Origin of the sequence: Escherichia sp. KTE96 (assembly GCF_000408525.1) — a bacterium.
Taxonomy (GTDB): Bacteria; Pseudomonadota; Gammaproteobacteria; order Enterobacterales; family Enterobacteriaceae; genus Escherichia; species Escherichia marmotae.
The window spans coordinates 1-53,764 of record NZ_KE137148.1; the positions used below are offsets into that span (position 1 = coordinate 1).

Below are 53,764 nucleotides of genomic sequence, written 5' to 3' on the forward strand. Positions count from 1 at the left end.
CATCATATGACCATGTATATTTCATAAATGACACAGATCGCCCAAGAGCACACCAGATAACAGGCGGTTAGAGTTGACTGAAACATCAAGCATCGTAGTTCTCCGTAGATCTAACGGTGTGATTTGCCCCATATATGCCCCACCACTCAGCATCGAAGAGCACAAAGCCTTGCAATCCAGTGCAAAGCTTTGTGTGTTATTTTTTATGGCTATATAAATTATATACTGCCAGTGCTATCTAACATTTAAATATTATGAACTATAATAAGTCCTAATCTTTACAGATGAAAGCATAATCTTCCAAGCTTGATCGCTACCCAACCACTCATCGTTGGTTGGTTCATTATCACCAGATACTACATAAGTATCTGGCATATCAAAGTCTATATTGCAAAGGTCTTCTCCTTTGCGCTCCTTAAAAATAAGAAGATCTATTTTTGTTGTTGGGAATTTTTTATCCAAAACACTTCTCAGTTTATACACAGCATCTCGTTCTGCATTCAATCTAACGAGTAAAACACGTTCCGACTCATTGATTTTCTCTATAAATCTTTTTCTTCTCGCCTTTATTTTTTTCATCATATTAAACAAGCAGACTTCAATACCTTGTTTTTCATAGTCATCAATAAGAATATCGTGAATACTTCGAAATCCAGTCGCTGTATCTGTGATATCAATACAATTTTTAAATCTGCCATTAATTTTTATATTTTCAGGCAAGAAAAGGTGGTCGCACCCCTTATTAATTATTTTTGTAACTTGAGGTAGTTTTTGAGAGGCAAACCAATCAAATGGTCCACTAAATGTCCTCAACCCAAATCGCTTTAACCTTCCTGCTGGTTGACATTTTTTACCAAGGCTTGCTATAAAATCATACTCTCCACAAGGAAGAAAAAGGCCTTTATTCATATGATTTTCCTTACATTTTATGACGACAAAAATCATAACATTGCCTTATTAATCAGTCAAACAGTTAACAAAAGCAAACAAACAAGTAAGCACATTGTTGATAATTTGTTTATTTTTATGTTTTTGTTATCTATACCATTTTTTTCATTTGCTTCTGATACAAACAAAACGCCACCATATCGCATGAGGGAGTCGATGTTTGAGTTATTAAAGGAGCAAAGGGATATTGTTATGCTTGGCGATAGCATAACCGCGCGAGGAGAGTGGAATGAGCTTCTTCCTAGTTTATCTGTAGCAAATAGGGGCATTGGGGGAGATGAAGTTAAATTTATGAAAAGAAGGATTGATTCTATATTTTTATTAAAGCCCAAATATGTATTCATTATGGGCGGAACAAATGATTTCAGAAGAAAAAGAAGTGTTGATGATGTGGTTCGTGACTATAAGCATATAATAAAAAAACTACACAAACACAGAATTAATGTATTCATTCAGTCCACCCTTTACGTGTCAAGAGAAAGCAGGTTAAATGACAACATAAAAATATTAAAATTAAATAATGCAATAAATAACTATTGCTCTGTATCTAATTATTGTCGTTTCGTAGATCTTAACGTGCACATGGCAAAAGATAGAAAAATACTAGCTAAGTATAGCGATGATGGAGTCCATCTAAATGGTAATGGGTATTTAATGTGGGCGTCAATCATATACCCTTTAATTAAAAAATAAGAATAGTAAAAAACCATCTCATTATGAGGTGGTTTTTTATATAGAATAAAGCAATAGAGGTTTATTTTATTTGTTTATCATGGCTTAATGCACTAGCACTTTAATTGAAAAAACTATATTTATTTTAGTATCCATCCGGTATTTCCTGTTCCTGTTTTTTTTTGATACCAATCACCATTATAATCAATGTACATTGACCCCTGAGGTGCGGTCACAACACCCTCAGGTGAACCGGAGCCTCTATAAATTCCAAAGAGAGTTGTACCTCTTACTTTCTCGTATGCAAACAACAAACCATCTGAAGCCCTTCTGATACGCAACGGTTCGTGCTCTGAGTCCGATGCAAATGTAGTGGTGCCGTTTGAATCTGTTTCCCTGGAAAAACTTCCATCTGTTCTTGTTCCTTCAATGATCGAATTTGGGTAGTTTGGATCATCAGATGAATGTAACCTAATATAGGAACTATTTGATGCTGATACCCCCCTCCCCCTTAAAATCAATCCCTTAAATGATGACGTAAATAGTGCCTGGATTGAGCCATAAACAGTGTTATCACTACCGTTTTGCTGATCGTATATTCTTAGTCTTGAGCTATTATCATACATAATAGCGTCGAAGTACTCACCAAGACGTTCGCTAAATGCAACAATATTAAAAGCATTGCGCCATCTAAATGATATATTTCGCCCGCTTTCTCCGGCATCTACACCTGCATTACTTGAAGCATTGGTTATGCCAGAATTAAGGTTCTGCTCATCGTTGTTACCAGTCGCTGGTCGTATAGAGTAAATTGTCTTTTTCTCAAGAGAATAGCTACTTCCCCATCCATAATCTGTATCAGGACTCCAGTCTCCAGAATTTGCATCCTTGGTTGTTTCCACCCAATAAGAGCCATTTGATGGAGGAACACCAATTATTCCAGAAGTCTCAATAGATGATGCAGCCCATCTTCTTCCACGCCAGTTTACAATATTAGCTCCTGCCCTCCATGTTTCTATGCAGCTTATAATTATTTCTTCGCCACGAATAGTTAAACCTTCCGGCTCGAATCTGGCTGGATTCCCAAGAGTTGGATGGTTAAGCAACCCATCGCGCCCATATTGCGACCTTGCATCATCGATATCTAATTTTCTTAGTAAATTACCTGTTAAATCATATGTAAAGATATGATGCTTTCCAAAAGCATTAGTGCCTCCCTTAAGTATATGTATATATCTTCCATCAGACGCAATACCTTGTACAGAGTAAGCGCCTTCAGAAGGTGAGTCGCTCATTTCCCAAACAAACATGGGGTTTGCTAATGTTTTATCTTCAAGTTTATCAATTGATATTTTATCGTATATAAATACAGTTCGTTTAGCGGCATCACTCTTTGGTGTATTAACCATTATTAAAAGACGACCGTCAGAAGAAATGGCAATTCCTGCACGATTGTAATCTTGAAATGGGTGACCGCTACCAGTAATCCCCCATACATTATAACTTTTTACGTCAGACTGAGTTGTTCCTGCCCCTCGCCAAGTTATTTTACTAAACCCTTTGCCTGCAGACTCCCCATCTTCACCTGAATTGGTTACACTTGATGTATATAAATATACTTGACCATTCTCCACCATGGCAGAAAGATCAAATCCGTGCCCAAGGTTTAATTCTGGAGAATACGCAACATGGTTTACTACCCTTCCATCATCATAAAGATTAAACTCAACAATACGAACTCTTTCTTTATCCGACCAGGTTGGCCCAACAGGCCGTTGTGTGACAAATAGTTTTTCAATGCCATTAACACGGCAATATGCGATCCCCTGTAACGCATTTCTGGCATTAGGATAAATTTCTGTGTTTGTTTCTCCCTGAAAACCAAAAAAAGGTTCCATCATTTTTCTCTGCGCAAGTTTGTCAGTTTCAAGTAGACGAGAAACGGAAATAAGAGAGCCATTATCTGCAACAATCCTCCCAATACCTCGAGCAGAAGATACATCAACTTCGAGAGTATTTACTGCAAAATCGCCATCAGGAACAAACATTCTATAGCCTGCGTTAGAGAATGCCTCAGTAGCGTCAGTTATTCCATCACTGATAGCCCCCCAACCGCGAACATCTTTGTCATCACGCCATCGTGCAATCTGCAATTCGGGATATTTTTTAGCACCATCCGGGTCTTCTAACTGCTGCCGTAGCTGATCCGGGTCATACTTCAGCACATTAGGGAAATAGAACTGCTGAGTGCCATATGCATCATATACAGCCATAGAATGGCCTTGAACAGTTACGAATTTGGCAATCTGCCCGTTATATACCGGATATCCAGCAGCGTTAATGATGATTGGCTGCGAAACAGGAACATGAGAGCCGTCTTCGTTCTCTACATAAACCTGAATCTGGTTTTCTGGACTTACCGGGTCAGTGTCAATTTTTCCGATATAAATTTTGCCGTTGGCTACTGCTTTAAAAGAACGCGCCATAGTGAAGAGTTGCGAAGGCATACTCACTACAACATTGGCTGTAATGTCTGTCATTTAATTTTCTCCAGACGTAGCAATGCGGAACAAGATGCAACTTGCCCGGCATTGCATTAATGTAAGTTATGATTTGTTAACTATGAGATGAGTCTATGCAAAAAGATCAGTTGAATATTGCGTTCTATATATTTGGTTTTTGCACATTTCTGGTGTTTGCAAAGCTATTCTGACAACGAATCAGACTTAGCCCCCTGCGTCAGAGCGTTAATTGCCTTTTGTGCCTGCTGCATTGCTTTCTCAAAGGCTGTTGATCCGCGTGGGGTGTTTGCCATTCTGAGCATTGCATTTCTGAATGGTTCGCTCTCATAGGCGCGAGTAAGAAGTCCGTAGCTTACTGCTGCGCCAGTTGTCGCCGGGTTCATTGCCGTCCCATACCCGATAATGAACGGGATGGTTTGCTGCCCTGTGGGTGTTGTTACTGCCGCTTTTGCTGCCTGCTGAGTGGACTGAAGGTAATTTTTCAATCCTTTCAGATAAGCAGCATCCTGCCCCTTAAATGTGATGCCAGTCTGGTTTTGCAGGATGTTAAGCTGCCGAAGGAACTGGTCAGGGGATCCGCCAGATTTCTCCATCGCCTTTCCAATGATGCCATTGCGCATTTGCGCCCTGCCAACACGACCAACTGAGTTATACAGCGTCTTAATTTCCGATTTGTTCTTGCTGAATAGCATGTTGTTGACAATTTCCGGTGTCAGGTCGCCTTTCATGAGAACATTCTTCAGCCTGGTATTCTTTAGTTTCGCCGCTTCGTCAGCGTAGACGGCATTGGCCTGCTGATATTTACGGAGAGTATCGTTGCCAAGATTATGACCAATGGCACCATTGATATCGTCGGTCATCGCCTTGTAAACGCGCTGAATGGCAGCATCGGAACGGTTTGGTAACACTGGTCGCTCACCCTTCACGTCCATTCTGAACTGACTGCGCAGGTCGCTTAATTGCTTCAAATCCAGATTTACCGGACCATCAGGGCCAGCATTGCGAACAAGCTCATCATGATATGACTGAAGTTTTGAAATTGTCTCGTTATCAGCAACCTTACCAAGCTTCTTCAGATTAGATATCTCAGTATCAATCTGCTGAATTGCTCGCGCAGGCTGGATATTGACTCCCGCCATTGCATTCTGAACCTGCTCAAGACGGTTCCCTGCAGCACGACGAATTCCTGATGTTTTCGCTTTAAGGCTGTCAATAACAACAGCTGGATCATACTCACCGAATTTATCAGCAAATCTCTGCACCAACTGGCTTCTCGCTTCCTGTTGCGTTGCTCTCATTCCGCTTGTGCCAGCCAGGGGGATATTTTCTGCTGTCGTTTGCGCCATTTTTCCGACGCGGGAAGTAGGCTGTAACAGGTCTGTGGTGTGCAGAGGCACTCCTTCACGCTCTGCAAATCTGATAGCTTGCTGCGCTTCTGGCGCGATAGCACCACGAACGCCACGATAAGCAGCACCTAATCCACGTCCGGCAGCGTTAATAGCACCGCCAGCAAGTACACCAACGCCTAAATCGGTGGCGAGTGCTTCCGCATCATCTTTCGCACTATTTGCAGCAAGTGATCCAACTGCGTTTTCTGCTAGAAGGCGAGTTGCCCCCTGAGCAATTCGACCAGCAAGTGTTGGTGCCTGTGTTGCCGCTCTCTCAATGCCAGCAGGAGTGAGGTAAGGCAATGCTTCAGCAAATACCCTTCCCTCTGTCGTTTGTGGAGTCAGCGCGCCTTGCTTAAGTCCAAAGTCTTGCTCTAATCCCTGCGTTGTTACTCGTGGTGCTGGTTGATATGTACCATCGCCAATACCGAGTTTACCGCCAGCCCAAGCCGCCGCGCTTGTTACAGCATCAGTGAGTTCAGCAGGTATGTTCGCTACGTTGATTCCTGCCTGTAGTAAGCCGCGCCCGGTTTCAGCAAGTCCATTACCAAGGTCATACATTATTCCGCCTTGCTGCTGAACAGGTTTCGGTGCGACAGAACTTACGGGTTGAGGTGGCTGCTGACTGGCTGCCTGCTGCTCAATCTGAGCAAATGGATTATTTGGGTCTGACTGCACGCCTGATGCCGATACTTGTTCGGATGACTGTGCTTCCAGTTGTGCAAACGGGTTGTTAGGGTCTTGCTGAGGATGTACCTTTGCAGAGGTGGCGCGCTGTTCGACTGTTGAGTCTGTCACCGGGTCACCCGCCCATTGAGCAAAGCGATCATCAACGTAACCGCGGCCTTCAGGTCCTGGCGTATATTCGCCACGCTTTGCCTTCATAACGTTGCCGGGACCGTCGTGATAAGCCTGAAGAGCGTCACGCCAGTTACCAAACTGCTGGTACATCTTTGCCAGATAGCGCGCGCCAGCGTCAGCCTGATATTCGGGGTTTTGCATTTGCTCATCGGTATAACCCATATCACGCCATGTCCCAGGCATGACCTGAGTCAACCCTACAGCCCCGGCGGAGCTTACTGCGGCAGGGTTGTAAGAAGACTCCTTGGCACCCAGTGCAGTCATCAACCCTTCTGGCACACCGTAACGTGCGCCAGCCTGCTCTAACAAATCACGGTAATTAGCCATTTACTGCCCCAAAGATGGAAGATATCCGTAGCGATTAATGAAGTCGATTGACAGCTCGGGGTGCTGCTTCAGGTAATCTATAGAAGCCTGAGGCGCTTCCACTCGCTTGATGCCGTTTTGCTGAACGTACTTACCAACCGCCTCATTACGCTTCTGGTTGAGCGTGTTCAGAATGACGCCAGCGTTGCGACGAAAGGACTCCTCGCTCTGCGAGTTCTGCAGCGAACCAACAGCCTGGTCGAGCTTTTTGCCCTCGGCATCAGAAAGTGCGCCCATGCCTCGCATGGCCTGAACCGCTGTCAGGTATGCTTGTGATTTAAAGGTATCAAGTCGTGCCTGAGTGTCTGCAGCCTGTGAGCCTGGAACGTTGGGGATTACTCCACGTAAGCCTGTAATGCTCTTAAGTGAAGGAGAACTAACGATATCGTTCAGAGTGAACATGCTGGTTGTGAGGGTGTTGATGCCGTCTTTGTAGCCATCATTTAGCGCTTGCTGCTTCTGCTGCAACTGCTGGTTGTTGGCTGCTATGCGGCTCTGTATTTCCTGGCGCTTCAGGTCGTTAGTTTCTGCTGATAGCATCCGGTCAAGGCGCTTATTTTCGTTGTTAATGCGGTTTGTTTCTGCGTCCAGATTAATGCGCTGCTGACCTAAATTCGCCTGGATATCTTGTCCGCGCATTGTGATTGCCTGATTCCGAGCGGCGGTTTGCGAATCCAGATCCTGACCGCGCATGGTAACCTGGCGACCCTGCATTTTATCCTGTAGGTCAAAGTATTTTTCGGGCCCGAGACTGTTCATCCCTAGGTGATCGACAAATTCGCCGAACTGCCGCGGGTTCTGTTGGTACATCTGAGCGACGTCATGAGGATTAACGCCAACACGAGCTAACTCACCGGCGTTGTTTTGCAGCCATGATTGCATTGCTTCTGGAGACGATGACGCAAGGCGTGCGCCAGCCGCTAAGGTGCCGATAGAATTACGCTGATCTTCATCAATGAATCCCATGCCTTTACGAACGGATTCAATCTGGTCTGGATATTGAGTAGCCAACTGACGCAAGGCACCGCGATCACCAGACGCATAAGCATTAGCGTATGCCTGCTGAAATTCTTTCTGCCGCTGAGCCTGCTTTTCCTGCTGAAAAACACTCGCTATACCTGAAAGACCTTGCAAAGCAGTCAGCCCAACATTGTTAGCGCCTGAACGCTCAAAATCATTGTTCTGCCTGATAAGCTGAAGCGTATTGCCGATGTCATTTACGCTAGGAGCGTTTGAGTTGACGCCACCGATACCAGCCAACAATCCGCCATTTGATCCTTGCCAAGTAGCCATGATTACCCCTTAAAACAACGAGCCAAGCAGGCCAAGCCCGCCACCAATTGCCGCTCCTAATCCAGTACCAAGTCCGGGAACAATAGAGCCAAGAGCAGCGCCAGTCATAGCCCCTGAAGCTCCGCCGCTAATTGCTGTCTGAAGACCTGATGGTTTATTGGCATTAGCAGCGGCAAGAGCCGCACTTTGCTGCGAAATCTGACTCATGTTGTTGGCATATGTCTGCCCGGCGTTTGCCTGACCTTGCAGTGCGCCAAGACCAATATTTGCCAGATTCTGGTAGTTGTTCATCTGACCAGACAGCCACTGCTGACCAAGCGTTGGTGCGATTGTTGCTAACTGATTACCGGTTGCAGTGGAACCCAATCCACCTGTTGCTTCCGCTGCAGCCAGACTCTGATAGCGAGCCTGACCAGCAAGATCTTTGTACTGCTGAGAGTTGTAATACTGGTTAAGTGCCTGACCTTGCCCATGAAGAGAGGAAAGATTCTGCAATTGTGATACGTACTGCTGAGCGAGTGGCGTGAACGGAGCAAGGTTTTTCATGATCGTCTGCCACTGCTTATTCTGCAGGTCTGCGGCATACTTCTGAGCTTCTGCGGCATACTTTGCGCTTTTATCAGAACTGCCACCTTTCCCGCCTTTTTCAGGGCAATAAGGTTCCTCGCCGCGCAGTTTTCTGCCCAGCGTAAATGCATATAACATGGCTATCTCCCGTGATTCAGGAAGTCGATTAGTTCTTCGCGTGTGGCGCTGTAAAACGTCACGTCATCCACGCCTTTGAAGTATTTCTTGATGGTTCCTACACGCTTAAGGCCAATCATTGCGCAGTACATCTGCCCGTGGCGGAATTTGCGTGCAGCAAATGATGTGACGCACTGAACGGTGGTGTTGGTCAGAATGTATCGCCAGAACGCCAGCCCGATTTCCTTGCTGAAGCCGCGAATCTCTGGCAGGTACATGGCGTGGCAATCGAGGGTCAGCGGCTGAATCTCCTGATAGTAAACAATGCCGCCGAACTGCCCGTGCACGTTCACCTCAAAGTAACGGCATTCAGGCTTGTAGTCGTATCCATCACCGTTGTTGCTTCCGGCAATAATGTCAGGGTGATTTCCGACTGCTTCGATCAGGTCGATGTTTCGCGTTGGTTTGAACTGAATCATTACTGCTCCGCGATTATCTTGATGGTTGTGGCAGTAAACGACGCACCATTCGACTGAATGGTTAACGTGCTGCCATTTGTGGCAAGAAAGCCGTCTTTATCCACGCTGAAGAACGTAGCTAACAGGATGTTGTCGGTTGTTGTCACCGCATTACGACTGCTAACCAACGTGTCAGGAACAGAACCGGACAAGGTTAGCTGCATTGACCTGTTAGCGGTTCCGCTGGGCCACGTCCCGACGATCGACAGCTTGAAGAACAAGGTTTTGTTCTCGTTGAACACAACCATCTTGTTGTTAACGGTGTCGAAGAATGGTGCCAACGTTCCGGATGACGGCGTGAGCGTTTTCAGCAGGCTAACAAGGTTAGTCGGCGCTGTCGGGATGGTTACAGATACTCCTGAGTAAACAACCTCTGATTTCTTGCGCGTGGTGGCATACTCAAGCGCAGATATTCTTGTTGAGTGATCACCAACTGTGCTTTGTAGCGTCGAAATACTTCCTTCTGCCGCTGTGAGCCTGGTATCAAGTGCGTCGATATCGGTTTTATTCTGAGTTATGCGCGCATCATGGTTTGCTAACTCAGATTCATTGGCAGCAATTCGTGTCTCGTGATCAGCCAGCTCTGTTTCAGCAGCCGTAATCCTTGTTTCATGATCTGCAAGAGTGCTTTCCGCTGCTGCAATTCTATGTTCATGATTGATGAGAGTTGCTTCAGCAGCTTCAATTCTGGATTCATGGTCTGCAAGGGTGACATCCTGCTCATCATTCTTCACCTGTGCATCATAAGCCCCCTTCCCTGCTTCGTTGGCCTTGTTAGCCACGTTACCAACATCAGTGCCCTGTGCGATAACGTACAGCAGATATGACTGCGAGAAGATATTGCGCGGAAGGACTGATGTGTCGAGCCGCGTAGCCTGGATGATTACCGGCTCATTGAGATTCGAATCAGCCATTACTCAATCCTTATCTGGCAGCCAGACAGAGTGACAGGTGACTTCGTTATAACGCGCAATTTGAAGCCGACATTTTTCCTGATGCGCCCTACTCGCTTCCACAAAACACGTTTGTCATAAACGAACGGTTCATTCTGCTCAATCATCTGCTCACGACCGTAATTTATGCCGTCAGTGGTTGCAGAGATGAACAGGCTGTCGGCGTACTGCGCAACGCCAGTTGACGATTCAACCTCAAGGTCGAACACTCTGGCGTTATCCGCTTTGAACAACGGAGTAAACAGCAGATGTTCCTGTTGCTTGTCGTACTGGCTGCTGATATCGAATTGCAATTTCCCGGTCACCGATTCCAGCTTATCGCCGCACGTTATCTGATTGCCTTCGTAAATGAAGTCGATAGCGCGGTACACATCGTCATACAGGCCTGTTTTCAGCACACACCATTGCGGACCATTGGCGCTTGAAGATGCGTCGTAAACAAGAACATGACGCGGAAGATGGATAATCAGCAACTCATGCGCATCAAATCGCAGAGACTCCATCACACCATCAGCCAGTTCATCAGCAGTGTAGGAGCGGAGAATTTTCTCAATGCTCGCGCTGGCGATTGGTGATACCTGACCGGAGCCGATGATGTATACAGACGGAGCACCTGTTGCCGGATTGCTGATGAACGCATAGGAATCAGCAAACGGCGTTTTGCAGTAAGTTCCGGCAATGCCTTTCTGCACCATCAGCGATGGCTGTGCGACATACAACGCGGCACCAACTGTGGTTGCACCAGTGAGGGAAAAATATTCAATCGTCGATGAACCAAAGCAGACGATGAAGTCTCGCCATGTGCCGATGCCGATGATTCCGTCAGGCTGAGACTCGGCACGATATTGTGCACTGTAACGGTCAGGATGCGATTCGTCTTCAAGGTCAGTGATAAACCATGAATCCGTGCCGTCTTTTGACCACGCATAACGCCCACGTAAGCGTGTAATGTCGCGGACTGAACCTAACTCATACTGCGTGAATCCGCTGTCTGTAGGCCAGTTTGAGACGGTTTTAACCGTGCCATCATAGCGATACTCGATAAGTTGACCATTAACGCCTACCGCCTGTGATGTCCGGCCATGCGCCATTGATACGCGACCACTTCCGGCAACATCACCGACTGCATTTTCTCCTTTGTACAGCTTGCCACCACACACGCGATAAACAGCACTCTGCGCCATGTTGTACTCGACGCCGCGCGATACGCCGTTCACATTAGAGCGTTTGGCAATGCCCGGGAATGAGCGAAGATATCCGCTGCTGTTCAGGATTTCTTTGGGTGTAGCCAACATATTCACTGGCAGATAGTCGATATAGTCGGCGTTTCGGAAGTCTTTACCGACACCTTTCATAAGCGGAAGTTGCTGAATCGGCATTTATTCACCTCACGTACTCGGATCATCTTTCTCGATGTAAAACCGATTCCACGTAAACGCGCTTTTGTTACCACTACCGCGAGGCATGTCATTTCGCCGCTCAAGTGGTGGTATTTTGGTTAAAGCAATGCAGATTGTCTGATATGCACTGTCAGCAGCGGTAAGGAGAGCGTCTGACGGCTGAATGACGTTATCCATGCACACTTGCACAGCGAGTTTCAAAGCGACGCCATCATTTGCCCATGCAGGGATACCTGAATCATCGTCAGGTAACGGCATGATGCCGTTTTCTGTATCAGCAAACTGATACCCAAGCTCGATACCTTTCGCCTGCCATGCTGCCATCATGTCTTCGAGGTCATTAATGGCATCTTCAATTGCCTGAGGGTCAGCATCTGTCAACGTGGCATTGGAATACAGCCCGGCTTTTCGTAAAGCCTTTAGAACGAGATCACCCTTCGTTTTCGCCATCTTCTTCCGCCTTAGCAACTTTTTGCTTCGTTGCGGTTTCTTCAGGAGTTTTTACCCAGCCTTTTTTCAGATGAGATTTAACTTCTTCGTCATCAACAATGATGTAATCGACAGCAAACTGACCACAGGTGATCATGTTGCCCGGCTTATAGAGCATTGTTCGTGCCATTGTCTTCTCCCAATAAAAATGGGGCCGAAGCCCCACCAAAATTACTGCCCGGCAATAACGATGCCCGTATATTCAGGAACCAGTACAGAGCAACCGTACAGAGTGGTGAAACGAGCAGTGGTTACGCCTTTGATGTGGTCGAAGGCGTAAGACATGATCAGCGTAGCGCCCTGCTCGGTGGTTGCTGTCATTACCTGTGGACCCTGACCAGTCGGGAACGCCAGTTTGCCGTACATCAGTTCAACAGAACCATCAGCCCAGAACAGGTTAGCCGGTGCGGCATTTTTGTTGAGAATGGTGATTGCTGCGCTACTTGCCGCATTAGCATCAACGTTTGCATATGGACGGCTGGCGACATCCGCGTTGTCAGGCGGCAGAATTTTCGGGGAGATAGTTACTGTCGTTCCGCTAACTGCCAGAACGCGGAATACCTGCGGCTGCCCGGTGGTATCTTTGGTGATCTGGTGTACGGAATTCACCCCTGCGATGGTAAACGCATCGCCAACCTGCAAACCTTCAGCAGATACCGTAATGGTCCCCTGTCGGTTATCCACTGGCATATCGTTAGCATCTTTCGCTTCAACCTTGTGCGCAGGTGCTGATGCCAGCGTAATGGAAGTTGCTGTACCCTTCGGAACACGACCAGAAATATCGGTCTTGTAGCTATCGAAGGACGCAACCGTAGGGATCTGCGCTTTTTCGTATGCTGTCAGGGTTGCGCCCTGAGCATAGGCACGGTGACCAAGCTCGCCAGCAAGGTCTTTGTAGTTGAAGGGGTTCCAGAAAGAGCGACGATTGATACCCTGCGGCACACCAATCGCCGTCATGGTGGCATCAATACCTGCCGCACAGTTCCACAAATCACGGCCCTGTGAACCAGTGGTTGAGTCAGCCATTGTGATCACGTTAGTAGCACGCTGCGTGACCATGGAAATCAGGTCAGAGTCAATCTGTGCAGCAAGGCGCATACCTGCGGCGCGACCAGCTTCAGTTTTATGTTCCGGGTCACGCATTTCACGCGCATCCAGAGTGTACAGAATGTTTTTCGGCTCCTTGAACACAGAAGGAACAAGGCGCTGAACCAGTGCTGTTGGCGTTTTGCTGCTGAGGTCGAGGCCTTCCTCAATGTTCATGTGGTAATGCTGCGGACGATACAGAACATCACCTGCTCGCTGCATTGCTGTATCACCGGGACGGAATTTTTTAGCGTTACGGGAAACTACGCAGGCGGCCTCAAAGCCTTCAACGTAGTTTTCGAACATGATTTCAAGGTCTTTTGCTAATTGGTTAGCCATGCTTAATGCTCCGATAGGTTATTTTTTTGCCTTTTTAGCGGCGAAATACGGCGTCCAGTCACCAGTTTCCAGCGCCTTGGCTTTCAGTTTGTCGAGGTTATTGATTACTGCGCCGTTGCTCCCCTTAACTGTCGGGGTTGTGGCTGCCGTGGTTTTTGCTTTTGGCATGATTCTGGCCTTCGATTCGATACGTTCCAGCAGACGACCAATTGCTACGGGGTTGGTAGCTTCTGCCAGTTGCTTGCGCAGTTCAGCGTTGCGACCAAGCGCCAGAACAACGATTTCCGGCTTCTCTGACTCAAACAGGATCGCGTTTTGTGTCTCGATGGGGATTTCCTCGAGTACGGCCTGTTCTGCTTCCTGATAGCCAGGAACCTTGAGAGCCTTAACACGTTGCTGATATTTGGATAATCGCTCTTGATAAGCAGCCTGAAGCTCCTGCTCCTTCTGCTTGCGAGCCATCTCCTGTTGCTGGTACTTTCCGTTATCATCTGCCCACTTAGCCATGCGTTGCTGATAGATTTCTTCATCGAAACCGATGTCCTCATCATCCAGTTTTGGCATTCGCGGTGGTTGAGTGATTACCGGCTGCTGCTCGACGGGTTTCTGAGACTGACGCATCAGCTCTTTCAGCTCGCGGTCTTTCTCTTTAATCGTCTTGCGCAGGTGTTTTACCAGTCCATGCTCTGCGCCATCTTCGCTGGTTGGCGAATCCAGCTTTTCGTCACCAAAGTAGAATTCCTGCTCTGATTCGTCGTCATCAGTTTCAGTAGCTTCCTCTGCATCATTGCCGGAGGACTCACTGCCATCTTCTGTTTCGACTTCTTCAGCCAGTTCGACATCATCAGGAATCTGCTCTGACGCGTCGGTTTCGATTTCAACTTCTGGTGTGTTTTCTGCCATCTGGTCCATTTGTTACCCCTGTTTACTCGATGTTCAGCCCATCGGAAGGCAATAGGGTGCCAGGCCTCATAAAGACAGCCATTGCACGTTATGGGTTAATTACTGCTGTGGTTGTTGCTGAGTTGATTTTTGCAGGATGCTGCTGATGTCCATGCGCTGCGCATGGCCCTGTGCCTGACTTTTCAGGACAAGCTCTGCATCAGCACGGGCATTGTCTCCTTGCTGTTGCTGGAACTGTCCGAGCAGTTTCAGAGCCTCGCGGATATCAGATTTCTGCTGACTATCGGCAGATGCGAGGATTTTCACAACATTTGCCGCAGCAACCTGAGCATCAGTCTGTGCCTGGAATGCTTTAACCTGAATGGCTGCCTGTTCGTTCTGCGCTTTCTGCAATTCAGCCTGACCAGCAAGAAGCTGACCTTGCGCAGCAACCATAGCCGGATCTGGCTGACTGGCCTGTTGTTGTTTCGCCTGCTCAACCATCTGCTGTTCTTCTGGTGTTCTCGGCTTGATAACACCAGACAGAAGCAACTGATTGCGGTTGTATTCTTTAAGGTCGTCCATCCCTTCACCGTCCATATTGTCGAGAATCATCGACGATACAAGGTCGTGCTTCGGCGTTCCTGGTGGGATAAGTGCCAGCATGGAAAGTAACGACTTAACCGTTGCATCACGGCGAGTAGCGAACGACTGACCAACATCGACAGTCACTTCATAGTTACCCTGCGAAAGGTCGTTAAGCGCGATAACCTGCCCTGTCTGACGGTCAACCACTTCACCAGTCATCAGCGCCACGTCATCGCTGCCGTCCTCATTAACGATACGCATCGGCGTATCGCTGCCATAGACTTCACGAGCCATAGAAAGCCACACAACGCCAGCGCGACGCATGGATTTAGCCATGTTGTCCATGTAGATATAGGACTGCGTATCCATCCGGTTAAAGATGCTATCAACGGTATCGGTGGCGACGTTGCTCGGCATGTTCTCAAGCTGCGACGCACCTGTAATTTGCTGAATAGCCGTTCCGGTGTACTGCAATAGCCCGGCAAGAGCTGGAGGCATTTGTGTCGGAGGCGTATAACTGCTGACCTGAGCCTGCGCAGTAATATCTCCGTTTTTGTTTTTCAGACTGACCATCGGCAGGAACGCCGGGCGCTTTTTGTTGCGCTCCGCCCAATGAGTGGCGAGAGGACCAGGAATCATGTCAACATCAACTACAGGAATGCCATCACCGCCAGCCTGAGTAGCGTTATCTGCAATCATGGAAACCATCAGGTTCTCAAGACGCTGTGCATCCATCGCTTTTGCTGCGTGGCCTTCGATTCGCTCCTGATTATCAACAAATGAACGACGCCCATATACCGGGATGAGAGGAATATGTTCGCCCGGAATACGCTTAGGTTCTTCCAGCCATTCAGCGCCAGACAGAAGACCGCAATAAACTCTGCGTTTCTTCACCGTCCGCTCACCAATCAGTTCGAATGCACCATCAGTTAGCTCATCGACAATATCTTTGATTTGATCTTCATCATAGATTGCCGTTTCTCCGCTAACAGGGTTGCGCCATGCAGTGAGCTTCACCTTCTCTATGCGAACTTCGTAGTAGCGCCCAACATAGATGGCATCTGGCGTTGACCAGTCATATTGAGTGCCAGTGTCATCACGAGAAAGGCTTGCCGCGATGGAATCAGGGTATTCAGCCTCGAACGCTTTAGGCGTCATGGAGAACATTTCCATAGCCCACATAGCATCAGAACGGTCATATTGCTTGCTGTCCTGATCGAAGAAGACGCATGTCGCTGGGTCGTAAACAGGAAGAAGGCTGATGCGTCGCTGCTCGTTACTCGGATCCATTTCATCTTCGTAATCGGCACACATGCGGAAACAACCGAATCCGCCCGTTACAGCATCATCAAATGCGTTATCACACGCTTCGCCACCGGATGTTTCCTGATAGTCAGCGCGGAATTTGCCGTTCATCTTTTCGGCTAACGCTTCCGATGCCTTATCGTCCTTCGGCCTGAATTTAACGCTTATGCGATTCTGTCGATACTCGCCAATGATGCGATCACATTCACGGGCAATCTTATTCAGTTCAAAGCGCGGATAATGCTCAAACCTTCCTTCATCAAATGAGTAACCAGCGTTTGTGCTGCCTTCCCACTGTGCGCCGGATACCCGGACGAAACGTTGAGCCTCAATAATCTGCTCACGCATATCCTGCGTTGCTGACCAGGCATTATCAAAGTTGCACAGCACCTTGCGATGCCAGTCAGTCATCTTTTTTTCTGCCATATCAACCTACACCACAAGGAATTGAGTAACTGGAATAGTCGGGTTGCGCAGCCGACTCCGGGCAATGCATACACATCATCAGCGCATCAGCCAGGTTAGGAGATGGAATACCGAGCTTCTGCTTCATTTCGACCTTAGTCATTAGCTCCAGCTTCCCGTTGTTATTGAATTTGCGCTGAATCTGCGTCAGTTCTGCAAACAGCTTCTCCAGCATCTTCTCGCCTATCGCTTCTTTGTCGAAGCTCAGCATGTCGTCGGGGTCTGCATACTCACCGTGGACAACCGCCCGATATGTCAGATACAGCCTGTCAGCCAGCGCGTAATAGAATTGCGCTCGCTTATTGCGGAATACATCACCAATAGTGCGAACGTTGTCGCCCTGTACGACTTCATCAGCCCATGCTCCGGCCTGATACGGCGCATCTTCATCGAATGGCGATTCACTGCCCTTGAACATCGTGGCGGTGATTTTCTTGCCGGAGAACGCTTCCGTTGTCTGTCTGCGTAGGCCCGCACCGACGCCATCACCATCCCACAGGTAATGGTCAGCGCCGTCTTCAATCGCCAGCGAAGTAGCCCAGTCAGCACCCTCGTTGATGTCCATCAGCAGACCTTCGGCAATGCGCTTAACTACCGAACCGTGACGCGATGCGTAACCTTTAGCATCTGGCCCTGTATCTGACGGGTCATGCGCAGAGACAACAGCGCCTTTCGCTTTCCATCCGAGTTTCTTGTGCGCATCGGTTGCGGCTTCAAGCCATTCACGTTTGATGATTGCCATATCACTTGCGCTTACTGGCTCACCAAGCCAGATGTGACGATACAGTGTCGGATTTCTGCGTTTACACTCTTCCATCTCCAGACGGAGAACTTCAGGAAAATGCGGGTTGTCGGTGTAGTTCACCGTCAGCAGGCAAATATCATCGGGAGGATTTACAACGAATCGCTGATAGGTATCGTCGAGTATGTTCTTCGGGTTAAAGCTCACCCATATTTCGGAAAACGGCTTGCGGATGGTTGGTATCAGGATATCCCATGATTCCTTCGTTACCGCTTCCGCTTCTTCCACCCAGCAGATATCAATGCCTTCGAGCGATTTAATCTTCGTCGGGTTGTTTTTGATGCCGTAGAACATGAACTCAGCATTCGTTCCGAGATGACGAATCATGGAACGCTGAATTTCAAACTCAGCCGAATACCCTTCACGCTCGATGGTATCTTCAAGCAACCGGATTACCGAATCGCTGATACTGTTTTGCAGTTCACGAGCGCAGAGAATACGCACTGGCTGCCGACGCGCCGCTTCAACAAGCAGCCTCGCAATTGCCCATGATTTACCGCTACCTCGACCGCCTTTGGCGACTTTGTAGCGATGCGCCTCAATGAACGGTTCAAAGATAGGATTAATCGAGGTCATTTTCCGAACAGAGTGCTCATCGGTGATGTTTCAATCTGAATTGCGCCGCCGTCTTTGCCGACAAGCTCATTAGTTACCTTGTCTCCATACTTACGGGGATTCATTCTGGCCAGCGCCCATTTGCGGGTATCAACGCGAAGTCTTGCCTTTGCCACCTCGGCGGCATCAGGGATTACGTCGTCAGCAATTTCGAATATCTCTTCGAAAATAGAGTCGGCCCGAGTCTCTGTTGCCTTCGCGTACTGGTCACGAAACTCCTGATGTTCAGCCAGCCAGCGAAAAACTGATGTTTTGCTCGGCATTCCTGGGCGTTCGCAAACTTTGCGCAGACTCTCACCGGAGGAAAGCAATGCGCAAATGTCATTAGCCACCTCCGGCATATAATCAGAGGGGCGACCACCTTTCTTTTTCTCAGTCGCCATATTGATTATTTCCCTTCTGCTTGCTTATCCCATTCATCGCGGAATTTGGATGGGTTGTCGAAACCTTGAGTTGCCATGTTTACGTTCCGGTAGTGAACAGGTCTAACGCTTCCTTCGATTTACGCACCGCTTCGATAGTGCGGGTCGTGATATCCGAATTAGCGCCGCCTGATTGGAAGTGAATTTTGAATAGCTCAAGCTTCAGTTCGTCAGTGCCAATGAACTGAAATGCTTCTTCTGCGGCTGCGTTCTGGTTCATGACCAGTTTGTAAATCTCTAACTGGAATTTCTGTTCTTCAGTCATGGGAATAATCTCTGCCATTGTTGGCTCCGTTTATCCGTTAAAAGGGATATCAGTTAAGTTATCCCGTGTAGGGTATAAGCCATTATCAAAGCCACTCTGTAGGGAATGGCTTTTGTAATGGCAATAAAAAGCCCCGCGAATGCGAGGCTAAATCCTGGTATTTGTAATGACTGGCTCTTATCTCAACGCAGCCCCTTACCGCGCGCAAGATGCTCAATATCAAGCATCAGCAATGAGATGTTTAATCTGGATTCACTCCAGAAGTGATCACCATCCTGTCTACAGAGCCAGATGTGAAGGATGATGAGTAAAATTATCGCTATCATCGAAGGCATTGCGTCCTGATGTATTCCTGAAGCGTTCTCAGTGCTGTTTGGTCGCGGATAATTCCGCCCCGGATACCGAGAACGTTTCGTCCAGCAACTGGAGAGAGTTCGACGGTGGCATCATTGCCCATGCCGGAGGCGCTGGAGGTTTCGGCTGAGGATGGCACAGGGCATTTTCCTTTGACGAACACCCGACCACCATTATCAAGCTTGCGCCGAAGAGCATCATTTTCAGCTTTCGCATCAGCTAACTCCTTCGTGTATTTAGCATCGAGTGCATCAGCAGAACGCTGGCGCTGCTGCATGTCAGTAATGGTGGCGGTCGCCTGCTTCAGCTCACTGACTTTTTTATCTCGCTGTTCTTTGTAGGCGATGGCGTTATCACGGTAATGATTGACCGCCCACGACAGGCAGACGATGATGCAGATAACCAGAGCGGAGATAATCGCGGTTACTCTGCTCATACCTCAATCTCTCTGACCGTTCCACCTGCTTCTTTGAATTTTGCAATCAGGCTGTCTGCCTTATGCTCGAACTGACCATAACCAGCACCCGGCAGTGAAGCCCAGATATTGCTGCAACGGTCGATAGCCTGACGGATATCACCGCGATCAATCATCGGCAAAGCGCCACGCTCCTTAATCTGCTGCAGCGCAACAGCGTCCTGGCTTTTGGGAGAGAAGTCTTTCAGGCCAAGCTGCTTACGGTAGGCATCCCACCAACGGGAAAGAAGCTGGTAACGTCCGGCTGCTGTTGATTTGAGTTTGGGGTTTAGCGTGACAAGTTTGCGAGGGTGATCGGAGTAATCAGTGAATAGCTCTCCCCCTACAATGACGTCATAACCATGATTTCTGGTTTTCTGCCGTCCGTTATCAGTTCCCTCTGACCACGCCAGCATATCGAGGAACGCCTTACGTTGATTATTGATTTCCACCATCTTCTACTCCGGCTTTTTTAGCAGCGAAGCGTTTGATAAGCGAACCAATCGAGTCAGTACCGATGTAGCCGATGAACACGCTCGTTATATAAGCGAGATTGCTACTTAGTCCGGCGAAGTCGAGAAGGTCACGAATGAACCAGGCGATAATGGCGCACATCGTTGCGTCGATTACTGTTTTTGTAAACGCACCGCCATTATATCTGCCGCGAAGGTACGCCATTGCAAACGCAAGGATTGCCCCGATGCCTTGTTCCTTTGCCGCGAGAATGGCGGCTAACAGGTCATGTTTTTCTGGCATCTTCATGTCTTACCCCCAATAAGGGGATTTGCTCTATTTAATTAGGAATAAGATCGATTACTGATAGAACAAATCCAGGCTACTGTGTTTAGTAATCAGATTTGTTCGTGACCGATATGCACGGGCAAAACGGCATGAGGTTGCGCTAACAACCTCATGCCACCCGCTTTCACGAAGGTCATGTGTAGAAGGCCGCAGCATAACTATCACTGATGAATTCAGGATAGCCAGTGGCTACGGCTCAGTTATGGTGCTGGTTAACGGACTTGAACCGCTACCCATTCGCTTACAAGGCGACTGCTCTACCATTGGAGCTAAACCAGCATGTTTGGCGGGACAGCGTGGACTCGAACCACGATAAGAAGATTAACAGCCTTCCGTAATGACCTTTATACGACTGACCCAAATAAAAAAAGCCACCGTTGCAACTTAAGAGTCACTAACGGCAGCTTACCTTCTAATTATGGCTAAATGGATAATTGCATGTCAAGGCTTTTAACAGCAACATGCTTAACTTTCTCAACACGTTTACGCATTTTGAAAGCATTTTGCATTGGCTGGTACAAAACAAATAACGACGCTTTCAGGATGTCGTCAATTTCGTTTCTACAGGTTGCCAGTGAAGGTTTTCTCCATCCCTCGCCACCACGTCCACACATCTTGCGTGGCTTTGCAGTCGCGTGATAGTAGGATGCAATTGCTCGCTTAGATGAACCATGAGCGTAGTAGCTAAGGAGGATGCCAAAGGCTTTCTTGTCAATGCACATGACGGAATCGACGACCTGAGAAATCAACATTCCATCATCATCATTGCACATTGGCCTTGTCATAACTCTTCCCGGCTCTACGCTCTCCATGAACTTCGCTATTACGCTGCTCATGCGCTTTTCCAGACGACCTGAATAAACCCATGCGCCCCACAGTTCAAGCCAGCCATTCAGCCACTCGTGCTGCTCTTTGGTGAGGTTTAGTTCTCTTATGCCCATCGTCTTCCCCTCTTGCCCTGTTTGACCATCAGGACGCCGTTAACTATTACGTGACGCTCGCCTTTACTGTCTCGGTTGTACTTGAGCACTGTTCCTCTTGCGCAGGAAAGCATCCTTGCCACTTCGGTCTGATTGCCTCGTGTCTGGATAAGAAGCTCTGGTATCGTTTGAATTGTGGCGTTCATACGTTCTCCAGCTCGGTGATTTTTATTCCAAGCCTTCCGCCTGGTACTTTCACGCCACGAATTACGCGAATGTCATCGAATTGCTCGTCGTCTTCCGCAAATCCGGCGTGGATAAGGGAGTCGAGTAAACCTTTCAGGATGTTGTCGAGGTCGCGGCGGCGGGAGTCTGGAACGTCTGCGATGACTTTGATGCGGAGTCGTGATTTGGTGAAAATGTCTAACTTAAGTTGGCGGATGATTTGCTGAACGTCTTTTCGGTATTTCTGGCCTTTATCGCTGATGTAGTATTGGCTTCCCCGTCTTCGCCAGTAGGTGTTCACCGACGGCGGGTATGGAAGCACAAACTGATATTCGTTCATGGCTTAATCTTCCCCTCCTTCAGCAGTATCGCCTGCGTCCTGATCACGCCTTCCAGGTGGTAAAGTCTGGCGTCTTTGTTGTCGAGATTATGGGTGCGTCGGTCGATTTCATCGTGACACGCGCTACAAGCCCATGCACCGATCAGGTCGTCAGGTTTCATTCCCGTTCCGCAAATTCCAGCCATCCGGTAATGTGCCAGAACTGTAGTTTCAGGATTGCCATTGCATACGCCGTAAATACGTACCTGGCATTCTCTGCCGCGTGCTTCTTTGCGTAGGTTAGCCATTATGGTTCACTCCAGTAATTCTCAATTGCAGCAGCCATTCTCTGCATCCACTCAGCCAGCTTTAACGCGGCTTCTCTTTCAGAACCACATTTAGGGAAATCCTTCATTTCCATGCTGGCCTTATATGTTCTGAATGCCAGGTCTCCGGTAATAATCAACTCCTGATCAAGCACCGAGCGTTTATTCCGGTGTTGAACGTAATAGACAGATTCAGTCCGCATTTCTTCTCTGTCTTTTTTGAAGGAAATAAGCTCAGAGAAATCACTCATCGTCTTCTTCCTCGTACATTGAGCTATTCGGATCGCTCATCAGTTCTGCGCAGCAATCGGAGCACACGTGAACTTCCAGCACATGCAGCTTTTGACCGCAATTAGCGCACGTTAAAGCTCGCTCGACGCTTTTTTTCTGGTATTGAAGGGATTGGGATGGGCTAAGCATGGCTTTCACCATTAAAAAGTCGCTTGTAAGCATCAATGTATCGTTTTGCTTCACCGAGCTTTCGTCTTAATTCCATGTTTTCTGATTCAAGCTTTTCCATGTCTTGCTGGTATCGATCGCGGTGTTCTTTCCATGCTTTTCGATACGCCTTCATGTATGTCGTTTTGGCCTTTCTCTTTGCCTGACGAACAGCGTGATGGTTTTCTACAAACCACTCAGGGTCGTTAAATGCTGCTCTGGCGCATGTAGACAAATAATTTGCTGCCTCCCTGTTTAGCCAACAAATACTGATACATGGCAACTTGATAAGCACCATTTTTCGTTGAGACTCTTTCTCGCCAAACATGTGCCATTTTTTGATGCTAAGGCCAAATCCTGGTTGAATTAAAAGCATTGTCATTTCCTCGCACGATGTCTTAGCCACCGGATATCCCACAGGTGAGCCGTGTAGTTGAAGGTTTTTACGTCAGATTCTTTTGGGATTGGCTTGCGTTTATTTCTGGAGCGTTTCGTTGGAAGGTATTTGCAGTTTTCACAGATTATGTCGGTGATACTTCGTCGCTGTCGTCTCATTCGTACCTCCTGTCGGTAAATCTGACGCCCTGACCAATAGCCCATGCTGTCGTGTACTCAATCAGACTTGCCATACGCTTCACACTCATCTGCGCGCTACTTTCGCGAATGTTGACGTATTCGCCTTCAAGGCCGGGCAAAACATCAGCTTCCTGCTTTGTTGCCACTGCATGACCGCTAATCAACAAAACCTTCCATTGTTCTGGTTTTAACCACTTATCGCACCATTGAACCTGACGTGCGATATCCGCCAGCATCGCGTGAAATTTTGCGTTCTGGTCAAGGTTGCGCTTGTAGTCAGTAATGCGGATGGTGACTGGCTTGTCTTTATCGAGTGGTGTTGCGAGGATGGCGTTGATTGCGGCTTGCTGTTGTTGCTTAGTTCGGAGGAATATTGTTTGCTTCATCGAAATTCTTCTCTTTAATTCCAGCGGCTCTGATAGCTTTCATTACTGCAATTACCGTTTTGTCACGCCCATCCTCATAACCCATCGCATAAGCACCTTCTTCACCATCTTTCCAAAAGTCGTCATTCGATTCTGGCCAGTCGATATCCAGTTCAATAGCTGCTCGCGATGCCTGCCATAAAGTCCACCACTCATTTAAGGAGTGACGAATATCCATGCTTGAAAATGCGAAGTACCTATCACCATTTCTTGCCTCGGTTATCATCTCGAATGGTAATCTCAATTTTTTGGCAACGTATTCCTCAAACTGCTTTCTTGATTCGTCCATCGGTACTTACCCTCAGTTCAACTCACAAAACGCCACGCCACTTTTGCTACGACAACAGGCATAACACCGATAATCACCCACAGGAAAATGCTACCGAAAAGCACACCAACCAGGTCTTTACCTTCGCCTACCAGCCGGACAAAACTGCTGGCAACCACAATGAACGTCGCCACCATCCACATAGCACCGAGAATCCTCAATGCAGAAAAAATCAACTCAACCACGATTTACTCTCCCCAAAATAAAAAGGCCTGCGATTACCAGCAGGCCTGTTACAAGCTCAGTGATGTAGATGGTCATACGTCAGCCCCTTGTGCATATCGTCTGCCACGCGAAGCAGGTGCATTTGATGCTGTGCAAATCTGTCTGGCTTCATCCTGGTCACATGCAACAAAGTGTCCGTTGCAGAACCGCTGGTAAACCGTACCAAGCGAGCCAAAACGGTTTTTCGTCACAATGATTTCAGCAAATGGCGCGGCGCTACTGTTCTCGTCATATACCGCTTCCCGATAGAGCATGATGATTGAGTCTGCGTCCTGCTCAATGCTTCCTGAATCACGCAAATCTGCGTTTGTCGGGCGTTTGTTTGGTCGCTTCTCAACATCGCGCGAAAGCTGACTTAGGGAGATAACAGGCGTTTTCAAGTCTTTCGCCATCGCCTTCAGGCTTCCTGAGATGTGAGCAATTGCGAGGTCGTTGCGGTCTGCTTTCGGCTTCTCAATCAGGCCAAGATAATCCGCCATGATGAGTGAGAGGTTTGGATTTTCCTGTTTGTGCCGTTCTGCGATTGAGCGTATTTCTTCGACCGATAACCGCGAGGCATCGACTACCCATACATCCAAATCTGCAAGCTGACTCATGCCGTTAGCAACACGTGCCCAGCCCTCGTCATCCATTGATGCAGGATTTCGCAGTACGCTAACCGACATCCTCCCGGCGTTGGCAATGCTTCGCTCTGCAATCTGCAATGCGCTCATTTCCATTGAGAAAATCAATACTCCGCGCCGGACGTCAGAACCAGGAATAACGCGGCTTGCAACGCCTTCGGCAATCTTCAGCGCCAGTTCGGTTTTCCCCATACCAGGACGAGCAGCGATTATCACCAGGTCTTCCGCGTTCATCCCTCCGGTGATGGCATCAAGTTCTTCGATTCCGGTCTTCAGGGTATCTGACTCTTCTCCGTTCCTCAGACGCCTGTCAAGCGTGTCAGTGTAGTCAGTAATGATTTCCCCTAACCGTACAGGTTTAACCTCGTCACGGGGCTTTCTGATGGCTGAAAGACGCTTTACAAGTTCATCCATCGCCTGACTCGATGCGTCGATGGTTCCGCTCTGAATTGGTTCACGCATTTCATCCATGATTTCCAGCACCAGACGGCGGTGATAGTTATCCGCGACCATTCCGGCATATCCCTTCAGGTTTGCGGCACTCGGGCAGTTTTTGCTGGTCATCAGGATTGACGTGAAATGCTCCTCTCCGCACGCCTCGGCAACCATCAGCGCATCGATTAGGTTTCTGTTTCTCGCCTGCTTGCGGATAACCTCGAAGGCTTTCCGGTAGAGCGGAATTGAAAACGCTTCCGGCTCCAGCGTTGCCAGAACGTCGCTGGCGGTTGGTGTTAATCCACCAATCAGCAGGCCACCGATAACGCTCGCTTCGATATCCTGTCTCATGTAATCCCCCTGTCTGCAAACTTCCCTTCCCGAACTCCCGTTAACGAGTCTTCCCTCAGCAGGTAATCAAAATCAGCCGTCCAGCCCGTGTCGTTGTCTCCGAAGTAAAACGGCTTGGCCTGATGCACAAACGCCCTGACATACGCTCTGAAACCGTCCACGTTTGGCGTTTTCAGTTGCGGGATGATTTTCTTCAGGCGGCGTTTGCGTTTCTCGTTGACCGCAACAGCGTGTGGCAGTCTGTCACCGACTTCGGTGTTGTAGGCGTTCAGGAAGGATTCGTAGTCGATTCGTTCTGCCTTGCGACGTTCAGGTTTAACCTGCCCATCGCCACCCCCGTTAGGGGGTAAGGGGGTATTTGTATTTATTGTCTTTTGTATATTGTCTTTTGTGTTTAGCTGACTTGGCTTATACCCATTAGCCGACTTGGCTAATGTTTTATTAGCTGTTTTAGCTAATGTTAAGCTGTCCTGGCTAATCCACTGAGAAACCACCTTGTTCACTCCGATTTTCACGCCATCAGCAATGAGGAATTTACGCTCGATAAGCTGGCGCTTGGCAGCGCAAACATGAGTGTGATGAATACCTGTCATGGCTGCTATCTGCGTGTTTGTGAGTCGATCCATCGGCTTATTGAATCCGTATGTCTTGCGCATGATAGCGAGCATCACCTTCAACTGCCGGACGGTTAAATCAGCCATCAGCAGACTGTCGGTAATCTCGTTAGCAACGCGCATGAAACCATCTTCGGTATCTGCCACGCGATGCTCCACGACCTCAAGTTGAGGCCTGTAATCAGCTAACTTAACGACGCCCATGTTTCACTCCTGCTTTGGCTAGTCTGTAAACACCAACAAGGCGCTCTGCGAACGCCCTGTTATTTGCTGCGGCTACCACTAATCCCTCAGGTGAATCAGGGTGTCGAATCTCTTCTTTTTCCTGGTATTTCTTACGACGTTTTGTCATAATTACTCCTGTGGATTGATCCAGTAATTCCCTCAGAATTGCATATCAATTTGCTTAAAATCCTCGGTGGCGGCCGGGGATTTTTTCTTTGTGATTTCATCAAGCGCATACTTAAAAGCCCTGCTAATCGGACTGATGTCTGATGCCATTCCGAAAGCACACAACACCGAAGCAATAAATCTCCAGTCCGTTCTGCTTATCTTCGATTCATGACAGCCAATCATCTTTGCCAGACCGCGCTGGGTAAGCGTTGACAGGTTGATGAGTAAATCAGTTTCAGCGCGATCAACGTCACGCTGTGATAGTTTGCTGTAACTTGTTCTTTCCATTTCTTAAGATTTCCAATAGTGAATAGTTAGTTGAAAGGTATGCGTGGAAACGCATATGGCCTTAGTTGGTCAGATATATTGGGACTCGCTTTTCAGCGACGTAGGACGAATGTCCGTTGTTACAAAGAGCGGATCCGCTTATTAAGCAGCTTTGTGTTCCGGCGGGAACACGTCATCAAGACTGACTTTTGCGCCTAACTTGTTTAGGCACTCAACAAGAGCACGGCATGTTTTAAGGTCTGGGAAGCGACGACCAGATTCCCAATGTCCGATAGCTCCCTGTGTGCATCCAACTGCCTTAGCAAGTGTTGTTTGAGAGATATTCAGTGACTCTCGATATTTTCGTAGGTTGCTCATATGCCCTCCATAGTAATCACAATGCAATAATACGATATGTACTTTTAGAATGCAAACAAAAAAATACATCTTGTGCATGGATGATTTTAGTACAGAGCGTAATAATAAGGGTATGAAAATGAAATGGTATGAACTGGCTAGATCCAGAATGAAAGAGCTCGGCATAACTCAAGAGAAGTTAGCTGAAGAGCTTGGTATGACGCAGGGTGGAATTGGTCACTGGTTGCGCGGATCTCGTCATCCATCTCTTGACGAGATTGGTGTGGTGTTTAAATACCTTGGTATTGATAACGTCTCATTCAACCACGACGGTACATTTTCACCTGTTGGCGAATACTCATCTGCCCCCGTTAAAAAACAATATGAGTACCCTGTTTTTTCTCATGTTCAGGCCGGGATGTTCTCGCCTGAGCTTAGAACCTTTACCAAAGGTGATGCGGAGAGATGGGTCAGCACAACCAAAAAAGCCAGTGATTGTGCGTTTTGGCTTGAAGTTGAAGGTAATTCCATGACCGCGCCAACAGGATCCAAGCCAAGCTTTCCTGACGGGATGTTAATTCTCGTTGACCCTGAGCAGGCTGTTGAGCCAGGTGATTTCTGCATAGCCAGACTTGGTGGTGACGAGTTTACCTTCAAGAAACTGATCAGGGATAGCGGTCAGGTGTTCCTACAACCACTAAACCCGCAATATCCAATGATTCCATGCAATGATAGCTGTTCCGTAGTAGGGAAAGTTATCGCCAGCCAGTGGCCTGAAGAGACATTTAGTTAACAGCCTCACCACTCTAAAACACACAACAATAACCCGACCTTAGCGTCGGGTTTTCTTTTTCCAAAATATAAATCAATAAAATACAAAGTGTTATAAAAAACTAAACCATATTTAGAACATTTTGTATTGACTCAGTAAAGTACACATCGTACTATTTAGCCATCAGCAGGAAGCTGGAAGCCAAACGGAACAGACTGGCAGGCTCTTTAAACAACGTCGAACACTCGACTACGTGGCTGAAAAGCCAGATCACCCAACCACATAAGCTGTGGGATGCAATGCCGAAGCAACTCTCTCAGGAGTAGCTTCGGGATTGCATCGCCAGAGTTTATTCGGGAGGAATCCATGTCCAGAAAAACAGAATTTAAAGGAACCGCAGCTTCTCGCCGTAGAGATCGTCGCGCAAATCTGCAAAGTCAGGAGGCGATCAGCTCCGACAAGCTACACAGGCCAACCCCTTCACGAGTGGTCTTGCAATGCAAGCGCAAACCAGCAATGAGAGCAGAAGTGATAACTCTGACAACGTTGACCAGAAAATATGAAGGTTCAACTTGTCTTCCGAACGTAGCTATTTACGCGGCAGGCTACCGGAAATCAAAACAACTGACGGCGAGGTAATTATGGGTCAGGAAGAAAAATATGAGCTTAAAAAGCTCATTGAAGAAGACGCCATAGAAGAAATTGCAGCATTAACAACAGCTATAAAGAATATTAGGTATGCGCTAAATACGCTTATCTCCTCATGCGACAAAAATAGCAGGGAATTTTTGATACTTGGCGCAGCTCTAGGAATAGTTGATGCGGCAACGCTTCACCTAATTACTCATGACGATATTCTTATTGAGCCGTATGAAACATTACTGCTTGTCAGGCAAAAAATGGCTGATGCCGCAGCAAATGGAGACCTTCAACTTTACATCGACTTAAGGAAAGTATTAAGGCGAATGGTCAGAACTGAAGGAGATATCCCCCTGACAAAGTAAGGGGGTGAAGAGGCTATTTCAGGAATAAAATTAATAATTTGTCAGCGGCGGTACATATACAGGCTTAGGGTCTGGCGCTCTATACATCCGGTATTCATTCTTACAGCGAGGACATGAATGCACAAAGAACCCATTAGATTTTATAGTAACCGTGCTTGGTTGAAGTATCGATATTTTATGTTCGCCGAAGCAATGTGCACAAAGGTTATGCTGCTGAATAGAAGGATCGGAATGACTCTTAGGTCTATACACGGCAGAACCACCTTCAGTTGTATGAAGTTCATAATTCTCAGCTTGCACAACAAACATCTTGATTTTTCTATTTTCATCTCGAAGCTTCATTGCGATCTCCTTCTCGGCCTGATAAAGGCCAGAGAGCTCCGCATTAAGCATCTGTAAATCAGTTATTCTTTGGTGTAGATCTCCAATAGCTTTAGCGATAACCGCATCGTCTCTGGTTTCTTTTATTGTCTTCAGCAGATCATAAGCCTGTTTCGCGGCAGTTATACCAGATAACACATCCATATAAATTACTCTCTTACTGTAGGGGTGAGAGGATTTTACTATTTTTCTCGCTGTAGGGGTACACGAGAACCACCGAGCCTGATGTGGTTAAAAGACAGGCACAATCTTTACTACCGCAATCCACTATTTAAGGTGATATATGGAAGAAGAATTTGAAGAGTTCGAAGAGCATCCTCAGGATGTGATGGAACAATACCAGGACTATCCGTATGACTACGACTATTGATACAAATCAATGGTGTGGACAATTCAAACGATGCAATGGATGCAAGCTGCAATCGGAATGCATGGTTAAGCCTGAAGAAATGTTTCCTGTAATGGAAGATGGGAAATATGTCGATAAATGGGCAATACGAACGACGGCAATGATTGCCAGAGAACTTGGTAAACAGAACAACAAAGCTGCCTGATAGTGGCCTTTATTTTTGGCATAAATAACAGAATAAACACTGCACTGTGTATTCATTCCAACGAGTGAATACACGGAGCAATGTCGCTCGTAACTAAACAGGAGCCGACTTGTTCTGATTATTGGAAATCTTCTTTGCCATCCAATGTGAGGGCGATTTTTTATCTATGAGGATATGAATAGATGTCAAACATCAAAAAATACATCATTGATTACGACTGGAAAGCATCAATAGAAATTGAAATCGACCATGACGTAATGACAGAGGAAAAACTTCACCAGATTAATAATTTCTGGTCAGACTCTGAATACCGACTCAATAAACACGGCTCTGTATTAAATGCTGTATTAATCATGCTGGCGCAACATGCTCTGCTTGTAGCAATTTCAAGCGACTTAAATGCATATGGTGTTGTGTGTGAGTTCGACTGGAATGATGGAAATGGTCAGGAAGGATGGCCTCCAATGGATGGTAGCGAAGGAATAAGAATTACCGATATCGATACATCAGGAATATTTGATTCAGATGATATGACTATCAAGGCCGCCTGAGTGCGGCTTTACCGCATACCAATAACGCTTCACTCGAGGCGTTTTCGTTATGCAATCAAATATAAGGAGTTACCCATGATGCACTTTCAGCTCGCGGGTAGCGGCGTCATGTCCGCTTTCTACCCGCACGAATCTGAATTATCACGCCGAGTTAAACAATTAATCAGAGCAGCAAAGAAACAACTGGAGGCGTTATGCGCAATGAAATAGCCATCAATCACCAGATGCTTCGTGCTGCACAGAACAAAGCAGTAATAGCCCGATTTATTGGTGATTCAAAAATGTGGCTTGAAGCAAATAAAGCGATGAAATCAGCTATCAACCTTCCGTGGTATCGCAGGAAATGAGTTTTACAGATAACTGGTCAGACGAAGAATTCATTCGTCAGATGAAAGAATTAATCGGTAACGAAGGAGATATTCATGTCACTTGCAACCACAGTGAAGGAGAGCAAGTTACAGAGACGCATGTACACGCAGAAAGCTCTCTGGTATCGCCATAATGGTGACCGCGAAGGAATGCGGGTATGCCTTAATTTGTCCCGAGTCGAAGTATTAAATCAGCGTTATTTCCTTGGGCCGTGTCCATTCTGAGAACAATCATATGAGCAAAGAATTTTACGCAAGACTGGCAGCTATTCAGGAGAATCTGAACGCGCCAAAGAATCAGTACAACTCATTCGGCAAATATAAATACAGAAGCTGCGAAGATATTCTTGAAGGCGTTAAGCCGTTACTGAATGGTCTGTTTTTATCAATCAGCGATGAAGTTGTGTTGATTGGTGATCGGTATTACGTGAAAGCCACGGCAACTATTACCGATGGCGAAAACAGTCATACGTCAACCGCTCTTGCACGAGAGGAAGAAAGCAAGAAAGGAATGGATTCTGCACAAGTTACGGGAGCTACAAGCTCTTATGCACGCAAGTATTGCCTCAATGGTTTGTTCGGCATTGATGATGCGAAAGATGCAGATACAGACGAGCATAAACATCAGCAGAACGCAGTAGCAAAGCAATCAAAACCATCACCTACACCTGAACAGGTTCTAAAAGCATTCACTGACGCAGCAATGCAGAAAAACACCGTAGAAGAGCTTAAACAGGCGTTCGCCAAAGCGTGGAAGATGCTCGAAGGCACACCTGAGCAGCACAAAGCGCAGGACGTTTACAACATCAGACGAGACGAATTAGAAGGAGCTGCTGCTTAATGGCACATTCGATTACTGTAAGACTAAACAAGCCCGCAAGAGAGTTTCAGGCCGGGGAAAATATCGGATTCAACATCCGTGCTGGCGTTCAGTATTACGATCGCCAGACAAAAAAGAAAGAATGGACAAACTACAGCGCCGTTGTATTTGCCAAGCCGGGAGCGCAAGCGGATTACTACCGTAGCGTTCTGGTTGAAGGTGGCATTGTAGAAATTACCGGAGAAAACATCAGGGTTGATGTTTATCAGGGGCAAAATGGTCAATCAATCACTCTTGAATTACTGAATTCAAAGATTGGATTTGCAACTTCAGGAAACAGCCAACAGCAACAAAGCAGTAACCAGCAGAACACTCCTGTATACGACGATTCCATCCCATTCTGATTTAGAAAAATAAGGATTCCATTATGCCAGCGCCTCTGTATGGTGCGGATGACGCGCGCCGCTGTTCCGGCAATTCCGTATCGGAGGTGCTGGATAAATTCAGAAAAAACTACGACCTGATAATGTCGCTACCGCAGGAAACGAAAGAGGAAAAGGAATTTCGCCACTGTATATGGCTTGCAGAGAAAGAAGAACGCGAGCGAATTTACCAGACATCAATCCGACCATTCCGCAAAGCCACATATACCCACTTCCCTGAAATTGACCAGCGCCTGCGTAATTACCGCTCACGCTATGGCGCTATCAGTAATGACTGAGGAATTTACCATGAGAGGACTTGCATACAATCCCGGCATTCTTCCGGCAGAAATGATTATTCGCCAACGCGTAAAGCCAATGCCATCGAGAGAGGAATTGCTTAAGCGAAAGAGTTTCGGTTCTGTTAATGACAACAAATATCTGAATGCGATGTGGCGCAAAGGAGGCAGCCAGTGAGCAAGATTGACTATCAGGCACTGCGTGAAAAGGCAGAGAAAGCAACGTGTGGTGTGTGGTCGCTCGAATATGGAGAGGGACGATTTGATGGTGATGATGCACTAATTCATCGCGAGGTTGCTGGATATATTCCTATTTGCAGAATTGAAGGAGCGCATCCAGAAAGCCGTTTCTATGAAGATTTCCAAATGGAACAGCAGGCCAATGCTGAATTCATCGCCGCAGCCAATCCAGCTACCGTGCTGGCGCTGCTGGATGAAAACGAAAGACTGTGTCGCGAGCTGATAGCTCGTAATGGTGAGATTGAAGGGCTTCGGAAGTGGGCAGAAGAACGGGAGATGCAACCATGATGACTTTTACCAGCGAACAATTAGCTACCTTACGTAAGATAGCGCAACAGGCAACACAGGGCGAATGGCGTGCATTCATCTCGCCGGACACTGGTACATATGCGGTGCATACGCCGGGGGATGAACGTTGCGGAGACATTATCAAATGGCCTGGCTTTGACGACCAGAAAAATGCAGAGAACAACGCAGAATTTATCGCAGCTTTCAACCCTAAATTAGTGCTGGCGCTTCTGGATGAACGGGAAAGAAACCAGCAATACATCAAACGCCGCGACCAGGAGAACGAGGAAATTGCGCTAACGGTAGGGAGGCTGCGCGTTGAGCTGGAAGCCGCAGAGAAGCGCATAGCAGAACTGGAAGCACGGGAAATAAAACCAGCCAAAGGCGAAGTTCTTGTCGTTGTATCTGGTTTTACTGGTTGCGGAAAAAGCGCCATTGCCGGGGAAATAGAAATCGCGATGAAGGCTATTGGTGTACCGGTTCAGTGGACTAATGGCGATGCGGAAAAGCGCATGACAGGAGCTGACTGGCTGACAGCGATTGAGATGTACAAACCAACTGTGCGCATCGTGGAAGTTAATGTGCCACGCGCCCCTGGCATTCGCATCAAAGGAGACGCAGGAGAACAAAACGATGAAAAACCGTAAAGCAAAATTACTTCTTTTATCGCGTTCGACGGGGTACGAGAAGCTACCAATCAGCAATCACAAACGGGCGGTGATCGGCATGTTTGGTAGGGTGGTATTCGCATTTAACTATAAACCCACCGCGTCGCGGAACAGACGAGAGAAGGGGGGCGCAGTGCGATGAAAAACCGTAAAGCTAAGATGCTTATCTCCCGTGTATACAGACTTTGCTATCCCAGCCAGTGGTTGAGAGTTAGCAATCGTCGTGTGGTGTTGTTTTCATTTTCTGGAATTGCCAGAGAGGGAGTCCGAGATAAGGGCAGCGCGGCGCAAAACCGCTGGGAAAACCACTTGCGCACTAAAGGAGCCTAATATGGCTATTGCCGCAAGTTACACCATGCATCTCTATTGTGATTGCCTCCAGTGTACAGATGGCAAATATAAGTCGCCAGACTTCGGTGAGTATATAGGTACGTCATGGGCTGGCTGTGCAAAAGAGGCGCGCAAGGATGGCTGGCGAATAAGCAAAGACAAAACGCGTGCTTTTGCGCCCGGGCATAAAGTTTTGAGGATTAACAAATGACCACTATTACCAGAGAACAGGCACAGAAAATTATTGAAGCAGCCGATGAGGTTATTAGTGCGCTGGCCGGAACTAATGAGGATGTTAACCCTGATAGCGATAACATGCTACGTCTGTGGGATGACCTGAATGACCGTCACGCGCCCCCTGAAGTTGTGCGTGAGCTGGCACGGATTGCGCTGGCATCGCTGGAAGCCGAACCTGTAAACCAAACTTACAAGTTGCCAGTTAATACACCTTGCCAAGATGCGCCAGCCCATATCTGGCTGCAAACAGCTGGAGTATGGCCAGAAGATGGCGAGTTAAGCGAATTAACGTGGTGCAGCCACAATCAGCACCATGATGACACACTATATGTTCGAGCTGACCTTGTGAATGGCAACTATCCGGTAACTCCGGATGGTTGGATAAGCTGTAGTGAGCGAATGCCGGATGATGGTCAGCACGTAATTATTTTATGTGATGGCGCATTCGTTCTTTATGCGCAATATCGAAACGGTGAGTTTTTTGATGTTGTCCGCAATGGTGAGGAGTTCTTCGAAACGCAGAGCCGCAATGTAACCCACTGGATGCCGCTACCAGAACCGCCTCGATTAAAGGAGCTATAATAGTGAACTATTATATCTATTTGTATTAAAAGAGTTTTTATAAAATAAATCTTCCAAAGCATGTAAAAACACTGTTAATCTTAACGTGTGTGAAACGTGAAGAGAGGTGTTGAAATGAGCATTCATGATTTGTGTGAAGATCAAGAGCAATGGGCTATGCAGACCCTTATGGGATCAGGAGTTCTTGCAAGGTGCAGAATCCATAACGATGTAATTTTAGACAGCGGAAATGATGCTTCTTCTGCTTATAAATTAGGAACTTACCTATATCAAAAAGATAATAGCTGCAACTTATTCAATACTCTTACTGAAGCCCGCGACGCAATAAAGGATGCATATGAATCGTATTGTGGGATTGATGATTGCCCACAATGCTCAAAATACATTGACGATTAATAATATGAACAAGTAACTATCCTCGCATTCGCGGGGATTTCTTTTATCTGAACTCGCTACGGCGGGTTTTGTTTTATGGAGATGATTATGGTCTGTTCAACATTCAACCCTCTAACGTTACAGAAATACCAGCCAGACCCTGAAGATTTATGCTCACTGTGTGGCGGAAATCATGGTAAAGCCGCCATGATCGAATGTAAGGACAAAATCCACATTTGCCTTAATTGCGTTGATGTCCTCGTTGATATCAAAAATGAGAGAGAAGATAAAAAGCGTAGCGAGGCTGTTCGCGCCTTAGATTCATGGATGCGAGATGGGTATAGTGCCGCGCAAATTTATGACTTAGCAATATCAAAAGGTGAAATACCAGGAGTGCGCATCGAATAAGGCGTAACCAATATTCGAATTGAAGAACTGAAAGAACACCAAGCCGCCTGATGGCGGTTTTTATTGGAGACAAGAAATGTCAGATTTGGCTATGAAGGTTTTGAAATGGCAATCAACTGGCGATGTCGGTATCAGTAGCGCAACTCTTGCCTCAATCGCATGTGGCCTGAAAAAGAATATCTATGGTCATCACTTCGGCGCTCCCCATGACGCAGCAGACTTTCGGCGATGCGTTGCACTTGTTGAGCAGATTCCAGAAATCAGGGATTCATTCGACAAGGTTGCAAAGCGCGTTCCGGCATTCAAAGGAATCCTCAACGAATGGGATTCACTCGTTGCTCTGTTGAAGTCTGAAATGAAGACGTACGGGAACAAAGCACCAGAGACTTACAGAAGAATTAGCGAACTACGCAAGGACTAACCATGGAATCACACAGCCTCAACCCCAATGAGGCATGTTAACCCCCCCCCTTTCATTCCAGCACCGGAGAAAACAATGAGCGAAGTTAACTTAATTGTGCCCAACGACTGGGTGACAGAGCAAAAACTGATCGAAATTACAGGTTTACGCCCAGGAACCATAGAGAGAGCACGTAAACAATCCTGGCTTGTTGGTCGTGAATATCTCCATGTTGCACCGGACGGTATTCCAAAAGAAAACAGCGAATGCATGTATAACCGCAAGGCTATCGACCAGTGGGTTGAGAGTATGTCAAAAAAACAGCCTGGTGCGCGTCGATGAAGAACCGTTTATGCTTAATGCGCTCTTGGGCGTCAGGAGGGAACAATGGCTAAGACAGCATACCCAACAGGCGTTGAGAACCATGGCGGATCACTCCGCATATGGTTCATGTATAAAGGCACACGAGTGCGGGAAAGTCTCGGTGTGCCGGATACACCAAAAAACAGGAAAATAGCTGGCGAGCTACGAGCATCTGTTTGTTTTTCCATTAAGACGGGTAATTTCGACTATGCCGCTCAGTTTCCGGACTCTCCCAACCTGAGAAAATTTGGTGCGGAAAGTAAGGAAATTACCGTCGCAGACCTGGCTGAGAAATGGCTGGATCTGAAAAAGCTGGAAATCAGTACCAATGCGATGGGGCGTTACAGCTCCATTGTAAGAAATATGGTTCCCCGAATCGGAGGCAACAGACTTGCATCTGCTGTGACTCAGGAAGAGCTACTGTTCATACGAAAGGATTTGCTGACCGGATATCACGTTCTGAAACGCGGGCAAAAAACACCCATTAAGGGACGTTCCGTGCCAACTGTTAATAACTACATGAACACCATGGCGGGGATGTTTCAGTTCGCAGCCGACAGCGGATACATCAAAGAAAATCCGTTCGCAGCCATTTCGCAACTGAAGAGATCACGAACGGAACCTGATCCGTTAACCCGTGATGAATTTGTCAGGTTGATTAACGCATTTAAGCATCAGCAATTAAAAAATATGTGGTCACTGGCTGTTTATACGGGAGTTCGCCACGGAGAGTTGGTTTCTCTGGCATGGGAAGATATAGACCTGAAGGCTGGGACAATGACGATCAGAAGAAACCACACATTAACGAAAGAGTTCACTCTTCCAAAAACCGAAGCGGGAACAAACCGTGTTATCAACCTTATTCAACCTGCAATAGACGTGCTTAAGAATCAGGCTGAAATGACACGGCTTGGTAAGCAGTATCAGGTTGAAGTGAAACTTCGTGAGTATGGTCGAACTGAAATGCATCCGTGCACTTTTGTTTTCAATCCGCAAATCGTTACGCGTAATGGCCTTGCCGGGCACCATTATGCAGTTGGGTCGATTAATCAGTCATGGGAAACTGCAATGCGACGCGCCGGGATTCGCTACCGCAAAGCATATCAGTCCAGGCACACTTATGCATGTTGGTCTTTGACCGCTGGAGCTAACCCTAACTTCATCGCGAAGCAAATGGGACACTCTGATGCTCAGATGGTTTATCGCGTTTACGGATCGTGGATGGCAGAAAACAATCAGGATCAGGTATCCATTTTAAACCAGAAATTGAGTGAGTTTGCCCCATCCATGCCCCACGCTGTGGAATCGGATGTAATTAAACAAGTATAGTCAACAGGTTACAAAACCTACACCTGCATGGACATCAATTAACAGTATTGTTGGGTGAGTGTCTGTCATGCTTAAAGCTTCCTGAAACGTAGAATAACCAGCGCATGGTGGTCGAGAGTAGACGCGATATGTAACTCTCCCTGGCACTGACGCATAATAGAATGACTAATCGAAAGGCCAATACCCAAACCTACAGCTTTGTCAGTGGTAAAAGGTGTTAATAGTCGATCAGCCAGAAGCACAGGCCAGCCTTTTCCATTGTCAGCAATATATAGCGTTACAGTGGTGGCTTCTTCTTCAAAGTTAATGGTTATTGTGGGCGGTTCTTCCAGACAGGCTTCCAGGGCATTGGTAAATAAATTAACTAAAACTTGTTGAATTAAAACATCATCGCCATACACAGCAGGGAAATGATCCGGGTAGTGAAGAGAGGCTTTCAGTGGTCGATGTTTCAATGCCAGAAGTTCCCAGGATGAATAAATTACCTGCTGTAAATTGATTGCGCCGCCAGCTAATTCACTATCACGACGGCGGGCGAAGTTGCGCAGTCGTTTAACGATGTTATCCATGCGTTCGACCAGCGATCGCATAGTGACGATATAATTTTTTACCAAACCAACGTCTTGCTGTTCTAAAGCGCGGTTGGCACTGAACAGATACATAGATAATGCATTAAGTGGTTGATTAATTTCATGTGCCAGTGTTGTCATTGTCTGCCCGACTACGGCCAGTTTTGCGGTTTGGATCAATTCACTTTGTGCAGTACGAAGGTTTTTTTCAGTCGCTATTCGATCGCATATTTCCTGCCCCAGTTGACGTTGTTGCTGATTAATTTGTTCAATGGTCTGGCGGAGCAGGTTGGCAATTCTCCCAAGTTCATCGTTGCCGGAGACAGGGATATCAGCATCGAGTTCACCATTGCTTAACTTGACGACGGCATCATTCAGTAACTGAAATCGGCGGATCATTCTGGGACGAATGTAGAGGTAATTTACCAGAATGACGAACAGCAAGGCGGTAACCATAGCCGACAAAATCAGTAGCCCGCTGATTTGCATTATTTTTTCCAATCGTAGATTGAATGTTTGTAGTTGTTGATGGCTATTTCCTAATTGAGTTTCTAATTGGTTGCGTATTTGCGTAAATACACGCTCTTTATCCCCGATAGTACTCATGAGGGTCTGTTGAGCTTGCTGCCAGGCAGCGAGGGTTCCGGGCAGATAATTTTGTTGAGTACCAAGCTCCCACAAGGAATAAACCGTCTGATGTAATGTGATGGTACTGGAATAAGACGATAACGATCTCACATTTTCGTCAATGCTGTGCTTCAAAAAATTCAGGTATTGAATATGTTGTTTTAACGAATCTATATCTCCACTATGTGTGTTAAGCATCTCCTTCAGTGTGCTGACGATCTGGGTTTCTATATGTGAAAGTTCGAAAACAAGTTGTAATTCTTTTTGAATAGTTTGTTGAGCATTTTGCAAATCCTGATTTTCGTGCAGATCTTTTCGTTGGCTGAGTTGATTGAGCAACGACGATTGTTGCCAACTTAAATCCTGAGTCAGAGAGTTAAGCTCATTATTGAAATCATCATGTAACCAGTTAACTCTTGAGGATATAACGTCGAGTTTTCCTTTTTCTTGATTGTTGTTATTCACCGCGCTATCGAGCTTGCTAAGCAATCTGTGACTACTGGCAACCTGTTGGTTAAGCGCATTTTGATGTACTGAATCAAGATGGGGATTAATGGCCTTAATTTTTTGTAGCCGTTGTTCAATTTGTTCCCTCACCTGAAGACGATTAACGGTATTGGTTGTCTGTTGTAGCTCATTGAATTCATTTACCAATGCGGTAAGGTTTTCTTCAAAAAGAAATGAAGCCTGAATCCGCGGGAAATAATCATCAAGCGCGTAGCGAACCTGAGAATTTTGTTCATACCACGAATAGAGGCTAACTACGCTAACGAATAGCGTAAGAACGGCACTAAAAACAAAGGCGAGGCGTAAGCTCGTCCCTATAGTATGTAGTTGTTTCACTTTAATGACTCGAGTTGCATGTTCACTAATTGCTGTTGATGCAGGAAAAACTGCTGCCATTCCATGATCTGAGCTTCACGAAAGCCTGATTGCAGTTCGAATTGCTGCAGGTACATGGAATTAATAGCCTGTTGTGGGGTAACAGGAACGGCTGTTAATAATGCGCGCACATCTGGCAATTTACGCTTAAGCCGATGTTCTGCGGCATATAATGATTTCCAGGTGTTTTGAAGTTCGGTAAGGCGAAAAGTAATCGCATTATCAAATAACAATTGCACGAGCTTTTGGCGTTGCATAATCAACGGATAATCAAGGGAAGGAGAGGAAAATAATCGTAGTTGTTGCTCCGCGAGAGGAGTGCCGGAGGGCAGTGGGTATACCGGATATTTTCCTGAGTCAGAATCGCTCAATGCTTGTTGTCCTTCCGGGCTCAATAAGAAATTAATAAAACGACCCGCCTCCTGTGAATGTTCACTGCCGTTTGTGATAGCAATAAACATAGGTGCTGCGCGAGAGTTTGGGAAATAACTGAAACGTAAGGTTGAATTATTAAGCAGTACGTTAGCGTAATTGTCGATTATCGGACCAGCGTCTCCCAACCCTGTGCTGATCTTATTTGCTACACCGAAACTACGTGATGAAATGGTCGCGAGATTGCCGCCTATTTTCAGTAGTGTGCTCCAGCCGTTATTCCATCCTTGTTGTTGCAGGAGATCTTCAATCATCAGATGAGTGGTATCTGAACGCGAAGGGCTACTCATTAATAAGGTCCCTTGATAACGTGACCTGCTTAATTCCTTCCATGAAGTAGGTACTGGCTCATTTTTATCTTCCAGATGCGCTACATTGATCAGGATGCCATAGCCCGATACTGCAACTGCAACGGTGGTTGACCGAATAGAGGCGGGGACTAACTTTCTGCTTGTTTCTATCTGATTATTAAATGGCTGGAGCAGGTTTTTACTTTGTAATCGCTGTAGCAACATGGGGGATGAACTCAATACCAGATCAATATTTTCACCCAATGGATTTTCAAGCAGGCGCTCAATGGATGCACTGGTTCGGTTGAGTGTTCGGATTTGGGTTGCCAGGGGTTGCTTTTGCCATTGACTGATAATGTGCTCTGTCGCTTCCGAAGAAAGCGTTGTAGCAATCACCAGCTCTTGTGCTGAGGTGACGTTGACGCATAAAAGCCAACAGATTAGTGTTCGTTGTATAATACGAATCATGTCAAAAATCCTATTAACGAGAGAAAAACTCTTACGCTGTAATTCATATCATTATCCGTTCGCTAATATACTCAATGAACAGCAAGACACTTGTGTCAGTATCGGAAATTATCATTAATTTGGATGTAGCCAGCGTCACTATATCCGGAAGCGTTTGTTAAAAAAAGATCAATATTGCACCTCTGAACACGTGTATCTTGCGGAAATAGCGATTGTTATGGGTATGCTCGGTAATTAATTTCCACACTTGCGCTATCGGATTCAGGTTATGACCGGATTCTATTGTTTCTTTGCGCCAGCCTTCATGCGCCGGAAGAATGGCTTTAATTCGAGCGCAAATGTGCTTGTCATGAAGGATATCATGAAAATATTTAAGTCCTCCTTGTTGTTGAGCGGTGATGAAAACTTTCATGTTGCGCAGCATGATCCTCCGATAGGGTAAAATCAAGTACCTTCAATGATCACGTGTATAGATACAAAATATGTGACTGACATCAAAAACTGAAAAAATTAATAAAAGGAATTATTTTTATATTGGGGCTGTTGTAACCCGTTAAGACTTAAATAAGAGCCGAATTCTATTTTGGGATGTGAAAATGGGAAAGAAATGGAACATGATATTTGTATTTTTGAGTCAATTTTGACTCATTTGCCTTGTATTGTAACTTAAACTCTCTTGCTTCACTATCTTCAAAACCAATGAAGCAAGGGCTTTTGAAATACTCATCAGAGAGTAGCAACTAGCATTGCTGTTTAAAATAACTCTATGAACTGGAAGGTGATGTATGCTTTCTCTATTGAAACCTCAAGTGGCAACACATAAGGTTCCTGAAAGTGAAATAAAGAATACCTATAATCGTTATCGTATGCAGGCGCTATTTAGCGTGTTTATCGGTTATCTTTCGTATTATATTGTCAGGAATAACTTTGTTCTCTCCACACCTTATTTAAAACAAGATCTTAATCTGTCTGCGACTCAAATAGGGCTACTTAGCAGTTGTATGCTAATCGCCTATGGTATTAGTAAAGGGGTAATGAGTAGCCTGGCAGACAAAGCTAATCCTAAAGTCTATATGGCTGTGGGTTTAGTTCTTTGCGCCCTCGTTAACGTGGCGCTTGGTTTTAGTTTTGCTTTTTGGATGTTTGCGGGACTTGTCATTCTGAATGGCCTCTTTCAAGGGATGGGCGTTGGCCCTTCGTTTATTACAATAGCCAACTGGTTCCCTCGTAAAGAACGGGGCATCGTCGGTGCGGTCTGGAATATTTCGCACAATGTGGGGGGCGGTATTGTTGCTCCGATTGTTGGTGGTGCATTTGCCGTATTGGGTACTGAACACTGGAAAATAGCAACGTATGTTGTTCCAGCGATTGTATCAGTTGTCATTGCTATAGTCGTGCTGATGACAGGTAAAGGTTCTCCCGTAAGTGAAGGTTTACCACCATTAAGCGAAATTGTTCCGGACGACGTCAGCATTAAAGCAAAAGATGATCGTGCGCCAGAAGATATGACTGCCTGGCAAATTTTTTGTACCTATGTGCTAAAAAACAAGAATGCATGGTTCGTCTCTTTCGTTGATGTTTTTGTCTATATGGTGCGTTTCGGAATTATCAGTTGGTTGCCCATTTACCTGTTAAGCGTGAAACATTTTACGAAGACTGAAATGAGCACGGCATTTTTAATTTTTGAATGGGCGGCTATTCCAACGACGTTATTTGCTGGCTGGTTGAGTGATAAATTATTTCATGGTCGCCGTATGCCACCCGCGATTATCAGTATGGTATTGATTTTCTTCTGCCTGCTGGGCTACTGGAAAAGCGACTCTCTGCTCTCTATTACCATTTTTGCTGCTTGCGTAGGCTGCCTTATCTATGTTCCGCAGTTCCTGGCTTCTGTGCAGACAATGGAAATTGTCCCCAGTTTTGCCGTGGGTTCCGCAGTCGGTTTGCGTGGTTTTATGAGTTATATTCTTGGCGCAACGCTTGGTACAAGTTTGTTTGGTGTTATGGTCGATCAGGTAGGTTGGGATGGCGGTTTTTATCTTCTGCTTGCTGGTGTTATCTGTTGCATTATTTTCTGTACGCTAACGCACTTTGGCGCGGTCGCTATGGAACGACAGCGTCAAAATGACGTGGCTGCGTTTTCGCAAGAGCTTCAGACCAATAAAAATTAGATTTTGGGGGCCAGTCACGAGGTGATTGGCCCATTACCAGGAAAACAGCGGCCATTCTTTAGCGACGGTAGTGAGTTGTGGCGCATCGAAAACGGCCTGTGGTGAAACCACCGTTTCTTCAAGCGGGATATTTTTGCCGTAGCGTTCTTTGAGCTTCGCCTGGACCAGCGGGTTGCTAAGATCGAACTCTTTCAGTTTTTGCTGCTCGCCCACGCTCATTCCCAGCGCGTTCTGATACACCTTCCACACCACTTCTGAACAATACTGGCGATCGTCGCTCCACGAGAAGCTGAAGTCATACGGTTGACCAAGATAACGTTTTGTCGCTTGCGCCAGTTTTTGCTGTTGTTCGGTATTCAGCCCGCCTTCAACACGGCGCACAATGTATTTGCCCTTTTCACCGTGGGCGATCCACTGCTTCAGCGGGGTGTATTTCACCGGGCCGACGGCTTCAAAGACGTAGGGCTTTTTATTGCGTATCACCAGCATACCGGTATGGCTGTAATCGGAATGGGTCGCCAGTTGGATCGCTTTACTTTGCGATGAGCGAGAGATCTGAAAGATGATGTCGCCGGTTTGTGGCTGCCAGGCAAAGGCTGGCGCAGAAACCAGCAGGCTGGGGATGAGTAGCCTGATTTTCATCGTTAAACGTCCATGTATAAAAAGGCGGTGGGTTAGATCTGAGCCGCTGACAACGTGCTTGTTGTTTATGCCGGATGCGGCGTGAACGCCTTATCCGGCCTACAAGTTCGTGCAAATTCAATAGATTGCAATATGACGTAGGCCTGATAAGCGTAGCGCATCAGGCGATTTTGCCTTTGGCAGCACTCCCCACGCCGCTCTTTTCCGCTTTAGTATTCCCACGTCTCCGGGTTAATCCCCATCTCACGCATGATCTCTTTTGCCGCTTCCGGGATTTCGTCGCTGCGCTCTTTACGCAGATCGGCATCATCCGGCAGCGGTTGCCCGGTAAAGGCATGCAGAAACGCTTCACACAGCAGTTCGCTGTTGGTAGCGTGACGCAGGTTATTCACCTGACGACGCGTGCGCTCATCGGTGAGGATTTTTAACACCTTAAGAGGAATGGAAACCGTAATCTTTTTGACTTGTTCACTCTTCTTGCCGTGCTCAGCGTATGGGCTGATATATTCGCCGCTCCATTCAGCCATGAGATACTTAATCCTCTTCGTCAATAAATTGAGACCAGACCGTACAATTAATAAGGTTACTGGTCATAAACCCGCATAGTTTACCGTACAGGCGCTACCGTGACATCGTGTAATGCGCCTGTCAGCGTGATAATGCATGTAATTTTAACGGCAATTTCTGATTTGCTCAATCTATACGCAAAGAAGTTTAGATGTCCAGATGTATTGACGTCCATTAACACAATGTTTACTCTGGTGCCTGTCTTTTCACCGACTCAGCCCAGGGAACTTCATCACATGACGCGTAAACAGGCCACCATCGCAGTGCGTAGCGGGTTAAATGACGACGAACAGTATGGTTGCGTTGTCCCACCGATCCATCTTTCCAGCACCTATAATTTTACCGGATTTAATGAACCGCGTGCGCATGATTACTCGCGTCGCGGCAACCCGACGCGCGATGTCGTGCAGCGTGCGCTGGCAGAACTGGAAGGTGGCGCTGGCGCGGTGCTTACTAATACCGGCATGTCAGCCATCCATCTGGTGACTACCGTCTTTTTGAAGCCGGGCGATCTGTTGGTTGCGCCGCACGATTGTTACGGCGGCAGCTATCGTCTGTTCGACAGTCTGGCGAAACGTGGTTGTTATCGTGTGCTGTTTGTTGATCAAGGTGATGAGCAGGCATTACAAGCGGCACTGGCAGAAAAGCCCAAACTGGTGTTGGTAGAAAGCCCCAGTAATCCATTGTTACGCGTCGTGGATATTGCGAAAATCTGCCATCTGGCAAGGGAAGTTGGGGCGGTGAGCGTGGTGGATAACACCTTCTTAAGCCCGGCATTACAAAATCCGCTGGCATTGGGTGCCGATCTGGTGTTGCATTCATGTACGAAATATCTGAATGGCCACTCTGACGTAGTGGCTGGCGTGGTGATTGCTAAAGATTCGGATGTGGTCACCGAACTGGTCTGGTGGGCAAACAATATTGGCGTGACGGGTGGTGCGTTTGACAGTTATTTGTTGCTGCGTGGTCTGCGAACTCTGGTTCCGCGTATGGACCTGGCTCAGCGCAACGCGCAGGCGATTGTGAAATATCTGCAAACCCAACCGCTGGTGAAAAAACTTTATCACCCGTCGCTGCCGGAAAATCAGGGGCATGAAATTGCCGTGCGTCAGCAAAAAGGCTTTGGCGCAATGTTGAGTTTTGAACTGGATGGTGATGAGCAGATGCTGCGTCGCTTCCTGGGCGGGCTGTCGTTATTTACGCTGGCGGAATCATTAGGGGGAGTGGAAAGTTTAATCTCTCACGCCGCAACCATGACACACGCAGGCATGGCACCAGAAGCGCGTGCTGCCGCCGGGATCTCCGAGACGCTGTTGCGTATCTCCACCGGTATTGAAGATGGCGAAGATTTAATTGCCGACCTGGAAAATGGCTTCCGGGCTGCAAACAAGGGGTAAAAATGAGTGTGATTGCGCAGGCAGGGGCGAAAGGTCGTCAACTGCATAAATTTGGTGGCAGTAGTCTGGCTGATGTGAAGTGTTATTTGCGTGTTGCGGGCATTATGGCGGAGTACTCTCAGCCCGACGATATGATGGTGGTTTCCGCCGCGGGTAGCACCACTAACCAGTTGATTAACTGGTTGAAACTAAGCCAGACCGATCGTCTCTCTGCGCATCAGGTTCAACAAACGCTACGTCGTTATCAGTGCGATCTGATTAGCGGCCTGTTACCCGCCGAAGAAGCCGATAGCCTCATCAGCGCCTTTGTCAGCGATCTGGAACGTCTGGCGGCGCAGCTCGACAGCGGTATCACCGACGCAGTATATGCGGAAGTGGTAGGCCACGGTGAAGTATGGTCGGCGCGTTTGATGTCCGCGGTGCTTAACCAACAAGGACTGCCTGCGGCCTGGCTCGATGCCCGTGAATTTTTACGCGCTGAACGCGCCGCACAACCGCAGGTTGATGAAGGCCTGTCTTATCCGTTGCTGCAACAATTGCTGGTGCAGCATCCGGGCAAACGTCTGGTTGTGACCGGGTTTATCAGCCGTAACAACGCCGGTGAAACGGTACTGCTGGGGCGTAACGGTTCCGACTATTCCGCCACCCAAATCGGTGCGCTGGCGGGTGTTTCCCGCGTAACTATCTGGAGCGATGTCGCCGGGGTATACAGCGCCGACCCGCGCAAAGTGAAAGATGCCTGTCTGCTGCCATTGCTGCGTCTTGATGAAGCCAGCGAACTGGCGCGTCTGGCAGCCCCTGTTCTCCACGCCCGTACCTTACAGCCCGTTTCTGGTAGCGAAATCGACCTGCAACTGCGCTGTAGCTATACGCCGGATCAAGGTTCTACGCGTATTGAACGTGTACTGGCTTCCGGCACTGGTGCGCGAATTGTCACCAGCCACGACGATGTCTGTTTGATTGAGTTTCAGGTGCCAACCCGCCAGGATTTCAAACTGGCACATAAAGAAATCGACCAGATTTTGAAACGTGCTCAGGTGCGTCCGCTGGCAGTTGGCGTGCATAACGATCGCCAGTTGCTGCAATTTTGCTATACCTCCGAAGTGGCTGATAGCGCCCTGAAAATTCTCGATGAAGCAGGATTGCCAGGCGAACTGCGTCTGCGTCAGGGGCTGGCGTTGGTAGCGATGGTAGGCGCAGGTGTCACCCGTAACCCACTGCATTGCCACCGTTTCTGGCAGCAACTGAAAGGTCAGCCGGTCGAATTTACCTGGCAGTCGGATGACGGTATCAGTCTGGTGGCAGTACTACGCACCGGCCCGACCGAAAGCCTTATTCAGGGACTGCATCAGTCCGTCTTCCGCGCGGAAAAACGCATCGGCCTGGTCCTGTTCGGTAAGGGCAATATCGGTTCGCGTTGGCTGGAACTGTTCTCTCGTGAGCAAAGTACGCTCTCGGCGCGTACCGGATTTGAGTTTGTGCTGGCAGGCGTGGTGGACAGCCGCCGCAGCCTGTTGAGCTATGATGGCCTGGACGCCAGCCGCGCGTTAGCCTTCTTCAATGATGAAGCCGTCGAGCAGGATGAAGAGTCGCTGTTCCTGTGGATGCGCGCCCATCCGTATGATGATTTAGTGGTGCTGGACGTTACCGCCAGTCAGCAGCTTGCTGACCAGTATCTCGATTTCGCCAGTCACGGTTTCCACGTTATCAGCGCCAACAAACTGGCGGGAGCCAGCGACAGCAACAAATATCGCCAGATCCACGACGCTTTCGAAAAGACCGGACGTCACTGGTTGTATAACGCCACCGTCGGCGCGGGCTTGCCGATCAACCACACTGTGCGCGATCTGATCGACAGCGGCGACACTATTTTGTCGATCAGCGGGATCTTCTCCGGCACGCTCTCCTGGCTGTTCCTGCAATTCGACGGCAGCGTGCCGTTTACCGAACTGGTGGATCAGGCGTGGCAACAGGGCTTAACCGAGCCTGACCCGCGTGATGACCTTTCCGGTAAAGACGTGATGCGCAAACTGGTGATTCTGGCGCGTGAAGCGGGTTACAACATTGAACCGGACCAGGTGCGCGTGGAGTCGCTGGTGCCAGCACATTGTGAAGGCGGCAGCATCGACCACTTCTTTGAAAACGGCGATGAACTGAATGAGCAGATGGTGCAACGACTGGAAGCCGCCCGCGAAATGGGGCTGGTGCTGCGTTACGTGGCGCGTTTCGATGCCAATGGCAAAGCGCGTGTTGGTGTGGAAGCGGTGCGTGAAGACCATCCGCTGGCATCACTGCTGCCGTGCGATAACGTCTTTGCCATCGAAAGCCGCTGGTATCGCGATAACCCGCTGGTGATCCGTGGGCCAGGCGCAGGGCGCGACGTCACCGCCGGGGCGATTCAGTCAGATATTAACCGCCTGGCGCAGTTGTTGTAATTTCAGGAATCTAATAATGCCTGGTACACATGTTTTCGTGTCTATGGTTTCTAACTAAATATATTGATTTATCATTTGGTTATAGGCCGGATGAAGCGTTTGCGCTACATCCGGCAAGAAGCAATAAGTACGTTGTCAGCCTGCATTTGTAATCCGGTCTGCCTTGCATTCCGGATTTTCTTTTCCTTACCATCCTGAATTTTTCTCATCTTTCCTGATTTTTCCTCACCATCATTGGTCATTTTTCGGTTGACGCTCCTCCGCTTTTCCTTCATCTTTACATCTGGACGTCTAAACGGATAGATGTTCACAACACAACATATAACTACAAGCGATTGATGAGGTAAGGTATGAGCTTTTTTCACGCCAGCCAGCGGGATGCCCTGAATCAGAGTCTGGCAGAAGTCCAGGGGCAGATTAACGTTTCGTTCGAGTTTTTCCCGCCGCGTACCAGTGAAATGGAGCAGACCCTGTGGAACTCCATCGATCGTCTTAGCAGCCTGAAACCAAAATTTGTTTCGGTGACCTATGGTGCGAACTCCGGCGAGCGCGACCGCACGCACAGTATTATTAAAGGTATTAAAGAGCGTACTGGTCTGGAAGCTGCACCGCATCTTACCTGCATTGATGCGACTCCCGACGAGCTGCGCACCATCGCCCGTGACTACTGGAATAACGGTATTCGCCATATCGTGGCGCTGCGTGGTGACCTGCCGTCGGGAAGCGGTAAGCCGGAAATGTATGCTTCTGACCTGGTGGAGCTGTTAAAAGAAGTCGCGGATTTCGATATTTCAGTAGCGGCGTATCCGGAAGTTCACCCGGAAGCGAAAAGCGCCCAGGCGGATTTACTCAACCTGAGACGCAAAGTGGATGCTGGAGCCAACCGCGCTATCACTCAATTCTTCTTTGATGTCGAAAGCTACCTGCGCTTTCGCGACCGTTGTGTCTCTGCGGGGATTGATGTGGAAATTATTCCGGGCATTTTGCCGGTCTCTAACTTTAAACAGGCGAAGAAATTTGCCGACATGACTAACGTGCGCATTCCGGCGTGGATGGCACAAATGTTTGACGGCCTGGATGACGACGCCGAAACCCGTAAACTGGTGGGTGCAAATATCGCGATGGATATGGTGAAAATTTTAAGCCGTGAAGGGGTAAAAGATTTCCACTTCTATACTCTGAACCGCGCTGAAATGAGTTACGCGATTTGCCATACGCTGGGTGTTAGACCGGGTTTATAAGTGTTTTTGTTTCGGTGAAAATCACACAGTGATCACAAAATTAAAACAAAGCACAAAATGCCTCCTCGAAGCGAGGGGGCAGACCAGCAAAACTATTGACTCGCTTTTTCTCCTTTATTCCTTAAAGGAACAGGGAGAAAACAGCGATAAAGCCTCTTTATATAAAGTATTTATCCGTAATCGGACATAATCAAAAAGGCTTATTTAAGATCATTTTGATCTACATCTCTTTAACTAATGATATGTAAGATCCCAACTATCGCATCCGTGGATTAATTCAATTATAACTTCTCTCTAACGCTGTGTATCTTAAGGGTAACACTGTAGAGGGAGCATATTGATGAGCACGTCTGACGATATCCATAACACAACAGCTAGCGGAAAATGTCCGTTCCATCATGGCGGTCATGACCAGAGCGCCGGTGCGGGAACAACCACTCATGACTGGTGGCCAAAACAACTCCGTGTTGACCTGTTAAACCAACATTCTAACCGTTCTAACCCACTGGGTGAGGACTTCGACTACCGCAAAGAATTTAGCAAGCTAGATTACTACGGCCTGAAAAAAGATCTGAAAGAGCTGCTGACAGAGTCCCAACCGTGGTGGCCAGCAGACTGGGGCAGCTACGCGGGTCTGTTTATTCGTATGGCCTGGCACGGCGCGGGGACTTACCGTTCAATCGATGGTCGCGGTGGCGCGGGGCGTGGTCAGCAACGTTTTGCACCGCTCAACTCCTGGCCGGATAACGTCAGCCTGGATAAAGCGCGTCGTCTGTTGTGGCCAATCAAACAAAAATATGGTCAGAAAATCTCCTGGGCCGACCTGTTTATCCTTGCGGGTAACGTGGCGCTGGAAAATTCTGGCTTCCGTACTTTCGGTTTTGGTGCCGGTCGTGAAGACGTCTGGGAACCGGATCTCGACGTAAACTGGGGTGATGAAAAAACCTGGCTTGCCCACCGTAATCCGGAAGAGCTGGCAAAACGGCCATTAGCAGCAACCGAAATGGGGCTGATTTACGTTAACCCGGAAGGACCAAATGCCAGCGGTGAACCGCTTTCCGCGGCTGCAGCTATTCGCGCGACATTTGGCAATATGGGAATGAACGACGAAGAAACCGTTGCGCTGATCGCAGGTGGTCATACGTTAGGTAAAACTCACGGTGCAGGCCCGGCAACGCACGTAGGTCCTGATCCGGAAGCCGCACCGATCGAAAACCAGGGCTTAGGCTGGAAAAGTGATTTTGGTTCCGGTGTCGGTGCCGATGCCATTACTTCAGGCCTGGAAGTGGTCTGGACGCAAACGCCGACTCAGTGGAGCAACTATTTCTTCGAAAACCTGTTCAAATATGAGTGGGTACAGACTCGTAGTCCGGCAGGTGCCATCCAGTTTGAAGCAGTCGATGCTCCGGAAATTATCCCGGATCCGTTCGATCCGTCGAAGAAACGTAAGCCGACGATGTTGGTCACTGACCTGACTCTGCGTTTTGATCCAGAGTTTGAGAAGATTTCACGTCGCTTCCTCGATGATCCACAAGCGTTCAACGAAGCCTTTGCCCGTGCATGGTTCAAACTGACGCACAGGGATATGGGGCCGAAATCTCGCTACATCGGACCGGAAGTGCCGAAAGAAGATCTGATCTGGCAAGATCCGCTGCCACATGCGTTCTTCAACCCGAGCGAGGAAGATATCCTTAATCTTAAGGCGGCGATTGCTGAATCTGGCCTCTCCGTGAGCGAGCTGGTTTCTGTTGCCTGGGCTTCCGCCTCCACCTTCCGCGGTGGGGATAAACGTGGCGGCGCGAATGGTGCGCGTCTGGCATTGGCTCCACAGCGCGACTGGGAAGTTAATGCCGCAGCAGCACGTGCATTGCCGGTGCTGGAAGGGATCTACAAATCCTCCCATACAGCGTCGCTTGCCGACATTATTGTTCTTGCCGGTGTCGTTGGTGTTGAAAAAGCGGCGAGTGCGGCGGGTATCAGCGTTAATGTTCCGTTTACACCGGGCCGTGTAGACGCGCGCCAGGATCAGACTGACATTGAGATGTTTGAGCTGCTCAAACCTGTTGCCGACGGTTTCCGTAACTATCGTGCTGCGGCGGGTGAGGCTACAACTGAATCTCTGTTGATCGATAAAGCACAGCAATTGACCCTGACTGCACCGGAAATGACGGTGTTGGTCGGCGGGATGCGCGTACTGGGTGCCAACTTCGATGGCAGCAAAAACGGCGTCTTTACTGACCGCGTGGGCGTATTGAGCAATGACTTCTTTGTGAACTTGCTGGATATGCGTTACGAGTGGAAAGCGACCGACGAATCGAAAGAGCTGTTCGAAGGCCGTGACCGTGAAACGGGTGAAGTGAAATACACTGCCAGCCGTGCGGACCTGGTATTTGGTTCTAACTCCGTCCTGCGTGCGCTGGCAGAAGTTTACGCCAGCAGCGACGCCCACGAGAAGTTTGTTAAAGACTTCGTGGCGGCATGGGTGAAAGTGATGAACCTCGACCGTTTCGACCTGCTGTAATCTGAACTCCTTCAGCGACTGCCTTTCAGGCGGTCGCTGAAGTTTCTTTACCAGCGTATAGTGTCCACAGGAAAACTACACACTGGATCTCTCATGTCTGCCGCAGGAAAGAGCAACCCACTGGCAATCAGTGGCCTGGTTGTGCTCACACTTATCTGGAGTTATAGCTGGATTTTCATGAAGCAAGTCACCAGCTACATCGGTGCCTTCGACTTTACTGCTTTACGCTGCATTTTTGGCGCTCTCGTTTTATTCATCGTCCTTTTATTACGTGGTCGCGGTATGCGTCCGACGCCGTTTAAATACACTTTAGCTATTGCCCTGTTACAAACCTGCGGGATGGTGGGACTGGCGCAATGGGCGTTGGTGAGCGGCGGAGCAGGGAAGGTGGCAATCCTGAGCTATACCATGCCGTTCTGGGTGGTGATTCTCGCGGCGTTGTTTCTTGGTGAACGCCTGCGACGCGGGCAATATTTCGCTATTCTGATTGCCGCCGTTGGATTATTGCTGGTGTTACAGCCGTGGCAACTCGATTTCTCCTCGATGAAAAGCGCCATCCTGGCAATCCTCTCCGGCATCAGTTGGGGGGCGAGTGCGATTGTTGCGAAACGCCTTTATGCCCGCTATCCGCGCGTGGATTTATTGTCGTTAACATCCTGGCAGATGCTTTATGCGGCGCTGGTGATGAGTGTGGTCGCCTGGCTGGTGCCGCAACGTGAAATTGACTGGCAGCCCACGGTGTTCTGGGCGCTGGCCTACAGTGCGATTCTGGCGACGGCACTGGCCTGGAGTTTGTGGCTATTTGTACTGAAAAACTTACCTGCCAGTATTGCCAGCTTAAGCACGCTGGCGGTTCCTGTTTGCGGCGTACTCTTTTCCTGGTGGCTGCTTGGTGAAAACCCCGGCGCGGTTGAAGGCAGCGGTATTGTGCTGATTGTGCTGGCACTGGTGCTGGTAAGCCGTAAGAAAAAAGAAGCCGTCAGCGTAAAAAAAATCTGAAGAGCGTCTTCCCTGGGCGCTATCGCTTATTTAGCAAAATAGCGGTAGTGCCCGACAATCTGCCAGCTAAACAACACATCTTCTTCCTGCGCGCCTGCACCAATGTTATGTATCACCAGTGGCGTACCGTTGCGGGCGAAGCCATCTGAAACCACCCCAATATGTGCCAGCCCGTTATCTAATCGCCAGGAGACAATATCGCCCGCTTGATAGTCACTGGGGTTCTTGCTGGTGGGGCGTGTTTTATCGTGGCGGATAAACCAGGTTTCCAGATTAGGCACCCGACGGTGATCGATGTTGCTGTCCGGGCGCTTTAACTTCCATTTTTGCGGGTACTCGGCAAAATTCTTCGCCATATCTTCATGAACCAGCTTCTGCAAATCTACCTGCTGGCTGCGTAATGCGCGGATCACTACATCAGAACATACGCCGCGTTCCTGCGGGACATCACCGCCAGGATAGGTAAGCTGCACATACGCCGGATCGTAAAATAGCGTGCTGCTAATTTGCTGTCTGGCACCGTCTGCGATGGCAAGGTTGGTGTTGGCCTGGATTTGTACCACGGTTGGTGGAACGGCGGGAGATTTTAAGGAGTGGCTGGTAAATGCCGTTAGAAGGCTGACCAACGCCAGTGAAGCTTTCATCTGTTTCGTCCGTGAAAATAAGAGTCACAGATTCGACCTTCCGGGCTAACGATTGTTCTGTGGAGAAAATGTCCAGAAGCGGATAAAAAACTCCCGAACAACGTGGGAGTTTTAGTTTACTGGCACAGAGTGCCGGATGCGGCGTAAACGCCTTATTCAGCCTACAAAATCACGCAAATTCAATATATTGCAGA

70 protein-coding genes, 2 tRNA genes and 1 pseudogene are annotated in these 53,764 nt (G+C 47.8%); 28 read left to right on the top strand and 45 right to left on the bottom strand.

Going from position 1 to position 53,764, the window contains the following annotated elements; all coding sequences use genetic code 11:
• Positions 1-252: 252 nt before the first annotated feature.
• Positions 253-909, bottom strand: coding sequence for a DUF1796 family putative cysteine peptidase (locus A1WG_RS14980; protein WP_016242483.1), 657 nt, complete (start codon positions 907-909; stop codon positions 253-255).
• Here A1WG_RS14980 and A1WG_RS0121600 point away from each other — a divergent pair, their 5' ends adjacent.
• Complete coding sequence (locus A1WG_RS0121600; RefSeq protein ID WP_016242484.1) at positions 910-1,641, top strand: GDSL-type esterase/lipase family protein; 732 nt, start codon at positions 910-912, stop codon at positions 1,639-1,641.
• Positions 1,642-1,760: 119 nt separating this feature from the next.
• Here A1WG_RS0121600 and A1WG_RS14975 read toward each other — a convergent pair whose 3' ends face one another.
• From A1WG_RS14975 to A1WG_RS23035, 37 genes are all read right to left on the bottom strand, one after another.
• Entirely contained in the window at positions 1,761-4,160 is a 2,400-nt protein-coding gene (locus A1WG_RS14975) for a phage head-binding domain-containing protein (RefSeq protein WP_016242485.1), read from the bottom strand.
• 164 nt (positions 4,161-4,324) lie between these two features.
• Positions 4,325-6,718 carry a transglycosylase SLT domain-containing protein gene (locus A1WG_RS14970; protein ID WP_016242486.1) on the bottom strand — a complete coding sequence of 798 codons (2,394 nt, stop codon included), beginning with the start codon at positions 6,716-6,718 and terminating at the stop codon, positions 4,325-4,327.
• On the bottom strand, positions 6,719-8,050 hold the full coding sequence (locus A1WG_RS14965) for a phage DNA ejection protein (protein ID WP_016242487.1): 1,332 nt from the start codon (positions 8,048-8,050) through the stop codon (positions 6,719-6,721).
• Positions 8,051-8,059: 9 nt separating this feature from the next.
• On the bottom strand, positions 8,060-8,755 hold the full coding sequence (locus A1WG_RS14960) for a hypothetical protein (RefSeq protein WP_016242488.1): 696 nt from the start codon (positions 8,753-8,755) through the stop codon (positions 8,060-8,062).
• A gap of 2 nt (positions 8,756-8,757) precedes the next feature.
• On the bottom strand, positions 8,758-9,213 hold the full coding sequence (locus A1WG_RS14955) for a DUF2824 family protein (protein ID WP_016242489.1): 456 nt from the start codon (positions 9,211-9,213) through the stop codon (positions 8,758-8,760).
• Positions 9,213-10,166 carry a tail needle knob protein gene (locus A1WG_RS14950; protein ID WP_016242490.1) on the bottom strand — a complete coding sequence of 318 codons (954 nt, stop codon included), beginning with the start codon at positions 10,164-10,166 and terminating at the stop codon, positions 9,213-9,215. The genes A1WG_RS14955 and A1WG_RS14950 overlap by 1 nt, the downstream gene beginning before the upstream one ends.
• Complete coding sequence (locus A1WG_RS14945; RefSeq protein ID WP_016242491.1) at positions 10,166-11,584, bottom strand: packaged DNA stabilization protein gp10; 1,419 nt, start codon at positions 11,582-11,584, stop codon at positions 10,166-10,168. Before A1WG_RS14945 ends, A1WG_RS14950 begins: the two co-directional genes overlap by 1 nt.
• Positions 11,585-11,593: 9 nt before the next feature.
• Positions 11,594-12,055: a packaged DNA stabilization gp4 family protein gene (locus A1WG_RS14940; RefSeq protein ID WP_001140510.1), complete on the bottom strand. Its 462-nt coding sequence runs from the start codon at positions 12,053-12,055 to the stop codon at positions 11,594-11,596.
• Positions 12,036-12,224: a hypothetical protein gene (locus A1WG_RS14935; protein WP_001389518.1), complete on the bottom strand. Its 189-nt coding sequence runs from the start codon at positions 12,222-12,224 to the stop codon at positions 12,036-12,038. The genes A1WG_RS14940 and A1WG_RS14935 overlap by 20 nt, the downstream gene beginning before the upstream one ends.
• Positions 12,225-12,265: 41 nt before the next feature.
• Entirely contained in the window at positions 12,266-13,519 is a 1,254-nt protein-coding gene (locus A1WG_RS14930) for a P22 phage major capsid protein family protein (protein ID WP_016242492.1), read from the bottom strand.
• An 18-nt stretch (positions 13,520-13,537) separates the two neighbouring features.
• On the bottom strand, positions 13,538-14,431 hold the full coding sequence (locus A1WG_RS14925; RefSeq protein WP_016242493.1) for a phage scaffold protein: 894 nt from the start codon (positions 14,429-14,431) through the stop codon (positions 13,538-13,540).
• Positions 14,432-14,521: 90 nt separating this feature from the next.
• Positions 14,522-16,720, bottom strand: coding sequence for a portal protein (locus A1WG_RS14920; protein ID WP_000818366.1), 2,199 nt, complete (start codon positions 16,718-16,720; stop codon positions 14,522-14,524).
• A gap of 1 nt (position 16,721) precedes the next feature.
• Positions 16,722-18,137, bottom strand: coding sequence for a PBSX family phage terminase large subunit (locus A1WG_RS14915; RefSeq protein ID WP_000200766.1), 1,416 nt, complete (start codon positions 18,135-18,137; stop codon positions 16,722-16,724).
• Positions 18,134-18,559, bottom strand: coding sequence for a terminase small subunit-like protein (locus A1WG_RS14910; RefSeq protein WP_000179910.1), 426 nt, complete (start codon positions 18,557-18,559; stop codon positions 18,134-18,136). Before A1WG_RS14910 ends, A1WG_RS14915 begins: the two co-directional genes overlap by 4 nt.
• A gap of 79 nt (positions 18,560-18,638) precedes the next feature.
• Positions 18,639-18,881, bottom strand: coding sequence for a DUF2560 family protein (locus tag A1WG_RS14905; protein WP_016242494.1), 243 nt, complete (start codon positions 18,879-18,881; stop codon positions 18,639-18,641).
• 164 nt (positions 18,882-19,045) lie between these two features.
• A complete protein-coding gene (locus A1WG_RS14900; RefSeq protein WP_001139675.1) occupies positions 19,046-19,198 on the bottom strand; it encodes a hypothetical protein in 153 nt (50 codons plus the stop codon).
• Positions 19,186-19,653, bottom strand: coding sequence for a lysis protein (locus tag A1WG_RS14895; RefSeq protein WP_016242495.1), 468 nt, complete (start codon positions 19,651-19,653; stop codon positions 19,186-19,188). Before A1WG_RS14895 ends, A1WG_RS14900 begins: the two co-directional genes overlap by 13 nt.
• Positions 19,650-20,126, bottom strand: a complete 477-nt coding sequence (locus tag A1WG_RS14890; protein WP_000229392.1) for a glycoside hydrolase family 24 protein — start codon at positions 20,124-20,126, stop codon at positions 19,650-19,652. Before A1WG_RS14890 ends, A1WG_RS14895 begins: the two co-directional genes overlap by 4 nt.
• Positions 20,110-20,433, bottom strand: a complete 324-nt coding sequence (locus tag A1WG_RS14885; protein ID WP_000783734.1) for a phage holin, lambda family — start codon at positions 20,431-20,433, stop codon at positions 20,110-20,112. The genes A1WG_RS14890 and A1WG_RS14885 overlap by 17 nt, the downstream gene beginning before the upstream one ends.
• Before the next feature lie 242 nt (positions 20,434-20,675).
• Positions 20,676-20,751, bottom strand: a tRNA-Thr gene (locus A1WG_RS14880).
• A 5-nt stretch (positions 20,752-20,756) separates the two neighbouring features.
• Positions 20,757-20,831 (bottom strand) — tRNA-Asn (locus tag A1WG_RS14875).
• Between the two features lie 63 nt (positions 20,832-20,894).
• The gene (locus A1WG_RS14870) at positions 20,895-21,413 is read right to left on the bottom strand and encodes an antiterminator Q family protein (protein WP_000512805.1); all 519 of its coding nucleotides are present in this window, start codon (positions 21,411-21,413) and stop codon (positions 20,895-20,897) included.
• Positions 21,404-21,598, bottom strand: a complete 195-nt coding sequence (locus tag A1WG_RS14865; protein ID WP_016063210.1) for a NinH protein — start codon at positions 21,596-21,598, stop codon at positions 21,404-21,406. Before A1WG_RS14865 ends, A1WG_RS14870 begins: the two co-directional genes overlap by 10 nt.
• Positions 21,595-21,957, bottom strand: coding sequence for a RusA family crossover junction endodeoxyribonuclease (locus tag A1WG_RS14860; RefSeq protein ID WP_001008200.1), 363 nt, complete (start codon positions 21,955-21,957; stop codon positions 21,595-21,597). Before A1WG_RS14860 ends, A1WG_RS14865 begins: the two co-directional genes overlap by 4 nt.
• Positions 21,954-22,244 (bottom strand): DUF1364 domain-containing protein, encoded by a 291-nt coding sequence (locus A1WG_RS14855; RefSeq protein ID WP_000002243.1) that lies wholly within the window; start codon positions 22,242-22,244, stop codon positions 21,954-21,956. Before A1WG_RS14855 ends, A1WG_RS14860 begins: the two co-directional genes overlap by 4 nt.
• Positions 22,244-22,513 carry a hypothetical protein gene (locus tag A1WG_RS14850; RefSeq protein WP_016242496.1) on the bottom strand — a complete coding sequence of 90 codons (270 nt, stop codon included), beginning with the start codon at positions 22,511-22,513 and terminating at the stop codon, positions 22,244-22,246. The genes A1WG_RS14855 and A1WG_RS14850 overlap by 1 nt, the downstream gene beginning before the upstream one ends.
• Positions 22,506-22,715 (bottom strand): protein NinF, encoded by a 210-nt coding sequence (locus tag A1WG_RS0121605; RefSeq protein WP_077688242.1) that lies wholly within the window; start codon positions 22,713-22,715, stop codon positions 22,506-22,508. The genes A1WG_RS14850 and A1WG_RS0121605 overlap by 8 nt, the downstream gene beginning before the upstream one ends.
• Positions 22,675-23,076, bottom strand: a complete 402-nt coding sequence (locus A1WG_RS14845) for a hypothetical protein (protein ID WP_016242497.1) — start codon at positions 23,074-23,076, stop codon at positions 22,675-22,677. The genes A1WG_RS0121605 and A1WG_RS14845 overlap by 41 nt, the downstream gene beginning before the upstream one ends.
• Positions 23,077-23,078: 2 nt before the next feature.
• Positions 23,079-23,255, bottom strand: coding sequence for a NinE family protein (locus tag A1WG_RS0121610; RefSeq protein WP_001254255.1), 177 nt, complete (start codon positions 23,253-23,255; stop codon positions 23,079-23,081).
• The gene (locus tag A1WG_RS14840) at positions 23,252-23,662 is read right to left on the bottom strand and encodes a recombination protein NinB (RefSeq protein ID WP_000814611.1); all 411 of its coding nucleotides are present in this window, start codon (positions 23,660-23,662) and stop codon (positions 23,252-23,254) included. Before A1WG_RS14840 ends, A1WG_RS0121610 begins: the two co-directional genes overlap by 4 nt.
• Positions 23,634-23,879, bottom strand: coding sequence for a phiTE_015 family protein (locus tag A1WG_RS14835; protein WP_001341809.1), 246 nt, complete (start codon positions 23,877-23,879; stop codon positions 23,634-23,636). Before A1WG_RS14835 ends, A1WG_RS14840 begins: the two co-directional genes overlap by 29 nt.
• A gap of 128 nt (positions 23,880-24,007) precedes the next feature.
• Positions 24,008-24,214 carry a hypothetical protein gene (locus A1WG_RS24830; RefSeq protein WP_000229808.1) on the bottom strand — a complete coding sequence of 69 codons (207 nt, stop codon included), beginning with the start codon at positions 24,212-24,214 and terminating at the stop codon, positions 24,008-24,010.
• A 72-nt stretch (positions 24,215-24,286) separates the two neighbouring features.
• Positions 24,287-25,663: a replicative DNA helicase gene (locus A1WG_RS14825; RefSeq protein WP_016242498.1), complete on the bottom strand. Its 1,377-nt coding sequence runs from the start codon at positions 25,661-25,663 to the stop codon at positions 24,287-24,289.
• Positions 25,660-26,481 carry a replication protein gene (locus A1WG_RS14820; RefSeq protein WP_016242499.1) on the bottom strand — a complete coding sequence of 274 codons (822 nt, stop codon included), beginning with the start codon at positions 26,479-26,481 and terminating at the stop codon, positions 25,660-25,662. The genes A1WG_RS14825 and A1WG_RS14820 overlap by 4 nt, the downstream gene beginning before the upstream one ends.
• Entirely contained in the window at positions 26,468-26,629 is a 162-nt protein-coding gene (locus A1WG_RS24835; RefSeq protein WP_000166961.1) for a hypothetical protein, read from the bottom strand. Before A1WG_RS24835 ends, A1WG_RS14820 begins: the two co-directional genes overlap by 14 nt.
• 32 nt (positions 26,630-26,661) lie before the next feature.
• Positions 26,662-26,958, bottom strand: a complete 297-nt coding sequence (locus A1WG_RS14815; protein ID WP_000442612.1) for a CII family transcriptional regulator — start codon at positions 26,956-26,958, stop codon at positions 26,662-26,664.
• Positions 26,959-27,099: 141 nt separating this feature from the next.
• On the bottom strand, positions 27,100-27,315 hold the full coding sequence (locus A1WG_RS23035; RefSeq protein ID WP_000067728.1) for a helix-turn-helix transcriptional regulator: 216 nt from the start codon (positions 27,313-27,315) through the stop codon (positions 27,100-27,102).
• Positions 27,316-27,391: 76 nt separating this feature from the next.
• Between A1WG_RS23035 and A1WG_RS14810 the strand changes: the two genes are divergently transcribed.
• The 3 genes from A1WG_RS14810 (at position 27,392) to A1WG_RS14805 (ending at position 29,070) form a co-directional block, all read left to right on the top strand.
• Complete coding sequence (locus A1WG_RS14810) at positions 27,392-28,087, top strand: LexA family protein (protein ID WP_016242500.1); 696 nt, start codon at positions 27,392-27,394, stop codon at positions 28,085-28,087.
• Between the two features lie 345 nt (positions 28,088-28,432).
• Positions 28,433-28,705 (top strand): transcriptional antitermination N peptide, encoded by a 273-nt coding sequence (locus A1WG_RS23045; RefSeq protein WP_016242501.1) that lies wholly within the window; start codon positions 28,433-28,435, stop codon positions 28,703-28,705.
• A gap of 2 nt (positions 28,706-28,707) precedes the next feature.
• Positions 28,708-29,070 carry a hypothetical protein gene (locus tag A1WG_RS14805; protein ID WP_016242502.1) on the top strand — a complete coding sequence of 121 codons (363 nt, stop codon included), beginning with the start codon at positions 28,708-28,710 and terminating at the stop codon, positions 29,068-29,070.
• A gap of 30 nt (positions 29,071-29,100) precedes the next feature.
• On the opposite strand, the gene A1WG_RS14800 is transcribed toward A1WG_RS14805, so the two are convergent.
• The gene (locus tag A1WG_RS14800) at positions 29,101-29,595 is read right to left on the bottom strand and encodes a hypothetical protein (RefSeq protein WP_016242503.1); all 495 of its coding nucleotides are present in this window, start codon (positions 29,593-29,595) and stop codon (positions 29,101-29,103) included.
• Between the two features lie 209 nt (positions 29,596-29,804).
• Between A1WG_RS14800 and A1WG_RS14795 the strand changes: the two genes are divergently transcribed.
• The 18 genes and pseudogenes from A1WG_RS14795 to A1WG_RS14710 all read left to right on the top strand — a co-directional run bounded on the left by A1WG_RS14795 (position 29,805) and on the right by A1WG_RS14710 (position 37,685).
• A complete protein-coding gene (locus tag A1WG_RS14795) occupies positions 29,805-30,005 on the top strand; it encodes an antirestriction Ral family protein (RefSeq protein ID WP_000213979.1) in 201 nt (66 codons plus the stop codon).
• A 182-nt stretch (positions 30,006-30,187) separates the two neighbouring features.
• Positions 30,188-30,556, top strand: coding sequence for a DUF2528 family protein (locus A1WG_RS14790; RefSeq protein WP_016242504.1), 369 nt, complete (start codon positions 30,188-30,190; stop codon positions 30,554-30,556).
• Between the two features lie 75 nt (positions 30,557-30,631).
• A complete protein-coding gene (locus tag A1WG_RS24495; protein ID WP_000972063.1) occupies positions 30,632-30,766 on the top strand; it encodes a hypothetical protein in 135 nt (44 codons plus the stop codon).
• A complete protein-coding gene (gene kil, locus A1WG_RS14780) occupies positions 30,751-30,903 on the top strand; it encodes a host cell division inhibitory peptide Kil (protein ID WP_001243355.1) in 153 nt (50 codons plus the stop codon). Before A1WG_RS24495 ends, kil begins: the two co-directional genes overlap by 16 nt.
• A gap of 256 nt (positions 30,904-31,159) precedes the next feature.
• The gene (locus A1WG_RS14775; RefSeq protein ID WP_016242505.1) at positions 31,160-31,765 is read left to right on the top strand and encodes an ERF family protein; all 606 of its coding nucleotides are present in this window, start codon (positions 31,160-31,162) and stop codon (positions 31,763-31,765) included.
• Entirely contained in the window at positions 31,765-32,148 is a 384-nt protein-coding gene (locus A1WG_RS14770) for a hypothetical protein (protein ID WP_016242506.1), read from the top strand. The genes A1WG_RS14775 and A1WG_RS14770 overlap by 1 nt, the downstream gene beginning before the upstream one ends.
• A gap of 23 nt (positions 32,149-32,171) precedes the next feature.
• On the top strand, positions 32,172-32,465 hold the full coding sequence (locus tag A1WG_RS14765) for a phage anti-RecBCD protein (RefSeq protein ID WP_016242507.1): 294 nt from the start codon (positions 32,172-32,174) through the stop codon (positions 32,463-32,465).
• Positions 32,466-32,475: 10 nt separating this feature from the next.
• A complete protein-coding gene (locus A1WG_RS14760) occupies positions 32,476-32,643 on the top strand; it encodes a DUF2737 family protein (protein ID WP_016242508.1) in 168 nt (55 codons plus the stop codon).
• Positions 32,640-32,990, top strand: a pseudogene (locus tag A1WG_RS14755) (ead/Ea22-like family protein); the annotation flags it as partial. The gene A1WG_RS14760 and the pseudogene A1WG_RS14755, both read left to right, overlap by 4 nt.
• Positions 32,990-33,640, top strand: a complete 651-nt coding sequence (locus A1WG_RS14750; RefSeq protein WP_016242510.1) for an ead/Ea22-like family protein — start codon at positions 32,990-32,992, stop codon at positions 33,638-33,640. The pseudogene A1WG_RS14755 and the gene A1WG_RS14750, both read left to right, overlap by 1 nt.
• Positions 33,641-33,799: 159 nt before the next feature.
• A complete protein-coding gene (locus A1WG_RS25270; protein ID WP_016242512.1) occupies positions 33,800-33,991 on the top strand; it encodes a hypothetical protein in 192 nt (63 codons plus the stop codon).
• Position 33,992: 1 nt separating this feature from the next.
• A complete protein-coding gene (locus tag A1WG_RS14740) occupies positions 33,993-34,202 on the top strand; it encodes a hypothetical protein (protein WP_000951706.1) in 210 nt (69 codons plus the stop codon).
• Positions 34,199-34,810: a DUF551 domain-containing protein gene (locus A1WG_RS14735; RefSeq protein ID WP_016242513.1), complete on the top strand. Its 612-nt coding sequence runs from the start codon at positions 34,199-34,201 to the stop codon at positions 34,808-34,810. Before A1WG_RS14740 ends, A1WG_RS14735 begins: the two co-directional genes overlap by 4 nt.
• Before the next feature lie 114 nt (positions 34,811-34,924).
• Positions 34,925-35,206, top strand: coding sequence for a hypothetical protein (locus A1WG_RS14730; RefSeq protein ID WP_000022062.1), 282 nt, complete (start codon positions 34,925-34,927; stop codon positions 35,204-35,206).
• An 87-nt stretch (positions 35,207-35,293) separates the two neighbouring features.
• Positions 35,294-35,593 carry a hypothetical protein gene (locus A1WG_RS14725; protein WP_001447403.1) on the top strand — a complete coding sequence of 100 codons (300 nt, stop codon included), beginning with the start codon at positions 35,294-35,296 and terminating at the stop codon, positions 35,591-35,593.
• A 76-nt stretch (positions 35,594-35,669) separates the two neighbouring features.
• The gene (locus A1WG_RS14720) at positions 35,670-36,014 is read left to right on the top strand and encodes a hypothetical protein (RefSeq protein WP_001281193.1); all 345 of its coding nucleotides are present in this window, start codon (positions 35,670-35,672) and stop codon (positions 36,012-36,014) included.
• Between the two features lie 75 nt (positions 36,015-36,089).
• Positions 36,090-36,335: an excisionase family protein gene (locus A1WG_RS14715; RefSeq protein WP_000005726.1), complete on the top strand. Its 246-nt coding sequence runs from the start codon at positions 36,090-36,092 to the stop codon at positions 36,333-36,335.
• Positions 36,336-36,380: 45 nt separating this feature from the next.
• A complete protein-coding gene (locus A1WG_RS14710; protein ID WP_016242514.1) occupies positions 36,381-37,685 on the top strand; it encodes a tyrosine-type recombinase/integrase in 1,305 nt (434 codons plus the stop codon).
• A 71-nt stretch (positions 37,686-37,756) separates the two neighbouring features.
• On the opposite strand, the gene A1WG_RS14705 is transcribed toward A1WG_RS14710, so the two are convergent.
• The 3 genes from A1WG_RS14705 to A1WG_RS14695 form a co-directional block, all read right to left on the bottom strand.
• On the bottom strand, positions 37,757-39,784 hold the full coding sequence (locus A1WG_RS14705) for an ATP-binding protein (protein ID WP_194245950.1): 2,028 nt from the start codon (positions 39,782-39,784) through the stop codon (positions 37,757-37,759).
• Positions 39,721-40,953 carry an ABC transporter substrate-binding protein gene (locus A1WG_RS14700; RefSeq protein ID WP_001517519.1) on the bottom strand — a complete coding sequence of 411 codons (1,233 nt, stop codon included), beginning with the start codon at positions 40,951-40,953 and terminating at the stop codon, positions 39,721-39,723. Before A1WG_RS14700 ends, A1WG_RS14705 begins: the two co-directional genes overlap by 64 nt.
• Positions 40,954-41,110: 157 nt before the next feature.
• A complete protein-coding gene (locus A1WG_RS14695) occupies positions 41,111-41,377 on the bottom strand; it encodes a hypothetical protein (RefSeq protein ID WP_001517520.1) in 267 nt (88 codons plus the stop codon).
• 361 nt (positions 41,378-41,738) lie between these two features.
• On the opposite strand from A1WG_RS14695, the gene pgtP reads away from it, so the two are divergent.
• Entirely contained in the window at positions 41,739-43,124 is a 1,386-nt protein-coding gene (gene pgtP / locus A1WG_RS14690; RefSeq protein WP_000949936.1) for a phosphoglycerate transporter PgtP, read from the top strand.
• Between the two features lie 33 nt (positions 43,125-43,157).
• Here pgtP and A1WG_RS14685 read toward each other — a convergent pair whose 3' ends face one another.
• Both A1WG_RS14685 and metJ read right to left on the bottom strand, forming a co-directional pair.
• The gene (locus tag A1WG_RS14685) at positions 43,158-43,766 is read right to left on the bottom strand and encodes a YiiX family permuted papain-like enzyme (protein ID WP_001517521.1); all 609 of its coding nucleotides are present in this window, start codon (positions 43,764-43,766) and stop codon (positions 43,158-43,160) included.
• A 209-nt stretch (positions 43,767-43,975) separates the two neighbouring features.
• Positions 43,976-44,293, bottom strand: a complete 318-nt coding sequence (gene metJ, locus A1WG_RS14680) for a met regulon transcriptional regulator MetJ (protein WP_000852812.1) — start codon at positions 44,291-44,293, stop codon at positions 43,976-43,978.
• A 276-nt stretch (positions 44,294-44,569) separates the two neighbouring features.
• On the opposite strand from metJ, the gene metB reads away from it, so the two are divergent.
• The 5 genes from metB to yijE all read left to right on the top strand — a co-directional run bounded on the left by metB (position 44,570) and on the right by yijE (position 52,926).
• Positions 44,570-45,730: a cystathionine gamma-synthase gene (gene metB / locus A1WG_RS14675; RefSeq protein ID WP_001517522.1), complete on the top strand. Its 1,161-nt coding sequence runs from the start codon at positions 44,570-44,572 to the stop codon at positions 45,728-45,730.
• A gap of 2 nt (positions 45,731-45,732) precedes the next feature.
• A complete protein-coding gene (gene metL, locus A1WG_RS14670; RefSeq protein ID WP_000110800.1) occupies positions 45,733-48,165 on the top strand; it encodes a bifunctional aspartate kinase/homoserine dehydrogenase II in 2,433 nt (810 codons plus the stop codon).
• Positions 48,166-48,515: 350 nt separating this feature from the next.
• A complete protein-coding gene (metF, locus tag A1WG_RS14665) occupies positions 48,516-49,406 on the top strand; it encodes a methylenetetrahydrofolate reductase (RefSeq protein ID WP_000007531.1) in 891 nt (296 codons plus the stop codon).
• 340 nt (positions 49,407-49,746) lie between these two features.
• Positions 49,747-51,927, top strand: coding sequence for a catalase/peroxidase HPI (gene katG / locus A1WG_RS14660; RefSeq protein ID WP_000107702.1), 2,181 nt, complete (start codon positions 49,747-49,749; stop codon positions 51,925-51,927).
• A gap of 93 nt (positions 51,928-52,020) precedes the next feature.
• Positions 52,021-52,926, top strand: a complete 906-nt coding sequence (gene yijE / locus A1WG_RS14655) for a cystine transporter YijE (RefSeq protein ID WP_001517523.1) — start codon at positions 52,021-52,023, stop codon at positions 52,924-52,926.
• Between the two features lie 26 nt (positions 52,927-52,952).
• Here yijE and A1WG_RS14650 read toward each other — a convergent pair whose 3' ends face one another.
• On the bottom strand, positions 52,953-53,570 hold the full coding sequence (locus A1WG_RS14650; RefSeq protein WP_000647904.1) for a DUF1287 domain-containing protein: 618 nt from the start codon (positions 53,568-53,570) through the stop codon (positions 52,953-52,955).
• Between the last annotated feature and the right edge of the window lie 194 nt (positions 53,571-53,764).

Coding starts and splice junctions, on each gene's coding strand:
- yijE (WP_001517523.1), top strand. CDS start 52,021: ATGTCTGCCGCAGGAAAGAGCAACCCACTGGCAATCAGTGGCCTGGTT.
- A1WG_RS0121605 (WP_077688242.1), bottom strand. CDS start 22,715: ATGCTTACAAGCGACTTTTTAATGGTGAAAGCCATGCTTAGCCCATCC.
- A1WG_RS14915 (WP_000200766.1), bottom strand. CDS start 18,137: ATGACCTCGATTAATCCTATCTTTGAACCGTTCATTGAGGCGCATCGC.
- metB (WP_001517522.1), top strand. CDS start 44,570: ATGACGCGTAAACAGGCCACCATCGCAGTGCGTAGCGGGTTAAATGAC.
- A1WG_RS14685 (WP_001517521.1), bottom strand. CDS start 43,766: ATGAAAATCAGGCTACTCATCCCCAGCCTGCTGGTTTCTGCGCCAGCC.
- A1WG_RS14835 (WP_001341809.1), bottom strand. CDS start 23,879: ATGGATATTCGTCACTCCTTAAATGAGTGGTGGACTTTATGGCAGGCA.
- A1WG_RS25270 (WP_016242512.1), top strand. CDS start 33,800: ATGAAAAACCGTAAAGCTAAGATGCTTATCTCCCGTGTATACAGACTT.
- A1WG_RS14970 (WP_016242486.1), bottom strand. CDS start 6,718: ATGGCTAATTACCGTGATTTGTTAGAGCAGGCTGGCGCACGTTACGGT.
- A1WG_RS14825 (WP_016242498.1), bottom strand. CDS start 25,663: ATGAGACAGGATATCGAAGCGAGCGTTATCGGTGGCCTGCTGATTGGT.
- A1WG_RS23045 (WP_016242501.1), top strand. CDS start 28,433: ATGTCCAGAAAAACAGAATTTAAAGGAACCGCAGCTTCTCGCCGTAGA.
- A1WG_RS14775 (WP_016242505.1), top strand. CDS start 31,160: ATGAGCAAAGAATTTTACGCAAGACTGGCAGCTATTCAGGAGAATCTG.
- A1WG_RS14845 (WP_016242497.1), bottom strand. CDS start 23,076: ATGCTTTTAATTCAACCAGGATTTGGCCTTAGCATCAAAAAATGGCAC.
- A1WG_RS14840 (WP_000814611.1), bottom strand. CDS start 23,662: ATGAAGCAAACAATATTCCTCCGAACTAAGCAACAACAGCAAGCCGCA.
- A1WG_RS14860 (WP_001008200.1), bottom strand. CDS start 21,957: ATGAACGAATATCAGTTTGTGCTTCCATACCCGCCGTCGGTGAACACC.
- A1WG_RS14940 (WP_001140510.1), bottom strand. CDS start 12,055: ATGGCGAAAACGAAGGGTGATCTCGTTCTAAAGGCTTTACGAAAAGCC.
- A1WG_RS14900 (WP_001139675.1), bottom strand. CDS start 19,198: ATGCCTTCGATGATAGCGATAATTTTACTCATCATCCTTCACATCTGG.
- A1WG_RS0121600 (WP_016242484.1), top strand. CDS start 910: ATGATTTTCCTTACATTTTATGACGACAAAAATCATAACATTGCCTTA.
- A1WG_RS14735 (WP_016242513.1), top strand. CDS start 34,199: ATGACCACTATTACCAGAGAACAGGCACAGAAAATTATTGAAGCAGCC.
- A1WG_RS14950 (WP_016242490.1), bottom strand. CDS start 10,166: ATGGCTGATTCGAATCTCAATGAGCCGGTAATCATCCAGGCTACGCGG.
- A1WG_RS14850 (WP_016242496.1), bottom strand. CDS start 22,513: ATGAGTGATTTCTCTGAGCTTATTTCCTTCAAAAAAGACAGAGAAGAA.
- A1WG_RS14960 (WP_016242488.1), bottom strand. CDS start 8,755: ATGTTATATGCATTTACGCTGGGCAGAAAACTGCGCGGCGAGGAACCT.
- A1WG_RS14920 (WP_000818366.1), bottom strand. CDS start 16,720: ATGGCAGAAAAAAAGATGACTGACTGGCATCGCAAGGTGCTGTGCAAC.
- A1WG_RS14890 (WP_000229392.1), bottom strand. CDS start 20,126: ATGGTGGAAATCAATAATCAACGTAAGGCGTTCCTCGATATGCTGGCG.
- A1WG_RS24495 (WP_000972063.1), top strand. CDS start 30,632: ATGATGCACTTTCAGCTCGCGGGTAGCGGCGTCATGTCCGCTTTCTAC.
- A1WG_RS14925 (WP_016242493.1), bottom strand. CDS start 14,431: ATGGACCAGATGGCAGAAAACACACCAGAAGTTGAAATCGAAACCGAC.
- A1WG_RS14695 (WP_001517520.1), bottom strand. CDS start 41,377: ATGCTGCGCAACATGAAAGTTTTCATCACCGCTCAACAACAAGGAGGA.
- pgtP (WP_000949936.1), top strand. CDS start 41,739: ATGCTTTCTCTATTGAAACCTCAAGTGGCAACACATAAGGTTCCTGAA.
- A1WG_RS24835 (WP_000166961.1), bottom strand. CDS start 26,629: ATGACAAAACGTCGTAAGAAATACCAGGAAAAAGAAGAGATTCGACAC.
- metF (WP_000007531.1), top strand. CDS start 48,516: ATGAGCTTTTTTCACGCCAGCCAGCGGGATGCCCTGAATCAGAGTCTG.
- A1WG_RS14770 (WP_016242506.1), top strand. CDS start 31,765: ATGGCACATTCGATTACTGTAAGACTAAACAAGCCCGCAAGAGAGTTT.
- A1WG_RS14730 (WP_000022062.1), top strand. CDS start 34,925: ATGAGCATTCATGATTTGTGTGAAGATCAAGAGCAATGGGCTATGCAG.
- metL (WP_000110800.1), top strand. CDS start 45,733: ATGAGTGTGATTGCGCAGGCAGGGGCGAAAGGTCGTCAACTGCATAAA.
- A1WG_RS14720 (WP_001281193.1), top strand. CDS start 35,670: ATGTCAGATTTGGCTATGAAGGTTTTGAAATGGCAATCAACTGGCGAT.
- A1WG_RS14910 (WP_000179910.1), bottom strand. CDS start 18,559: ATGGCGACTGAGAAAAAGAAAGGTGGTCGCCCCTCTGATTATATGCCG.
- A1WG_RS14975 (WP_016242485.1), bottom strand. CDS start 4,160: ATGACAGACATTACAGCCAATGTTGTAGTGAGTATGCCTTCGCAACTC.
- A1WG_RS14650 (WP_000647904.1), bottom strand. CDS start 53,570: ATGAAAGCTTCACTGGCGTTGGTCAGCCTTCTAACGGCATTTACCAGC.
- A1WG_RS23035 (WP_000067728.1), bottom strand. CDS start 27,315: ATGAGCAACCTACGAAAATATCGAGAGTCACTGAATATCTCTCAAACA.
- A1WG_RS14750 (WP_016242510.1), top strand. CDS start 32,990: ATGATGACTTTTACCAGCGAACAATTAGCTACCTTACGTAAGATAGCG.
- A1WG_RS14760 (WP_016242508.1), top strand. CDS start 32,476: ATGAGAGGACTTGCATACAATCCCGGCATTCTTCCGGCAGAAATGATT.
- A1WG_RS14935 (WP_001389518.1), bottom strand. CDS start 12,224: ATGGCACGAACAATGCTCTATAAGCCGGGCAACATGATCACCTGTGGT.
- A1WG_RS14765 (WP_016242507.1), top strand. CDS start 32,172: ATGCCAGCGCCTCTGTATGGTGCGGATGACGCGCGCCGCTGTTCCGGC.
- A1WG_RS14870 (WP_000512805.1), bottom strand. CDS start 21,413: ATGGGCATAAGAGAACTAAACCTCACCAAAGAGCAGCACGAGTGGCTG.
- A1WG_RS14955 (WP_016242489.1), bottom strand. CDS start 9,213: ATGATTCAGTTCAAACCAACGCGAAACATCGACCTGATCGAAGCAGTC.
- A1WG_RS14965 (WP_016242487.1), bottom strand. CDS start 8,050: ATGGCTACTTGGCAAGGATCAAATGGCGGATTGTTGGCTGGTATCGGT.
- A1WG_RS14710 (WP_016242514.1), top strand. CDS start 36,381: ATGGCTAAGACAGCATACCCAACAGGCGTTGAGAACCATGGCGGATCA.
- A1WG_RS14895 (WP_016242495.1), bottom strand. CDS start 19,653: ATGAGCAGAGTAACCGCGATTATCTCCGCTCTGGTTATCTGCATCATC.
- A1WG_RS14905 (WP_016242494.1), bottom strand. CDS start 18,881: ATGGCAGAGATTATTCCCATGACTGAAGAACAGAAATTCCAGTTAGAG.
- A1WG_RS14820 (WP_016242499.1), bottom strand. CDS start 26,481: ATGGGCGTCGTTAAGTTAGCTGATTACAGGCCTCAACTTGAGGTCGTG.
- A1WG_RS14705 (WP_194245950.1), bottom strand. CDS start 39,784: ATGGCAGCAGTTTTTCCTGCATCAACAGCAATTAGTGAACATGCAACT.
- A1WG_RS0121610 (WP_001254255.1), bottom strand. CDS start 23,255: ATGAGACGACAGCGACGAAGTATCACCGACATAATCTGTGAAAACTGC.
- A1WG_RS14980 (WP_016242483.1), bottom strand. CDS start 909: ATGAATAAAGGCCTTTTTCTTCCTTGTGGAGAGTATGATTTTATAGCA.
- A1WG_RS14805 (WP_016242502.1), top strand. CDS start 28,708: ATGGGTCAGGAAGAAAAATATGAGCTTAAAAAGCTCATTGAAGAAGAC.
- A1WG_RS14740 (WP_000951706.1), top strand. CDS start 33,993: ATGGCTATTGCCGCAAGTTACACCATGCATCTCTATTGTGATTGCCTC.
- A1WG_RS14855 (WP_000002243.1), bottom strand. CDS start 22,244: ATGGCTAACCTACGCAAAGAAGCACGCGGCAGAGAATGCCAGGTACGT.
- metJ (WP_000852812.1), bottom strand. CDS start 44,293: ATGGCTGAATGGAGCGGCGAATATATCAGCCCATACGCTGAGCACGGC.
- A1WG_RS14865 (WP_016063210.1), bottom strand. CDS start 21,598: ATGAACGCCACAATTCAAACGATACCAGAGCTTCTTATCCAGACACGA.
- A1WG_RS14725 (WP_001447403.1), top strand. CDS start 35,294: ATGGTCTGTTCAACATTCAACCCTCTAACGTTACAGAAATACCAGCCA.
- A1WG_RS14700 (WP_001517519.1), bottom strand. CDS start 40,953: ATGATTCGTATTATACAACGAACACTAATCTGTTGGCTTTTATGCGTC.
- A1WG_RS14810 (WP_016242500.1), top strand. CDS start 27,392: ATGGATGATTTTAGTACAGAGCGTAATAATAAGGGTATGAAAATGAAA.
- A1WG_RS14885 (WP_000783734.1), bottom strand. CDS start 20,433: ATGAAGATGCCAGAAAAACATGACCTGTTAGCCGCCATTCTCGCGGCA.
- A1WG_RS14790 (WP_016242504.1), top strand. CDS start 30,188: ATGTCAAACATCAAAAAATACATCATTGATTACGACTGGAAAGCATCA.
- katG (WP_000107702.1), top strand. CDS start 49,747: ATGAGCACGTCTGACGATATCCATAACACAACAGCTAGCGGAAAATGT.
- A1WG_RS14815 (WP_000442612.1), bottom strand. CDS start 26,958: ATGGAAAGAACAAGTTACAGCAAACTATCACAGCGTGACGTTGATCGC.
- A1WG_RS14930 (WP_016242492.1), bottom strand. CDS start 13,519: ATGGCTAACCAATTAGCAAAAGACCTTGAAATCATGTTCGAAAACTAC.
- A1WG_RS14715 (WP_000005726.1), top strand. CDS start 36,090: ATGAGCGAAGTTAACTTAATTGTGCCCAACGACTGGGTGACAGAGCAA.
- A1WG_RS14945 (WP_016242491.1), bottom strand. CDS start 11,584: ATGCCGATTCAGCAACTTCCGCTTATGAAAGGTGTCGGTAAAGACTTC.
- A1WG_RS14795 (WP_000213979.1), top strand. CDS start 29,805: ATGACTACGACTATTGATACAAATCAATGGTGTGGACAATTCAAACGA.
- kil (WP_001243355.1), top strand. CDS start 30,751: ATGCGCAATGAAATAGCCATCAATCACCAGATGCTTCGTGCTGCACAG.
- A1WG_RS14800 (WP_016242503.1), bottom strand. CDS start 29,595: ATGGATGTGTTATCTGGTATAACTGCCGCGAAACAGGCTTATGATCTG.